The 55698-nt window shown below is 65.7% G+C and carries 58 protein-coding genes and 1 tRNA gene (2 of these 59 running past the window's edge); 34 read left to right on the top strand and 25 right to left on the bottom strand.

All coding sequences use genetic code 11. From position 1 onward, the window contains the following. The 3 genes from wrbA to PVW49_RS12765 form a co-directional block, all read left to right on the top strand. Positions 1–483 carry the 3' portion of an NAD(P)H:quinone oxidoreductase gene (gene wrbA / locus PVW49_RS12775; RefSeq protein ID WP_074838869.1) on the top strand. It extends 141 nt beyond the left edge of the window, so the window shows 483 of its 624 coding nt (coding positions 142–624); its start codon lies off the left edge, out of view; it ends in the stop codon at positions 481–483. After that, entirely contained in the window at positions 483–1121 is a 639-nt protein-coding gene (locus PVW49_RS12770; RefSeq protein ID WP_274590706.1) for a DsbA family oxidoreductase, read from the top strand. The genes wrbA and PVW49_RS12770 overlap by 1 nt, the downstream gene beginning before the upstream one ends. A 171-nt stretch (positions 1122–1292) precedes the next feature. Continuing rightward, entirely contained in the window at positions 1293–2189 is an 897-nt protein-coding gene (locus PVW49_RS12765; RefSeq protein WP_074838875.1) for an EamA family transporter, read from the top strand. 37 nt (positions 2190–2226) lie between these two features. On the opposite strand, the gene PVW49_RS12760 is transcribed toward PVW49_RS12765, so the two are convergent. Continuing rightward, positions 2227–2991, bottom strand: coding sequence for an IclR family transcriptional regulator (locus tag PVW49_RS12760; RefSeq protein WP_274590705.1), 765 nt, complete (start codon positions 2989–2991; stop codon positions 2227–2229). A gap of 217 nt (positions 2992–3208) precedes the next feature. Here PVW49_RS12760 and PVW49_RS12755 point away from each other — a divergent pair, with 217 nt between their 5' ends. The 16 genes from PVW49_RS12755 to PVW49_RS12680 all read left to right on the top strand — a co-directional run bounded on the left by PVW49_RS12755 (position 3209) and on the right by PVW49_RS12680 (position 18082). Continuing rightward, positions 3209–4045 (top strand): cyclase family protein, encoded by an 837-nt coding sequence (locus tag PVW49_RS12755; protein WP_074838878.1) that lies wholly within the window; start codon positions 3209–3211, stop codon positions 4043–4045. Positions 4046–4109: 64 nt separating this feature from the next. Further along, entirely contained in the window at positions 4110–5078 is a 969-nt protein-coding gene (locus PVW49_RS12750) for an MBL fold metallo-hydrolase (RefSeq protein ID WP_274590704.1), read from the top strand. 3 nt (positions 5079–5081) lie between these two features. After that, positions 5082–5426, top strand: a complete 345-nt coding sequence (locus PVW49_RS12745; protein ID WP_074838882.1) for a cupin domain-containing protein — start codon at positions 5082–5084, stop codon at positions 5424–5426. Position 5427: 1 nt separating this feature from the next. Next, positions 5428–6225, top strand: coding sequence for an SDR family NAD(P)-dependent oxidoreductase (locus tag PVW49_RS12740; RefSeq protein ID WP_048532574.1), 798 nt, complete (start codon positions 5428–5430; stop codon positions 6223–6225). Positions 6226–6249: 24 nt separating this feature from the next. After that, positions 6250–7155: a 3-hydroxyacyl-CoA dehydrogenase family protein gene (locus PVW49_RS12735; protein WP_274590703.1), complete on the top strand. Its 906-nt coding sequence runs from the start codon at positions 6250–6252 to the stop codon at positions 7153–7155. Between the two features lie 43 nt (positions 7156–7198). Next, positions 7199–8473: an ABC transporter substrate-binding protein gene (locus PVW49_RS12730; protein ID WP_074838890.1), complete on the top strand. Its 1275-nt coding sequence runs from the start codon at positions 7199–7201 to the stop codon at positions 8471–8473. Positions 8474–8525: 52 nt separating this feature from the next. Beyond that, positions 8526–9254, top strand: coding sequence for an ABC transporter ATP-binding protein (locus PVW49_RS12725; RefSeq protein WP_274565925.1), 729 nt, complete (start codon positions 8526–8528; stop codon positions 9252–9254). Continuing rightward, on the top strand, positions 9247–9954 hold the full coding sequence (locus tag PVW49_RS12720) for an ABC transporter ATP-binding protein (RefSeq protein WP_274590702.1): 708 nt from the start codon (positions 9247–9249) through the stop codon (positions 9952–9954). Before PVW49_RS12725 ends, PVW49_RS12720 begins: the two co-directional genes overlap by 8 nt. Position 9955: 1 nt before the next feature. Then, positions 9956–10819: a branched-chain amino acid ABC transporter permease gene (locus PVW49_RS12715; RefSeq protein WP_048532569.1), complete on the top strand. Its 864-nt coding sequence runs from the start codon at positions 9956–9958 to the stop codon at positions 10817–10819. Further along, positions 10816–11832: a branched-chain amino acid ABC transporter permease gene (locus tag PVW49_RS12710; RefSeq protein WP_048532568.1), complete on the top strand. Its 1017-nt coding sequence runs from the start codon at positions 10816–10818 to the stop codon at positions 11830–11832. The genes PVW49_RS12715 and PVW49_RS12710 overlap by 4 nt, the downstream gene beginning before the upstream one ends. A 10-nt stretch (positions 11833–11842) precedes the next feature. Then, the gene (locus PVW49_RS12705; RefSeq protein WP_274590701.1) at positions 11843–12778 is read left to right on the top strand and encodes a 3-keto-5-aminohexanoate cleavage protein; all 936 of its coding nucleotides are present in this window, start codon (positions 11843–11845) and stop codon (positions 12776–12778) included. A 12-nt stretch (positions 12779–12790) separates the two neighbouring features. Next, positions 12791–13603: a glutathione S-transferase family protein gene (locus tag PVW49_RS12700; RefSeq protein WP_274565927.1), complete on the top strand. Its 813-nt coding sequence runs from the start codon at positions 12791–12793 to the stop codon at positions 13601–13603. Between the two features lie 55 nt (positions 13604–13658). Continuing rightward, positions 13659–14675 (top strand): hypothetical protein, encoded by a 1017-nt coding sequence (locus PVW49_RS12695; RefSeq protein ID WP_074838905.1) that lies wholly within the window; start codon positions 13659–13661, stop codon positions 14673–14675. Continuing rightward, positions 14675–15193, top strand: a complete 519-nt coding sequence (locus PVW49_RS12690; protein ID WP_048532564.1) for a TRAP transporter small permease — start codon at positions 14675–14677, stop codon at positions 15191–15193. Before PVW49_RS12695 ends, PVW49_RS12690 begins: the two co-directional genes overlap by 1 nt. Beyond that, on the top strand, positions 15193–16488 hold the full coding sequence (locus PVW49_RS12685; protein ID WP_274590700.1) for a TRAP transporter large permease: 1296 nt from the start codon (positions 15193–15195) through the stop codon (positions 16486–16488). Before PVW49_RS12690 ends, PVW49_RS12685 begins: the two co-directional genes overlap by 1 nt. 4 nt (positions 16489–16492) lie before the next feature. Further along, entirely contained in the window at positions 16493–18082 is a 1590-nt protein-coding gene (locus PVW49_RS12680) for an alkaline phosphatase family protein (protein WP_274590699.1), read from the top strand. Positions 18083–18121: 39 nt separating this feature from the next. Here PVW49_RS12680 and dtd read toward each other — a convergent pair whose 3' ends face one another. From dtd to PVW49_RS12620, 12 genes are all read right to left on the bottom strand, one after another. Next, positions 18122–18565, bottom strand: coding sequence for a D-aminoacyl-tRNA deacylase (dtd, locus tag PVW49_RS12675; RefSeq protein WP_048532559.1), 444 nt, complete (start codon positions 18563–18565; stop codon positions 18122–18124). Then, complete coding sequence (locus PVW49_RS12670; RefSeq protein ID WP_074838916.1) at positions 18562–19473, bottom strand: carbohydrate kinase family protein; 912 nt, start codon at positions 19471–19473, stop codon at positions 18562–18564. Before PVW49_RS12670 ends, dtd begins: the two co-directional genes overlap by 4 nt. 285 nt (positions 19474–19758) lie before the next feature. Then, positions 19759–20877, bottom strand: a complete 1119-nt coding sequence (locus PVW49_RS12665; RefSeq protein ID WP_274590698.1) for a TFIIB-type zinc finger domain-containing protein — start codon at positions 20875–20877, stop codon at positions 19759–19761. A 79-nt stretch (positions 20878–20956) separates the two neighbouring features. Continuing rightward, complete coding sequence (locus PVW49_RS12660) at positions 20957–22564, bottom strand: hypothetical protein (RefSeq protein WP_274590697.1); 1608 nt, start codon at positions 22562–22564, stop codon at positions 20957–20959. A gap of 93 nt (positions 22565–22657) precedes the next feature. Next, the gene (locus PVW49_RS12655; RefSeq protein WP_274590696.1) at positions 22658–23047 is read right to left on the bottom strand and encodes a hypothetical protein; all 390 of its coding nucleotides are present in this window, start codon (positions 23045–23047) and stop codon (positions 22658–22660) included. 541 nt (positions 23048–23588) lie between these two features. After that, positions 23589–24707: an SPFH domain-containing protein gene (locus PVW49_RS12650; protein WP_274590695.1), complete on the bottom strand. Its 1119-nt coding sequence runs from the start codon at positions 24705–24707 to the stop codon at positions 23589–23591. Positions 24708–24750: 43 nt separating this feature from the next. Further along, positions 24751–25713: a DUF2927 domain-containing protein gene (locus PVW49_RS12645; protein WP_053083368.1), complete on the bottom strand. Its 963-nt coding sequence runs from the start codon at positions 25711–25713 to the stop codon at positions 24751–24753. A 4-nt stretch (positions 25714–25717) separates the two neighbouring features. Continuing rightward, positions 25718–26917 (bottom strand): toxic anion resistance protein, encoded by a 1200-nt coding sequence (locus PVW49_RS12640; RefSeq protein WP_274565934.1) that lies wholly within the window; start codon positions 26915–26917, stop codon positions 25718–25720. Between the two features lie 34 nt (positions 26918–26951). Continuing rightward, complete coding sequence (locus PVW49_RS12635; protein WP_048532550.1) at positions 26952–27830, bottom strand: 5-bromo-4-chloroindolyl phosphate hydrolysis family protein; 879 nt, start codon at positions 27828–27830, stop codon at positions 26952–26954. Beyond that, entirely contained in the window at positions 27830–28012 is a 183-nt protein-coding gene (locus PVW49_RS12630; protein ID WP_048532548.1) for a hypothetical protein, read from the bottom strand. Before PVW49_RS12630 ends, PVW49_RS12635 begins: the two co-directional genes overlap by 1 nt. A gap of 52 nt (positions 28013–28064) precedes the next feature. Beyond that, positions 28065–28883, bottom strand: a complete 819-nt coding sequence (locus tag PVW49_RS12625) for a TerC family protein (protein ID WP_274590694.1) — start codon at positions 28881–28883, stop codon at positions 28065–28067. Positions 28884–28979: 96 nt separating this feature from the next. Beyond that, positions 28980–29765 (bottom strand): pseudouridine synthase, encoded by a 786-nt coding sequence (locus PVW49_RS12620; protein WP_048532546.1) that lies wholly within the window; start codon positions 29763–29765, stop codon positions 28980–28982. Positions 29766–29816: 51 nt separating this feature from the next. Here PVW49_RS12620 and PVW49_RS12615 point away from each other — a divergent pair, with 51 nt between their 5' ends. Then, positions 29817–30266 carry a nucleoside deaminase gene (locus PVW49_RS12615; RefSeq protein WP_274565936.1) on the top strand — a complete coding sequence of 150 codons (450 nt, stop codon included), beginning with the start codon at positions 29817–29819 and terminating at the stop codon, positions 30264–30266. Continuing rightward, the gene (locus PVW49_RS12610) at positions 30263–30811 is read left to right on the top strand and encodes a pseudouridine synthase (protein ID WP_074838938.1); all 549 of its coding nucleotides are present in this window, start codon (positions 30263–30265) and stop codon (positions 30809–30811) included. Before PVW49_RS12615 ends, PVW49_RS12610 begins: the two co-directional genes overlap by 4 nt. Positions 30812–30963: 152 nt before the next feature. Here the strand turns inward: PVW49_RS12610 and hemF are convergent, their stop codons facing one another. The 4 genes from hemF to clpS all read right to left on the bottom strand — a co-directional run bounded on the left by hemF (position 30964) and on the right by clpS (position 34169). Beyond that, entirely contained in the window at positions 30964–31857 is an 894-nt protein-coding gene (gene hemF, locus PVW49_RS12605) for an oxygen-dependent coproporphyrinogen oxidase (RefSeq protein WP_274590693.1), read from the bottom strand. A gap of 119 nt (positions 31858–31976) precedes the next feature. Continuing rightward, positions 31977–32777, bottom strand: coding sequence for an SDR family NAD(P)-dependent oxidoreductase (locus PVW49_RS12600; RefSeq protein WP_048532540.1), 801 nt, complete (start codon positions 32775–32777; stop codon positions 31977–31979). Between the two features lie 38 nt (positions 32778–32815). After that, the gene (locus PVW49_RS12595; RefSeq protein WP_074838943.1) at positions 32816–33790 is read right to left on the bottom strand and encodes a class I SAM-dependent methyltransferase; all 975 of its coding nucleotides are present in this window, start codon (positions 33788–33790) and stop codon (positions 32816–32818) included. Positions 33791–33815: 25 nt separating this feature from the next. Beyond that, positions 33816–34169, bottom strand: coding sequence for an ATP-dependent Clp protease adapter ClpS (gene clpS / locus PVW49_RS12590; RefSeq protein ID WP_048532537.1), 354 nt, complete (start codon positions 34167–34169; stop codon positions 33816–33818). Positions 34170–34519: 350 nt separating this feature from the next. Here clpS and PVW49_RS12585 point away from each other — a divergent pair, with 350 nt between their 5' ends. Then, complete coding sequence (locus PVW49_RS12585) at positions 34520–36007, top strand: D-alanyl-D-alanine carboxypeptidase family protein (protein WP_371398793.1); 1488 nt, start codon at positions 34520–34522, stop codon at positions 36005–36007. Positions 36008–36215: 208 nt separating this feature from the next. On the opposite strand, the gene PVW49_RS12580 is transcribed toward PVW49_RS12585, so the two are convergent. Together PVW49_RS12580 and PVW49_RS12575 are read right to left on the bottom strand one after the other, a co-directional pair. Then, positions 36216–37274, bottom strand: coding sequence for a quinone-dependent dihydroorotate dehydrogenase (locus tag PVW49_RS12580; RefSeq protein WP_274590692.1), 1059 nt, complete (start codon positions 37272–37274; stop codon positions 36216–36218). Further along, positions 37271–37609 carry a DUF952 domain-containing protein gene (locus tag PVW49_RS12575; RefSeq protein ID WP_074838951.1) on the bottom strand — a complete coding sequence of 113 codons (339 nt, stop codon included), beginning with the start codon at positions 37607–37609 and terminating at the stop codon, positions 37271–37273. The genes PVW49_RS12580 and PVW49_RS12575 overlap by 4 nt, the downstream gene beginning before the upstream one ends. A gap of 186 nt (positions 37610–37795) precedes the next feature. On the opposite strand from PVW49_RS12575, the gene PVW49_RS12570 reads away from it, so the two are divergent. From PVW49_RS12570 to PVW49_RS12540, 7 genes are all read left to right on the top strand, one after another. After that, positions 37796–39355 carry a bifunctional metallophosphatase/5'-nucleotidase gene (locus tag PVW49_RS12570; protein WP_274590691.1) on the top strand — a complete coding sequence of 520 codons (1560 nt, stop codon included), beginning with the start codon at positions 37796–37798 and terminating at the stop codon, positions 39353–39355. A gap of 81 nt (positions 39356–39436) precedes the next feature. Next, the gene (locus PVW49_RS12565) at positions 39437–39742 is read left to right on the top strand and encodes a J-domain-containing protein (protein ID WP_274590690.1); all 306 of its coding nucleotides are present in this window, start codon (positions 39437–39439) and stop codon (positions 39740–39742) included. Positions 39743–39863: 121 nt separating this feature from the next. Beyond that, positions 39864–41060 (top strand): class I SAM-dependent methyltransferase, encoded by a 1197-nt coding sequence (locus PVW49_RS12560; protein ID WP_274590689.1) that lies wholly within the window; start codon positions 39864–39866, stop codon positions 41058–41060. Between the two features lie 5 nt (positions 41061–41065). Then, positions 41066–41731, top strand: a complete 666-nt coding sequence (locus PVW49_RS12555) for an SOS response-associated peptidase (protein ID WP_074838957.1) — start codon at positions 41066–41068, stop codon at positions 41729–41731. 83 nt (positions 41732–41814) lie between these two features. Continuing rightward, a tRNA-Gly gene (locus PVW49_RS12550) sits at positions 41815–41888 on the top strand. A gap of 115 nt (positions 41889–42003) precedes the next feature. Then, positions 42004–43797, top strand: a complete 1794-nt coding sequence (locus PVW49_RS12545) for an ABC transporter transmembrane domain-containing protein (protein ID WP_048532527.1) — start codon at positions 42004–42006, stop codon at positions 43795–43797. A 124-nt stretch (positions 43798–43921) separates the two neighbouring features. Further along, entirely contained in the window at positions 43922–45805 is a 1884-nt protein-coding gene (locus PVW49_RS12540) for an acyl-CoA synthetase (protein WP_274590688.1), read from the top strand. Positions 45806–46198: 393 nt separating this feature from the next. Here the strand turns inward: PVW49_RS12540 and PVW49_RS12535 are convergent, their stop codons facing one another. The 3 genes from PVW49_RS12535 to PVW49_RS12525 all read right to left on the bottom strand — a co-directional run bounded on the left by PVW49_RS12535 (position 46199) and on the right by PVW49_RS12525 (position 48042). Then, entirely contained in the window at positions 46199–46570 is a 372-nt protein-coding gene (locus PVW49_RS12535) for a DUF2237 family protein (RefSeq protein WP_048532525.1), read from the bottom strand. A gap of 18 nt (positions 46571–46588) precedes the next feature. Continuing rightward, positions 46589–47284 carry an aminoacyl-tRNA hydrolase gene (gene pth, locus PVW49_RS12530; RefSeq protein WP_074838963.1) on the bottom strand — a complete coding sequence of 232 codons (696 nt, stop codon included), beginning with the start codon at positions 47282–47284 and terminating at the stop codon, positions 46589–46591. A 113-nt stretch (positions 47285–47397) separates the two neighbouring features. Further along, positions 47398–48042, bottom strand: coding sequence for a 50S ribosomal protein L25/general stress protein Ctc (locus PVW49_RS12525; protein ID WP_274590687.1), 645 nt, complete (start codon positions 48040–48042; stop codon positions 47398–47400). Between the two features lie 163 nt (positions 48043–48205). Here PVW49_RS12525 and PVW49_RS12520 point away from each other — a divergent pair, with 163 nt between their 5' ends. Then, complete coding sequence (locus PVW49_RS12520) at positions 48206–49363, top strand: MFS transporter (RefSeq protein ID WP_274565944.1); 1158 nt, start codon at positions 48206–48208, stop codon at positions 49361–49363. Further along, positions 49353–49952: a GNAT family N-acetyltransferase gene (locus PVW49_RS12515; RefSeq protein WP_274565945.1), complete on the top strand. Its 600-nt coding sequence runs from the start codon at positions 49353–49355 to the stop codon at positions 49950–49952. The genes PVW49_RS12520 and PVW49_RS12515 overlap by 11 nt, the downstream gene beginning before the upstream one ends. 105 nt (positions 49953–50057) lie before the next feature. Here PVW49_RS12515 and PVW49_RS12510 read toward each other — a convergent pair whose 3' ends face one another. Then, positions 50058–51224 carry an alpha-hydroxy acid oxidase gene (locus tag PVW49_RS12510; RefSeq protein WP_074838972.1) on the bottom strand — a complete coding sequence of 389 codons (1167 nt, stop codon included), beginning with the start codon at positions 51222–51224 and terminating at the stop codon, positions 50058–50060. 134 nt (positions 51225–51358) lie between these two features. Between PVW49_RS12510 and PVW49_RS12505 the strand changes: the two genes are divergently transcribed. Continuing rightward, a complete protein-coding gene (locus PVW49_RS12505) occupies positions 51359–51904 on the top strand; it encodes a heme NO-binding domain-containing protein (RefSeq protein WP_074838974.1) in 546 nt (181 codons plus the stop codon). Between the two features lie 4 nt (positions 51905–51908). Further along, a complete protein-coding gene (locus tag PVW49_RS12500) occupies positions 51909–53279 on the top strand; it encodes an ATP-binding protein (RefSeq protein WP_274590686.1) in 1371 nt (456 codons plus the stop codon). A gap of 27 nt (positions 53280–53306) precedes the next feature. On the opposite strand, the gene trpA is transcribed toward PVW49_RS12500, so the two are convergent. Next, on the bottom strand, positions 53307–54098 hold the full coding sequence (gene trpA, locus PVW49_RS12495; protein ID WP_048532517.1) for a tryptophan synthase subunit alpha: 792 nt from the start codon (positions 54096–54098) through the stop codon (positions 53307–53309). A 207-nt stretch (positions 54099–54305) separates the two neighbouring features. Here trpA and ychF point away from each other — a divergent pair, with 207 nt between their 5' ends. Beyond that, complete coding sequence (ychF, locus tag PVW49_RS12490) at positions 54306–55403, top strand: redox-regulated ATPase YchF (protein ID WP_074838976.1); 1098 nt, start codon at positions 54306–54308, stop codon at positions 55401–55403. An 80-nt stretch (positions 55404–55483) separates the two neighbouring features. Here ychF and PVW49_RS12485 read toward each other — a convergent pair whose 3' ends face one another. Next, a protein-coding gene (locus PVW49_RS12485) for a FadR/GntR family transcriptional regulator (protein ID WP_048532515.1) crosses the window boundary here: on the bottom strand, positions 55484–55698 show its final stretch. 535 nt of this gene lie beyond the right edge of the window; 215 of the gene's 750 nt are visible here — the last part of the coding sequence; its start codon lies beyond the right edge, outside the window — the gene reads right to left on this strand; the stop codon is at positions 55484–55486.

The raw sequence follows: 55698 nt of genomic DNA, 5'->3' as shown, positions 1-55698 counted from the left end.
CGCCGATCCGCCGGCTTTGTCGCCGATGACACCCCGGTGGCGGCGCCGGCTGATCTCGAAGCCTATGACGCCATCATCTTCGGCACGCCGACGCTGTTCGGCATGATGGCCGGGCAGATGAAATCCTTTCTCGATCAGGCCGGCGGGCTCTGGGCGCGCAACGCGCTGGTGGGCAAGGTCGGCGCCGTCTTCGCCTCGACCGGCTCGCAGCATGGCGGGCACGAGGCGACGTTGCTCTCGACGCAGATTCCGCTTCAGCACTTCGGCATGCTGATCGCGGGCATGCCCTATACCTTTGCCGGCCAGACCTCGGCCGAGGGGATCGTCGGCGGCGCGCCTTACGGGGCCGGCACCATCGCCGGCGCGGATGGCGCCCGCACGCCCTCCGAGACCGATCTGGCCGGCGCGCGGTTCCAGGGCGCCCATGTCGCCCGGATCGCCACGCTTCTTTCCGGGGCCGCCCTCGCCGAAGAGGCCGCGTGATGGCTGCGCTGACCGTGGATTTCTTTCATGACGTCGTCTGCTGCTGGTGTTTCAACATCTCGTCGCGGATGCGCGGGCTTGCGGCGGAGTTCGACCTGGATATCCGCCACCGGACCTTTGTGTTGCAGGCGAGCCGGGCGGAAATGGCGGCGCGCTGGGGCACGCCCGAGGACGCGCGCGAAACCATCCTGGGCCATTGGGAGCTGTGCCGGCAGGCCAGCGACCGGCCCGAGCTGGTCGATATCGCGGCCATGCGGGCGGCCCGCTTCGACTATCCCCACGGGCTGATCGCCGCGCAGGGCTGCAAGGCAGCCGAACGGATCGGCGGGCAGGGCGCGCATTGGGACATGTTCGACCGCCTGCAATTCGCGCATCTGACCGAGGCCCGCAATGTCGCGGACCGCGCCACCATCTTTCAGGCCGCCCGAGATCTCGGCTCCGATGCGGCGGCTTTTGCCGGGGCGTTCGAAGACCTGGCCACCAGCCATGCGGTAGAGAAAGACCGGCAACTGGCCCGCAGGCTTCAGGTGCGCGCGGTGCCGACGCTTGTGGTCCGTGAGACCGGCGCCCGGCTGGTCAATGGCCCGGTCGAGGATCTGCGCGCCCAACTGCGCGCGGCGCTGCGGCTTGCGGCGTGAAAGGGGGGCAGATGTTTCTTTCGTTGTTCCGGCCCCGTCCGAGCCGTCGCCGCCGCGCTCCGCGTCGCGTGCCGCCCTGTCTGTTGCGCGACCTCGGCCTCTTGCCCGGGCCGGAAGGGCCGCGCTTTTCCCATCACTGGCCTTGGTAAACCTCGAACAGGAGACATCATCATGTCGCGCACGACCGATATCCTTATCACGGCACTGGCCCCTGCCGTCTGGGGCAGCACCTATCTTGTCACCACCGAGGCGCTGCCGGCCGGCTATCCGGTGACGCTGGCCGCGCTGCGCGCGCTTCCGGCCGGGCTGCTGCTTCTGGCGCTGACCCGGTGCCTGCCACCGCGCATCTGGCTTGGCCGCGTCTTCCTGCTGGGAAGCTTCAACTTCGCGCTGTTCTGGGTGCTGTTGTTCGTCGCCGCCTACCGGCTTCCCGGTGGGGTCGCCGCGACCCTGGGCGCGCTCCAGGCGATGATGGTCATCTTCATGGCCCGTGGCTGGCTTGGTACCGCGATCCGGGCCGGCGCGGTGGCCGCCGCCGCCGCCGGTGTCGCCGGGGTGGCGTTGCTGCTGATCGGCCCCGGGGCCGCGCTCGACCCCATCGGCATTGCCGCCGGCCTGGGGGGTGCCGCGTCGATGGCGGCGGGCACGGTGCTCAGCCGGAAATGGCAGCCGCCGGTTTCCGCCCTCAGCTTCACCGCCTGGCAGTTGACCGCCGGCGGTCTGATCCTTCTGCCGCTGGCGCTGATCGTCGAGCCGCCTCTGCCGGCGCTGACGGTCACCAACCTTGCCGGTCTTGCCTGGCTCGGCCTCATCGGCGCGGCGGCGACATATGCGATCTGGTTCAGGGGCGTCGCCCGGCTCGAACCCGGCGCGGTTTCCATGCTGGGGATGATGAGCCCGGTGACCGCCGTCATTCTCGGCTGGGTCTGGCTGGGGCAGTCGCTGTCCCCGGTGCAGGGCGCCGGCGCGGTCATCGTCCTTGGCTCGGTCTGGTACGGTCAGCGGGCGAACCGGGTCCGCGCTGCGCCGGGGGCGGACCGCGGGGCCGCTCGCCTGGCCCGAGCCTGACTTCGACCCGGGGGAACTATCGTCCAAGACATCGCATCTAGGGGTCGAGCGGGAATTCGCTCTGCACCCGGTCGCGGGCGTCGCGCAGCGCGGCGTCCAGCTGCGGCCTGACGGCCGCGAAGCGCAAGGTCGGAACCGGAACCGAGATCGCGTGATAATTGCCGCTGAGGTCGCGAAAGGCAAAGCCCGCCGCAGAAATGCCAGGTGTGTGCTCGTCGATGTCATAGGCCAGGCCGGTTTCGCGGATCTCGGCGAGCTTGCGCAGCATCGCCTGGCGGTCGCTGACGGACAGCGCGCGGGCGGTTTCCTGTTCGATCAGGCGCAAGGCCTCGTCATCGGTCATCAGCGCCAGGCAGGCGCGGCCGTTGGCGGTGGTCGACAGCGGAAAGACCTCGCCCACCGAGGACACCGTGCGCAGCCGGTGCAGGCCGGGCACCTGATCGAGAAAGATCATGCTGCCGTTGCGCAGCACCGCGAGATCGGTGGTTTCGCCGGTTGCCTGCGTCACCTCGTTGAGGATCGCGCGGCAACGTTCGACGATGTTGAAGTTCGCGGCTTCGGCAAAGGCGCCAAGCTCCGGCCCGAGCCGGATGCCGCCGCCTTTCGGGTCCTGGATGATGAACCGCTCTGCGGACAGGGCGCCGGTGATTCGCTGTACCGTAGAGCGGGGCAGGTCGACCCGCGTGGCGATCTGGCCCAGGCTGAGTCCGCCACGTTCCTCTTTGAGAACCCTCAGTATGGCCGCCGCGCGGGCAATGACCTGAATGCCGGAACGGTCTTTTTTGTCTTTTTCTTCAAGCATGTATCATCTGATCCCTTTGCATTCTTCCGGCGTGCGCGCCCAGTGCTGATATAAATTTATGTATCGCAATGCGGTGCACGTCAACCGCATTGTAGGTTTTTTGTTGACCGCATCGTGGTCGATACGTACCGTAATTCGGGACAGAGGGAGGAGCTCTCTGCAAAGTTTTAAGCCAACCGACACCGGCCCTCGCCGGTGAACAGAGAAGGTGAATCCGATGGTCGAGATCCGCGGAATCGAGTTTCAGGCAAATACCGACAACGACATGGGGCTGGAGTTCTACAATCTCAGCCACCGCTTCGGGTTTCAGAACCCCAACTGGCCGTATTTCCAGGATACCAAGATCGAACGTATCCACTACATGGCGAAATCCGGCGTGTTGAGCCAGCGCATCACGACCACGATGCATGCCACCACCCATATCGACGCGCCGGCCCATGTGGTGCAGGGCACGCCCTTCATCGACGAGGTGCCGCTGCCGCATTTCTTCGGCACCGGCCTGGTGGTGTCGATCCCCAAGAAGAAATGGGAGCCGATCACCGGCGAGGATCTGGAGAAAGCCTGCGGCCATGCGATCCGCAAGGGCGACGTGCTGATCATCAACACCGGCTGGCATCATGATTACGAGGACGGCGATTACTTTGCCTATTGCCCCGGTCTGGTGTCTTCGGCCGCCGAATGGATGGTGGAAAAGGGCGTCAAGGTCGTGGGCCACGACACCCAGGCCAACGACCACCCGCTGGCCACCGCGATCGGCCCGCAGCGCAACGGCCCGTTGCTGCCGCATCTGGAAGAGGAATACCGCGAGTGGTCCGGCGGCAACGACTGGAAAGACGATTTCCCCGAATGGGAGCCGGTGCACAACATCCTGTTCAAGAACGGCATCCTCGGCATCGAGAACGTCGGCGGCGACCTTGACGCGGTGACCGGCAAGCGCTGCACCTTCGCCTTCTTCCCGTGGAACTGGGATCGCGGTGACGGCTGCATCATCCGCCTGGTGGCGATGATCGACAAATCCCAGGGCTTCCGCATCGACGACGGCGCCGAATTCTGAACGCTCCCTGACTGGCCGCCGGGGAACCGGCGGCCTCTTTTCCCGAGTGCCAAGGAGGAGAGGCATGATGATGTTCAAGGCGAAGACACTTGCGGGCCTGTTGCTGGCCGGCCTGATCGGGGCCTCCGCGGCGGCAGAAGAGGCGCAGGGCGATTTCGTGGTGACCCTGCTGGGCACCGGCGTGCCCGATCCGCGGATCGACCGGTTCGGCGGCAGCACGCTGGTTCAGGCGGGTGGGCTCAACCTGGTGTTCGATGCGGGCCGCGGCGCTATGCAGCGGATCGACCAACTGAACATCGTGCCTGCCGCGATCGACCATATCTTCCTGACGCATTTCCATTCCGATCATACCATCGGCCTGCCCGATCTTTGGCTGACACCCTGGCTGCCGCCTCAGGGCCGCCGCGAGGAGCCGCGCACCATCACCGGTCCGGTCGGCACCAGGCAGCTGACTGAGGGGCTGACGCTGGCCTACGCCGAGGATCACCGCATCCGCATCGCCGATGCCGGGCTGAACCCGAAGGGCGTCGAATGGGACGTGACCGAATTCACCGAGGACGGCCCGGTGTTCGAGGAGAACGGCGTGACGGTCACCGCCTTTGCCAATTTTCACGGCGAGCATCTCGATCCGTCCTACGGCTATCGCATCGACTTTGATGGCCGCGCCGTCGTCATCAGCGGTGACACCAAGCCGAACGAGAATGTCGTCGAACACGCCACCGGCGTCGATCTGCTGGTGCATGAGGTTGCGATGGCCGATCCCAAGATCGCCGAGCGCCCGCCGATCAAGGTGATCATGGGCCACCACACCGACCCGACCGAAGCCGCCAAGATCTTCACTCGGACCCGACCGAAAATGGCCGCTTTCACCCATTTCGTCTTTCTCGGCCAGGGGCCCGGCCGCCCGGATGCCGGAGACGTCATGGCGGAAGCGAAGGCGGGCTACGACGGTCCGATGATCGACGGAGTCGACCTGATGCAATTCGTGATTGGTGACACCGTCGAAGTCATCGATCCCCGCGAAGGAAACTAAGCCATGCACATCAAACGTTTCAAGGATGCGCAGCCCTACGAGGCGCCCAATCATTTCGGCTGTCACGGGCTGCGGCTTCAGGGTTTTGAGGAGGGTGGGCCGAAGAACCAGTGGCTCGGCTACAGCCAGTTCCTGCCGGGCGGCGGCGCCGGCCCCGACAGCACCCCCTTCGAGAAGGTCTACGTGCTGCTCGAAGGCGAGATGACGGTGATCATCGACGGCAAGGAGACGGTGCTGCGCCGGATGGACAGCTGCACCATCGCGCCGGGCGAAGTCCGCAAGATCGAGAACCGCAGCAACGACACCTGCAAGATGCTGGTTGTCATTCCCTACCCCCCGGAGGTGTGAAATGAACGCGATGACGAACCCCCTTTCCATGTTCGACGTCAAGGACAAGGTGGCGCTGATCACCGGGGCCTCGGGCGCCTTCGGCATGGTCGCCGCGCGCATCCTCGCCGGGGCCGGATGCAACCTTGTCCTGGCCGCCGGCAACCAGGCGGCATTAGACGCGATCGCCGAGGAGTGCCGGGCGCTGGGGGCGGCGGTCTGCGCGGTCAATACCCGGCCCAGCGACGAGGGTGCCTGTCAGGCGCTCGTTGACGAGGCGGTGAACACCTTTGGCCAGCTCGACATCCTTGTTGTGGCCTCCGGCATGAACAAGGTCGCACCGATCAACGATATGGCGCCCGAGACCTTCGAGAGCGTGATGGACGCCAATGTCACGCAAAGCTGGCTGCTGGCCCGCGCCGCCGCCGGGCAGATGAAGGCGCAGGGGCAGGGCGGCAAGATCGTGCTGGTGTCGTCGGCGCGCGGGCTGCTGGGCCATCCGGCCGGTTACACCGCCTATTGCGCCTCGAAGGCCGCGACCGACGGCATCACCAAGGCGCTGGGCTGCGAGCTTGGGCCGACCGGCATCACCGTCAACGCCATCGCGCCCACCGTCTTCCGTTCGCCGCTTACCGCCTGGATGTTCGAGGACACCGAAAAGGCCAAGGAAGTCCGCAAGGGCTTCCTCGCCCGCGTGCCCAAGGGCCGGCTGGGTGAGCCCGAAGACCTGGCCGGGCCGCTGCTGTTCCTCGCCTCCAAGGCGTCAGATTTCTACACCGGGCATATCCTTTATGCCGACGGCGGCTATACGGCGGGCTGAGCGATGGTTCCCAAGAAGCAACAGATGGCCGTCATCGGTGCCGGGCTCATGGGCCATGGCATCGCGCTCACCCTGGCGCGCGCCGGGCAATACGTGACGCTCACCGACCCGCATGAAGAAACGCTGAAATCCGCGCCAAAGCGGATTTCGGACAGCCTCAAGTCGCTGGGCGCCGCGGAAGACGAGATCGCCCGCGCGCTGAAGATGATCGAGCTGTGTTCCTCGGTGCGGGCGGCGGTGAAAGAGGCGGATGTCGTCTTCGAGGCGGCGCCGGAGAAACTCGACCTGAAGCGCAAGATTTTCGCCGAGGTCGAGGCGCACGCCCCAAAGGAGGCGGTGCTGGCGTCGAATTCCTCGGTGATTCAGATCACCAGGATCATGGAAGGGCTGAACCTGCGCGAACGGGCGCTGGGCACCCATTGGTGGAACCCGCCGCACATGATCCCGCTGGTCGAGGTGATCAAGACCGAGTGGACCGACGCTGCCGTCGCCGACCGGATGATGGCGCTCCTGGCCAGTGCCGGCAAGACGCCGGTGATGGTGGAAAAGGACGTGCCGGGCTTTATCGGCAACCGGCTGCAACATGCGCTCTGGCGCGAGGCGGTGAGCCTGGTGGAACGCGGCATCTGCGATGCGGAAGCGGTGGATACCGTGGTGAAATCCTGCTTCGGCCGGCGGTTGGCCGTGCTCGGCCCGCTGGAGAACGCCGATCTGGTGGGCACCGACCTGACGCTCGATATTCATGAAAACGTGCTCTTCGACCTGGAGAGCCGGCAGGGGCCGTCGCCCTATCTCAGGCAACTCGTGCAGGAGGGAAAGCTCGGGATGAAAAGCGGCGAGGGGTTCCGCACATGGACCGAGGCCGAGGCCGATGCGGCGCGCGCCCGGGTGGGCCGTCACCTGACGAAACTCGACGGCATTCTCGACTAGGTCAGCAAAAAGCCGGTGGGAGACCGGCGCAAGGGAGGAACCAATGAACAAGTTCAAGACACCATCACGACGCGGCTTTCTGGCCGGGGGCACGGCGCTTCTGGCGGCCCCGGCCATCCTGCGCGGCACCCGCGCCTATGCCCAGACCCCGACGCTGAAAGTCGGCCATGTCAGCCCGCGCACCGGCCCGCTGGCGGGCTTTGCCGAGGCCGACGATTATGTCCTGGCCGCCGTGGCCGACGCCTTTGCCGGCGGCATCGAGAACAATGGCAAGACCTGGAACATCGAGATCATCTCGAAGGACAGCCAGTCCAATCCCAACCGCGCCGCCGAAGTGGCCGCCGACCTGATCCTGGGTGACGAGGTCGACATCATCGTCGCCGCCTCGACGCCCGACACGGTGAACCCGGTGTCGGATCAGGCCGAGATCAACGAGGTGCCCTGCATCACCACCGACTGCCCCTGGCAGCCCTATTTCTTTGGCCGCAACGGCGTGCCGGGGCAGGGGTTCGATTACACCTATCATTTCTTCTGGGGGCTCGAGGACGTGATCGGCGCCTTCCTCGACATGTGGGACCAGTCGGGCGTGCAGAAGGTCGTTGGCGGGCTGTTCCCGAACGATGCCGATGGCAATGCCTGGGGGCATCCCGAGCTGGGCCTGCCGACACCGCTGGCCGCCGCTGGCTACGACCTGACCGATCCCGGCCGCTACCAGCCGCTGACCGATGATTTTTCGAACTACATCAACGCTTTCAAGGAGGCGGGGGCCGAGATCGTCACCGGCAACATGATCCCGCCCGATTTCGCCACCTTCTGGGCGCAGGCGGCGCAGCAGGGCTTCAATCCCAAGGTCGTGACCATCGGCAAGGCGCTGCTCTTCCCTTCGGTCATAGAGTCGCTGGGCGATCGGGGAGACGGGCTTTCCTCCGAAGTCTGGTGGTCGCCGGATCATCCCTTCGCCTCGTCGCTGACCGGCGCGTCGGCCAAGGCGCTTGCCGAGGGATACACGGCAGCCTCGGGCCGGCCCTGGACCCAGCCGATCGGTTTCAAGCACGCGCTGTTCGAAGTGGTCGCGGATGTCGTGCGTCGCGCTGCGGATCTCGAGGATTACGAGGCCATCGCCGCCGCGATCCCCGAGACCAGGCTCGACACCATCGTCGGCCCGGTCGACTGGTCGAACGGCCCGATCAACAACGTCACCAAGACGCCGCTGGTTGCCGGCCAGTGGCAGAAGGAAGGCGAGGGCTTCGACCTCAAGATCGTCGCCAATTCCGCCGCGCCGGATATCCCGCTGACCGGCGAGCTGAAGCTGCTCTGAGTCCAAGGGGCGGCGGCATCCCGCCGCCCGACACCGCGCAGGGGAGACCCCGATGACGCAGATATTGCAACTCGACGGCGTGTCGAAAGCCTTCGGCGCCGTGACCGTCGCTGACGACCTGAGCTATGGGCTCGAAGAGGGTGAGGCGCTGGGCGTGCTGGGGCCGAACGGGGCCGGCAAGACTTCGATGTTCAATCTGATCACCGGCACTTTGAAGCCGGACGCCGGGCGCATCACCTTTGCCGGCGACGACATCACCGCGCTGGGCGCCGCCCGCCGCTCGCGCTCGGGCATTGCCCGCAGCTTTCAGGTGCCACAGCCCTTCACCCACATGACGGTGTTCGAAAATGCCATGGTGGCGGCGACGCAATCGGCCGGGCTTGCGGGGCGCGAGGCCGAGCGGCTCTGCATCGAGGTGCTCGACCAGACCGAGCTTCTGGACAAGGCCAATGACCGGGCCGGGGGGCTGACGTTGCTCAACCGCAAGCGGCTCGAACTGACCCGCGCGCTCTGCGCGAAACCACGGCTCCTGCTCCTTGACGAGATCGCCGGCGGGCTGACCGAGGCGGAATGCACCGCGTTGATCGCCACCATCAAGTCGATCCACGCCAGCGGTGTCTCGATCATCTGGATCGAACATGTGGTGCATGCACTGATGGCCGTGGTCGAACGGCTGATCGTGATCGATTTCGGCCGCAAGATCGCCGAGGGCGAGCCAAAGGCGATCATGGACAGCCCCGAGGTGCAGGAAATCTATCTGGGGATCGAAGCCGATGCCTGACCCAATTCTCAAACTGAACGGTCTCGATGCCTTCTACGGCGATTTCCAGGCGCTCTATGGCGTGGAACTAAGCGTGCATGAGGGTGAGGTTCTGGCCATCATCGGCGCAAACGGCGCGGGCAAGACAACCATGCTGCGCTCGATCTCCGGGCTGATCGCGAATGACGCGGCGCAAATCTCCTATCGCGGCCAACAGATCGGCAATGCCCGCCCCGACGTGGTGGCGCAGATGGGGCTGGCGATGGTGCCCGAGGGCCGGCAGCTTTTCCCGTCGCTCTCGGTCGAGGAAAACCTGATGATCGGCGGCCGGGTGAACCGCAAGGGGCCGTGGAATCTGCGCCGTGTCTACGACCTTTTCCCGATCCTCGAAGAGCGGCGCGCGCAGGCCTCGACCTCGCTCTCTGGCGGTCAGCAGCAGATGGTCGCCATCGGCCGCGCGCTGATGTCGAACCCGGATCTGATCATGTTCGACGAGATCAGCCTCGGCCTCGCGCCCGTCATCATCCGCGACATCTACAAGGCGCTGCCGGGGATTGTCGGCGGCGGCATGTCGGCGGTGATCGTCGAGCAGGACATCACCAAGGCGCTGGCGGTCTCGTCCCGCGTCTATTGCCTGCAAGAGGGCCGGGTGTCGCTCGAAGGCAGGTCCGACACCGTCTCGCGCGACGAGATCGCGCGCGCCTATTTCGGAGTGGAATGACATGGATTTCGTGAACGCCCTGGTTCAGGGCACGCTTCTGGGCGGGCTTTATGCCCTCTTCGCCGCCGGGCTCAGCCTGATCTTCGGGGTCATGCGGCTGGTCAATATCGCCCATGGCGACTTGATCGTGCTGGCCGCCTACCTCGGGCTGACGACGACGGTGGCGCTGGGGGTGCATCCGTTGGTGGCGCTGATCGTGGTGGTGCCGGCGATGGCAGGCATTGGCTATGTGCTGCAACGGGCGGTGCTGAACCACACGCTGGGCGACGACATCCTGCCACCCTTGCTGGTGACGTTCGGCCTGTCGGTCATCATCCAGAACGCTTTGTTGGAAGGCTACAGCGCCGACCCGCAGAAGATGGACGCAGGCGCGCTCGAGACCGCCTCGGTGGCACTTGGCCCGCTGTCGCTGGGGGTGCTGCCGCTCCTGACCTTCGCCATTGCCGTGGCGGTGATCGCGGGGCTGCAATGGTGTTTCTACCGCACGCCACTGGGCCGCGCCTTTCGCGCCACCTCGGACAATCAGGACATCGCTCAACTCATGGGGCTGAACAAACGCCATGTCTTCGGCCTTGCCATGGCGCTGGCGCTGGCGGTGACGGCGGTGGCCGGCATTCTGCTGGGCATCCGCACCAGTTTCGACCCGTCGGTCGGCGGCGGGCGCCTGATCTTCGGCTTCGAAGCGGTGATCATCGGCGGACTGGGCAACCTCTGGGGCACGCTTGTCGGCGGTGTCATCCTTGGCGTGGCCCAGACCGTGGGCGCGACGATCAACCCGGGCTGGCAGCTTCTGGCGGGCCATATCGCCTTTCTCGTCATCCTTGCCGTGCGTCCCAACGGCCTGTTCCCGAGGATCTCGGCATGAGCACTGACATTCGCATAAGCCGTACCTCCAACGCTGCGAAAGTGGCCGCCGTTCTGGGCGCGCTGATCGTGGTGATCCTGATCGCCGCACCCTATTGGGCGGGCCGGGCCGACCTGCGGCTGATGGGCGAGATCTTCCTCTACCTCGCGCTGGCCTCGCTCTGGAACCTGCTGGCGGGTTATGCCGGGCTGGTTTCGGTCGGGCAGCAGGCCTACGTGGGCTTCGGCGGCTACATGCTGTTTGCGCTGACCATCTTTGCGGGCCTGCCGCCGCTGGTGGCCATCGCCTTGGCGGGTCTGCTTGGGGCGCTGATCTCGATCCCCGTCGCGGCGTTGATCTTTCGCCTGCGCGGCGCCTATTTCGCCATCGGCACCTGGGTCATGGCCGAGGTTTTCCGGCTGGTCTTTGCCCAGGTCTCGGCGCTGGGCGGCGGATCGGGCACCTCGCTGCCCACCGATATCGTGCGTTCCATGGCTGACGGCCGTTCGGCGCGCGAGGCGCTGTCTTACTGGCTGGCTCTGGGCGCGGCGCTGATCGTCGTCACGGCGGTCTACCTGCTGCTGCGCTCGCGCAAGGGGCTGGCGCTGACCGCGATCCGCGACAATGAACTGGCCTCGGCCTCCCTCGGGATCGACATCTGGCGCACCAAGTTCTTTGTCTATGTCGTCACCTCAGGCCTGACCGCCATCGTGGGGGCGCTGATCTTCCTGCAAAAGCTGCGGATCTCGCCCGATGCCGCCTTCAGCGTCAACGACTGGACCGCCTTTGTCATCTTCATTGTCGTCATCGGCGGCATCGGCACCATCGAGGGCCCGATCATCGGCACCATCGTCTTTTTCCTGCTGCGCGAAACCCTGGCCGATCTGGGCACCATTTACCTGATGGTTCTCGGCCTTGTGGCCATCGTGGTGATGTTGAAGGCGCCGCAGGGGGTCTGGGGCTTCATCCGACACCGTTTCGATCTGCAACTCTTCCCGCTCGGCTATCGCGTCGAGCGGTCCAAAGACAGTTAAGGAGGCCGCCATGGCTCGCCAGAAGACAATCATCACCTGCGCCGTCACCGGGGCGATCCACACGCCCACCATGTCGGATGCGCTGCCTTATACCTATGACGACATCGCCACCCAGGCCGTTGAAGCGGCCGAGGCCGGCGCCTCGATCCTGCACCTGCACGCCCGCGACAACGAGACCGGCGCACCCTCGGTCGATGTGAAGGACTTCCAGCCCTTCCTGCCGCGCATCAAGCAGGCGACGGATGCGGTGGTGAACATTTCGACCGGCGGTTCGCTGTCGCTGTCGATCCAGGACCGGATCACCCCGGCCAAGACGTTTTCGCCCGAGATGTGTTCGATGAACATGGGGAGCATGAATTTCTCGTTCCATCCGCTCGCCAAACGCTATTCCGACGACGACTGGAAGTTCGACTGGGAGAAGGAGTATGTCGCGGGTTCCGACGGCAATATCTTCCGCAACACCTTCCGCGATATCAAGGAGGCCGCCGACACGCTGGCGCCGCATGACATCAAGTTCGAGCACGAGTGCTACGACGTCGGTCACCTCTACAACCTGAAATTCTGCATGGATATCGGGCTGTTCAAGGCGCCGGTTTTCATCCAGTTCATCTTTGGCATCCTCGGCGGCATCGGCCCCGAGGTCGACAACCTGGTGTTCATGAAGCGCACCGCCGACCGGCTCTTCGGCGACGATTACCGCTGGTCGGTGCTGGGCGCGGGCGGATCGCAGATGTCGCTGGCCACCACCGCCAGCCAGATGGGCGGCAACGTGCGCGTCGGGCTGGAGGACAGCCTGTTTCTGTCGCGCGGCAAGCTGGCCGAGAGCAATGCCGCGCAGGTCGCCAAGATCCGCCGCATCGTCGAGGACCTGGGCTGCGAGGTCGCCACGCCGGACGAGGCGCGCGAGATCCTCGCGCTCAAGGGCGGCGACCGGGTGAATTTCTGAGAGAGCGAACAGATGCCGCGCATAGACCCGCAAGACCCGACACTGAAAGACCTGCAAGGCCTGCACCTCTGGCACGCGCCGATGTCGAGCTGTTCGCAGCGGGTGCGGATCGTTCTGGCCGAGACCGGGCAGGCGTTTGAAAGCCACCTGATCGATCTGGAAAAGGACGAACACGCGAGCGCGGCATATCAGAAGATCCACCCCAAGGGGCTGGTGCCGGCGCTGGTGGACGATGGCGCGCTGATCATCGAGTCGATCGACATCATCCGTCACCTGGCGCGCCGGAATGACGCGCTGGCCGCCACCGCCAAGCCGGAGCTGCTGGAGATGGCGGATGCAGCGCAGCTCGATCTCAAGCTGCTGACCTTCGAGTTCCTGTTCCGTGCCGCGCCACCGCCTCCGCCAGAAGTGGCCGAGGCCTTTCAGGCACGGCACCAAAACGCCTGGCTCAAGCAGTTTCGTCGTGATTTCGCCGCCGGCTTCGACCGGGGCCGCGTCGAGGCCGCGGTGCGCCGGACCGACGCAGGCTTTGCCCAGCTCGACGCGCTCTTGGCGGACGGGCGGGATTATCTGGCGGGCGCGGATTTCTCGCTGGCCGATATTGCCTGGATGCCGAACCTGCACCGGATGGACCTGATGGGCTGGCCCTACGCCCGCAGGCCGCATCTGAAAGCCTGGTTTGACAGGGTCTCGCAGCGGCCGAGCTATCGCTCCGCGCTCGAGGCATGGGAGCATGCGCCGGCGGTCGAGGCCTTCGCGGCCTACACAGCGAAACGCCGGGAGGAGGGCACCGATATCCGCAGCTTTGGCGGATTGGAGGACTGAGGATTGAAGACGGTGTGACCACACCGCAAGCTGGTCGCAAAACGGGAGAGAGAACATGACACTGAAACTTGCACTTGTGGCCTCGGCGCTGGTTGTCGCCGGCAGCGCCGCCACCGCCAAGACCCGGCTCTTGGTCAACTGCTTCTGGCCATCGAGCCATTTCGCCTGTTCCGAGGTGCTGCCCAACTGGATCGACGAGGTCGAGCGCGTGACCGAGGGCCGCGTAACGGGCATCATCCCGCCGAAATCGGTGGCGCCGCCGCCCGAGCAGCTGGCCGCCGTGGAAAAGGGCATCGCCGACGTCTCCGTCATGTTCAACGGCTTCTTCGGGGACGGGGTGCAGGGCCCCCGGGTCGCGATGCAGCCCTTTGTCGCCATCAGGGGCGCCGAAACTATGTCCAGGGCGCTCTGGGCCACCAACCGGAAATACTTCCCCGACGAGGTGAGCACGGTGCACCTGCTGTCGCAGTTCGTGATCTCGCCGGGCGAGCTTTACAGCCAGACCGACACGCCGATCACCACGCTCGAGGATCTGGCCAACCGCAAGATGTGGGTGCTGCCCGGGCCGCTTGCCGCGATCACCAAGGAGCTGGGCACCGGCGTCGTCGCAACCCCGGCGGTGAAATCCAACGAGATCATTTCGCGCGGCGTTGTCGATGGCCATCTCGGGCTTGATCCGCAGGCGGTGGAGGCGTTCCAGCTCTTGCCCTACACCAAGTCGACGACGCGATTGTCACAGCCGATCTACGCGACCTCCTTCTCGGTTTTTGCCAACAGCGACAAATGGGCCGAGATCTCGCCCGAGGATCAACAGGCGATCATGAGCGTTTCGGGCGACGTGCTTGGCGCGGCCTTTGGCAAGCGCTGGGACGAGGCGGCGGCGCAGGGCGAGGCTGCCTATGAAGGCGCGGGCCTTCAGGTGATCATGGCCGATCCGGCTTTCGAACAGGCGCTGATGGAGGCCTCGGCCTTTGTCACCGAAGGCTGGCTCAAGGCGGCCGGCGACACCGGCATCGACGCGCAGGCGGCGCTCGATTTCTACCGCAGCCAGCTTGACGGGGCGATGAACTGATGACCCGGCCGACAGACAGACACGCGGGCGCGGGCGTTCTCGCGCAGATCGTCAGGGGGCTGGAGATCTTTTCCAGCGCCGTGCTGGCGCTCATGATGCTGCTGACCTTCGTCGATGTCGTCGGCCGCTATCTCCTCGGCGCGCCGATCTTCGGGGCGTCGGAAATGATCTCGGTGATGCTGGCGCTGGTGATCTTTGCCGGCCTCGGCATCGCCAATGCCCGCGACAAGCACATCGTGGTCGAACTCATCGACGCCCGCGTCCGCGCCGTGGCACCGCGTGTCTATGACATCGCGGTGCAGGGGCTGTCGCTCTTCGTGATGTGCCTGATCGTCTATGTGCTGTTCGAGGCCGCCCTGCATGCCGCCGAAACGAATTCGCGCACCATCGTGCTGGAATGGCCGCTGTCCTCGATTTTCGGCGTGGTCGCGGCCCTGGCGGCGCTGAGCGTGGTCTGCCAGGTGCTGGGCCTGATGACCGGGGCAGGGCGCCACGACGATCATCTGGAGGATCTGTGATGGCCACCGCATTGATCGGTTTCGCCGCCCTTCTGGGGCTCTGCTTCCTGGGCTTCCGGGTGGGCTTTGCCACGCTGGTGGTGGGCTTCGTCGGCTTCGGTTTGCAACGCGGGTTCGAGGCGTCGCTGGCGATGGTCGGCCAGCAGGTTCTGGAAGACAGCATGAACTACAATCTCAGCGTCATTCCGCTCTTTATCCTGATGGGCGTCTTCATCGTGCATGCGCGGATTTCGAAAGATCTCTACGACGCGGCTTATGCCGGTCTCGGACGTTTCCGCGGCGGGTTGGCGCTGGCCACGGTGCTGGCGGCGGGGGGCTTTTCCGCGGTCTGCGGCTCGACGTTGGCGACGGCGGCGACGATGGCCAAGGTCGCGATGCCGCCGATGAAGACCTATCGCTATTCGGACCGCCTCGCCTCGGGCACCATCGCGGCGGGCGGCACGCTGGGCATCATGATCCCGCCCTCGGTGCCCTTGGTAATCTACGGGCTGATCGCCGAGCAGGACATCGGCCTTCTGTTTATCGCCGGTATCCTTCCGGGGCTCTTGCTGGTCACGCTGTTCATGATCTGCGTCGGCATCGTGGTGCGCCGCGATCCGCTGGCCGCCCCCGAGGCGCCGCCGCTGGAACCGGCGCGCAGGACAGCGGCCATTCGCGGCACGCTGCCGGTGCTGATCCTTTTCTTCGTGGTGCTGGGCGGCATCTATACCGGTGCCTTCACTGCGACCGAGGCTTCGGGCATCGGCGCCTTCGGGGCAGCCGTGATCGCCGTTCTGCGCGGCAACCTGCGGACCTTGGGCGAATGGAAGGACTGCCTGTCCGACGCCACCGTGACCACCGCGACGATCTTTATCGTGCTGCTCGGCGCCATCGTCTTTTCGCAGTTCATCAATCTGAGCGGCATGCCCTATGATCTGCTCGACCTTGTGGACGCATGGGAGCTGTCGCCGTTCCAGCTGGTGCTGTTTGTCTGCGTGATCGCCATCCTGATGGGCATGGTGTTCGAGGCGATCGGCATCCTCGTGCTGCTGGTGCCGGTGTTCCTGCCGGCCTTGCAGATCAGCGGCATCGACATGATCTGGTTTGGCATCCTCGTGGTGCTGGTGTCCGAGATCGGGTTGATCACCCCGCCCATCGGCATGAACGTCTTTGTGGTGAAGTCGGTGCTGCCCGACGTCCGCCTCGGCGCGATCTTCCGGGGCGTGACGCCCTATATCATCGCGCTGGTCGCGGGGCTGGTTCTCGTCCTGGTGGTCCCGCCGATTGCCACATTCCTTCCCGGACTGATGAGATAAGTACATGACAAAGATCAAGAACATCCTCTTCATCATGGCCGATCAACTGCGCTGGGATTACCTGTCCTGTTACGGCCATCCGCATCTGGACACGCCCAACATCGACAAGCTGGCCAGCAAAGGCCTGCGTTTCGACCGGGCCTATGTGCAATCGCCGGTCTGCGGCCCGTCGCGCGCCTCGACCTACACCGGCCGCACGGTGTTCAGCCACGGGGCCACCTGGAACCGGGTGCCGCTGCCCCTGGGCGAGTTGACGCTGGGCGACTACCTGCGCCCGCAGGGCGTGACGACGGCGGTGGTCGGCAAGACCCATATGGTGCCCGACCGCGAAGGCATGGCGCGGCTCGGGGTGGAGGCGGGCGGTGACATCGGCATCAAGGTCAGCCAGCCGGGATTCGACGCCTACGAGCGTGACGACGGGCTGCACCCGGATGGCGTGCTGGCGGCCAAGGGGGGTAAGCTGCGCTACAACGACTGGCTGCGTGACAAGGGCTATGCGGGCGACAACCCCTGGGATCGCTGGGCCAATTCCGCCGAGGGACCGGAGGGCGAACTGCTCTCGGGCTGGCATCTGAAGAATTCGAACCTGCCGGCGCGGGTCCGGGAAGAGCATTCCGAAACCGCCTATATGACCATGCGCGCCCGGGAATTCATCGAGGAGATGGGCGATCAGCCCTGGCTCTGCCACCTCAGCTATATCAAGCCGCATTGGCCCTATATCGCCCCGGCGCCGTATCACGACATGTATGGCCCCGAGAGTTTTCTGCCGCTCCATCGCAGCGAGGAGGAGCGCGCCGATCCCAATCCGGTCTATGCGGCATTCATGGGCATGGAGGTCAGCGAGACCTTCTCGAAACAGGGCGCGCGCGAGGTTGTGCTGCCGGCCTACATGGGGCTGATCAAGCAGATCGACGACCATCTCGGGCGGCTCTTTGACTGGCTGGAAGAGACCGGGCGCGATCGCGACACGATGATCGTGCTGACCTCGGACCATGGCGATTACCTTGGCGATCACTGGATGGGCGAGAAAGAGCTGTTTCATGAGTGCTCGGTGCGGGTGCCGCTGATCATCTGCGATCCGCGCCCCGAGGCGGATGCCACGCGCGGCACCGCCTGCGATGCGCTGGTCGAGGCCATCGATCTGGTGCCCACCTTCCTCGAGGCCACCGGCGCGCCGCCGGCCGATCACCGGCTGGAGGGGCGGTCGCTGATGCCGCTCTTGCAGGGCGAGACACCCGAAGACTGGCGCGACGCGGTGCTGTCGGAAATCGACTATGCCTTCTATGCCGCGCGCGAGACGCTGGGCGTCGGCCTGTCGGAGGCCCGCGCCTACATGCTGCGCAGCGAGCGGTGGAAATTCGTATATTACCGGGGCTTTCCGCCGCAACTTTTCGATCTTGAGAATGATCCCGAGGAATTCCACGATCTGGGGCGGGATCCGGTCTATCAGGCCGAGCGGGACCGGATGCAGGCGGCGCTGCTCGACCGGCTCACGGCGCGCAAGAACCGGGTGACCATGACCGATGCCGGGGTGCGCGCGATGCGGCGCGACGAAGACGAATCCGGCATCATGATCGGCAAATGGGGGGCGTGAGCCCCGCGACGATCAGGCCCTCGGCTGGCCGCGGCGCGCTCAGGCCTCGGTGTCGAGCCAGATGGTGACCGGACCGTCGTTGACAAGGCTGACCTGCATGTCGGCGCCGAAACGTCCGGTTTCGGTGGCAATGCCCTCACCGCGCAGCGCCGCGGCGAACGCCTCGTAAAGCGCGGCGCCGGTTTCAGGCGCAGCGGCGGCGGAAAAGCCGGGGCGGTTGCCGCGGCGGGTATCCGCGGCGAGGGTGAACTGGCTGACGACAAGCGCCGTGCCGCCGATATCCGTGACCGAACGGTTCATCTTGCCGGCCGCGTCGGGAAAGATGCGCAGGCGGGCGGCTTTGGCGGCCAGCTTTCCGGCCTCGGCCTCGGTGTCGCCCTGCATGGCGCAGACCAGAATCATCAGCCCCGGGCCGCATTGGCCGAGGACGTCGCCATCGACCGTCACCTGGGCTTCGCGCACCCGTTGCAGCAGCGCCCTCACGCCAGTTCGTGCGCCCAGGGCGGATTGGCGCCGGCGCGGCTGACGGTGACCGCGGCGGCGCGCATGCCGAGCGCGATCGCCGGTTCCAGGTCGGCCAGCGTGGCCTGTTTGAAGGCCTGTTTGGTGGCAAGACCCTGCTGGTGCAGGCCGGCCAGCATGCCGGCGTTGAAGGTGTCGCCGGCGCCGACGGTATCAACCACCTCGACCTTGGTGGTGGGCAGGTCGAGGCTGCCCTCGGCGTTCTGCGCCAGCACGCCTTCGCCGCCCCGGGTCATCAGCACCAGGCCCACCCCCTTGTCGGTCAGCGCCTTCGGGTCGGTGCCGCCGGTGAGCCAGACGAGATCCTCATCCGAGACCTTGACCACATCGGCCACCGCCAGCATCCGGTCGAGCCGGGCGCGATAGCGGGCCTCGTCGCGGATGAACCCGGGGCGGATGTTGGGATCGATCATGATCAGGCGGCTGTCGGCCTCGCGGATGGCAAGCGCCGCATAGGTGTCGCCGCAGGGTTCGACCGGCAGGCTGATGCCGCCAAAGAACAGCGCCGTCACTGCCGCAGGCACCGCGGGCAGGTCAGACTGCGCGAGCATGCGGCCGGCGGTGTTTTCATCATAGAATGCATAGGTGGCATGGCCGTCCTTCAGCGTCACGAACGCCAGGGTCGTGGGCCGGTCACTGCGCGGGGCCAGCGCGGTATCCACCTTGGAGGCCACCAGATCGGCCTCGAGCAGCTGGCCGAACATGTCCGAGCTGAGCCCGCCGAAATAGCCCGCCGGAGCCTCGAGACGGCCAAGGGCGATCGCCGTGTTGTAGACCGCGCCGCCGGTATGTGGCGCGAAGGCCGGCTCATCGAGGGTCGATGTGCGCGGCAACATGTCGATCAGCGATTCTCCGCAGCAGAGGATCATGAGGCAATTCCTGTATCCGGGGGCAAATTGTTTGCGCTAACTGTGACGTATTCGGCCCCTGCGCGCAAGCGCTCTCGGGGTGTGGGACGCCATGCCGCAACCGCTGTTGCGGAAATTTCCGGCCGGATGTGGCATAGTGCAAGGCACCGGAAGGACCACGGAATGCGTGCGGTCAGGGAGTGGATCGACCCGTTACGAATTTCCGCCTGGCCAGGGGAGTTTGCGCTGGCAAGGCGGCGTCGGCCTTCCGGTACGGGCTGACGTGCCCCGGGGAGGTGCGTCAGCCTATTGTTGGGAGATTGCCCAGAGATAGCCCAGCCCTCCTGCCAGGATGAGACCGATGACGACGGCGATGGCGATCTTGATCGCCGACCAGGGGCGTTCGCCCTGCACCCGGCCGGTGCGGCCGTTGACGACGAAACGATAGGTCTGGCCGCGATATTTGTAGGCGGCCAGCCAGACCGGCAGCAGGATATGCTTGAAGGTGATGTCGTCGACCGTGGTGTCGATGTCGGTGATGCGCTGGCGGTCGCCGCCGATGTCGAATTTCACATCGCGCTGGATCATCCTGTCCATCTGCACACGCGCCTCGGCAAAGCCATCGGCCAGCTCGACCGCATAGCCCTCGGCTCGGAACCCGGCGAGGAATTCGGGACGGTAGGGTTCGAGCGCGGCCAGATCCCAGGGTTCGAGATTGTCGGTATAGCGCTTGGGCAGCGAACGCGAGGCCAGCACCAACACATCGTCGAAAAACCGCGCCACCCGGCCCGAGACCGTGCGCCAGCGCACCTTCTGCACCCGCTGGGTGACGCGCTTGCCGTTGCGGGTGACGGTGCGGCTTTCGTAATAGACCGTGCCGCGCTGGCCGCGATACGAGGACTTGGTATCGGCATCGAAAGTCCAGTAGGGGACATAGATACCATCCATCCTGCGGCCCTTGCGGGCGTATTGCTGCAAGCCGTTGGGCGCAAACCAGAGTTTGCCCAGCCAGTCGGTCATCGCCTTGTGCGCCTGGCGTTCCTCGAGCGCGAAGGGCAGCAATCCGCGCGGCTTGATGTGGCGATGGGTGCCGGTGTCGATCACCACGGGGGTGGCGCAGAATGGGCATTCCCGGGCATGGACGTCGGCATCGAATTCGACCTGGGCGCCGCAATTTGGGCATGTCGAGACGCGGGTTTCCTCGATCTCCTCCTGCGGCAGCCGTTGTGCCAGGGCCGCTTCGAAATCCAGTTCGCGCAGGGCGGCGCCGCCCCAGGGGCCGATGGCGATCTCGGCGCTGTTGCCACAATGGTCGCATGTCAGCCCGCCGGTGGCCGGATCGAACCGCATGTCGGCGCCGCATTCATCGCAGGCAAAGCGGTGTTCGGCTTCGGGGGCCGGCGGAGGAGAGAGCGTGTCGGTCATGCGGGGGCTTTCGCGAAGGATGACAGGGCGGAACCTGCCATATTTTCGACCGGGGAAGCAACGTGTTACAGCCCGCTGCTCACAGCGCCAGCTTGTAAGAGCAGCTCACCGCCAGCACCTCGATCTGGGTCTCGACAAAGGCAAACCCCAGGACATCCTCCAGCAGGGTCCGGAGCAATCCGCCTTCGGCCGTGCCGGGCTTGCCGAGATTGTCCTGCGAGACCGCCAGCGCCTCGGTGACGGGGGCCAGCAGATTGCCCAGGCCACGGGCGGATGATGCCAGGACGCATCCGGTCAGAAGACGGCAGGCGTGGTCGGAAGCCTTGCCCCCGGTGTCGGCCCGGAAGGCGCCGATGAGATCGGCCACCGCGCCGGTGATCTGTTGCAGGCCGTGGACATCGATCTGATAGTGGTCGGCGCGGATTTCCTTGACCTTGCCCTGCGCCACCTCGTCATGGGTAAAGCTGATCCGGGTATCGCTGCTTTCCATCATTTTGAGCGATTTGACCGGGGCCAGCGGTCTGTCGAGTGGCAGGCCCAGCAGACGCAACGAGGCGTCCACGTTCAGCAATTCGGCGGTCACCGGCGCGAAGACGGCGGCGGTGTCTGTACCGACGCGGCTGCACTGGCGGCCCTGGGCGGCCAGCGTGGCGGTGCTGTTGGCCAGGTTGATCCCGAGACTGAGCCGCAGCAGCGACGACAGGTGCAGCCCGTCGACGGCAATCCGGATCTGCGCGCTCTGGGCGCGGGCGTCCCGGCTTCCGGGGTGTGCCCCCAGCACGATCACGCGGGGTTCGGAAATCTGCACGCTGATCCCGGCGCCGGCAAAGGTTCCAAGCGATAGCCGCGCGTCGAGATCGACGATCCGCGCGCCAAGGACTTCCAGCGCGCCAAAGACCACATCCGAGATATGCAGCTCAAGCGGCGGAAGCAGTGTGTTGGTGACCTGCACTTCGCGCAGCCCCGGCGCGAGGTGCAGGAAGTCGCCCAGCCGCAACCGCTCCGAGGCAAAGACCGGGTCCGCCAGCTCTGCCGCCAATCCGGTCTGGCCATAAGCCGCCTCGAGAATGTCGATCAGCGGCAATTCGGCGTCGAGAACGTCGCCATAGGTGGTATCGGGTGCCAGCAGTTCGCCCCTGAGCGCCAATTGGTTCATCAGACTCACGGCGTTGATCCGAAGCCCGTGACCGGAACACAGAAGATCCATGTCGGCCCCCAGAAGCGGTTCGAGCAGACCCTTCAGGAGCCGCAGCGAGAGCAGGCAGTTTGACAGGGCAAAGCTGACCCGCGGGTCGACCACGGCCACCGCCGACCGGGTGACAAGCGGCGGCGCGTCGCGCAGGAAGAAGCGGCCGAGAACCGGGAAGCGCGCCGGCGAGGTCGCCACCACCTTGACCGCGGTGACGCCATCGAGGTGCGACTGGTCCGGGTTGGCGACGAAGTCCCCGGCCGCCAGACGCCCGAACAGGATGTGATCGGCCGCCGGCGGGCGGATGTCGTAGATCTCGGATTGCACCAGCGTCCGCGCGGCGGCGGCGCGGGTTGTCGAGGCGGTGGAGAGGTTGCGCACCCCCGACAGCGCCGCAAGGTCGGCCTGCGACTGCACCGCCTTGCGCTGCGCGTTCAGGTCGGACAGGTCGATGGCAATGCCGGCCACCATGATCATTGCCGGCAGGAGAATGGCCATCACCACGCTCAGAAAGCCATCTTGGCACCGGAAAAAGCGGGCAAGCGGGCGAGAGAGGGAAGCGTTTGCGATACGACCTTGCATGGCGACCTCTTACAGAACGATCTGCGCGGAACGTTCGATCTGTTTCAGCTCGACGCCGAAAACCTGGACCGCACGATCGAGAAAGCTGCCGTCAATCGAATAGGACAGGGTGACCCTGCCCAGGGTCCGGCCGTCATCGATCTGGCAGGTCAGCGATTGCACCTGGGCCGGGTCGATGAAGGTAAGCTGACCTGTCACTTTCTCGAGCATGTCGGCCTGGAGCCAGGCACAGACCGCCTCCGGCTCGAGTCCGAGATCGATGTATTTCAACGATTGTCGCGTCAGGTCATGAGCGGCCTGCTGGACTTCGCTTGTGGTGGCAATATGGACCGCGAGGGAAACAAACATCACGACCACCAGCATGATTGCGGTCAGAATGATCGAGAATTCGACACTCACACTTCCGCATTCATCGTTTCGAAATTTGGAAAGTCGGGTCTTGAGGGGGGGATAAGGCATTTTCTGTCCTTATGGTACAAATACTATGGAATAACTCGTCTTATGGGGGAATTTTGGACGGGGAATTGCGGCTCAAATCGGGCGAAATTGGGCACTTTTCAGGTAGGAAGATCTCGGGAATGCGACGCCTTCCTTGTGCGACCACAATTTTCATGTTTTTTAACAGTAACCTGGATGTCCTCAGGCAGGTCTGCGCGGTCTGCGGAATTATCGGAAAATGAGGTAGTTCAAAAAGGTAAACAATTTATGCAACTTTTGAGAGATAAATCTCTCTACGACTTTGGTGCTTATTAATCGATCAAAGTGAATTTCCAAAGCCCATTGGCCGCGAATGAGAATCGGCGCGTCGAATCACGGGAATGGACTGCGGGAAATAATTCCGGCGCCAACGCCGGTCGCTCCCGGGCGCGTGACGGGCGAATACGCGCCCGCAAGAGGCGCGGCCAGGCTCCGGGGCGGGCCCGGCCGCGCCGTGCAAGGATCAGTGTCCGGGTGGCGGCGGCGGCAGGATGGTAAAGAGCTGCGCCAGCTCCTGCACGTCTTCGGCGCGTTTCCAGCCGTCCTGACCGGCAGTCCAGACATAGGTCTCGCGGGTGATCTCTCCGTCCTGGGCCATGCGGCCAAGACGCGCCTTGGAGAAGGGGCCCTTGGTCTGGCCGCCCTCGGCGATGTGCCAGACGTGTTCGACCGGCGGCGGCGGGGGCGGCGCGGCGGGACTGGCGGCGGGCTGCTGGCCCCAGGGGCCTTGCGAGCCCGCCATCTGCTGCGCCATCGCCATGCCCATTCCCATGCCGAGACCGGCGCCCATGCCACCGCCGCCGCCGGGGTTGGATGCCGCCTTGGTCATCGCTTCGGCGGCGGAATACTGGGTGAACTTGCCGAGATCGCCGGCGAGACCCATCGAGGTGCGCTTGTCGAGCGCTTCCTCGACCGCCGGCGGCAGCGAGATGTTCTCGATGTAGAACTCGGGGATCTCGAGGCCGTAGCCTGCCACGATCTGGCTGATCTCGGCGGCGATCATCCGGCCGAGATCGGCGGTATTGGCTGCCATGTCGAGCACCGGTATGCCCGATCCGGCAATCACGCGGCTGAATTCCTGAACGATGATGTTGCGGATCTGATAGGAAATCTCGTCCATGGTGAATTCGCCGTCGGTGCCGACGATTTCCGTCATGAAGAGCGCCGGCTCCCTGACCCGCACCGTATAGGTGCCGAAGGCGCGGATGCGGGTGGGGCCGAACTCGGGATCGCGCAGCATGATCGAGTTCTTGGTGCCCCACTTCAGATCGGTGAAGCGGGTGGTGTTGACGTAGTAGATCTCAGATTTGAACGGGCTTCTGAAGCCGTGATCCCAGTGCTGCAAGGTCGTCATGATCGGCATGTTGTTGGTCTCGAGCATGTAGAGACCGGGGGTGAAGACATCTGCCAGTTGGCCCTCGTGCACGAACACCGCCGCCTGGCCCTCGCGTACCGTCAGCTTGGCGCCATACTTGATCTCATGGCCCTCGCGCTCGAAGCGCCAGACCATGGTGTCGCGGGTGTCGTCGGTCCAGTGGATGACGTCGATGAATTCACCGGTGAGGAAATCGAAAATGCCCATCGGGTCTCTCCCTTGGTTCAGCGAAAGTGGTCAGATCAGGTGCTTAGCTCGGTCCGCCGAGCATCTCGTCGGCGATGGTTTCGACAATCGGTTTCGCCTCGTCCCAGGACATGCCGGCGCGGAGCCGGCGGTCATAGAGCATCTTGAGCAAGAGCTCGTCATGGCTGGTCAGCAGGGCAAATTCGTCGTCGTCATTGAAGATCGACGGCCGGGCGCGCGGGCTGTCATTGGCCAGGCCCAGACCCTGCGCCAGCTCCTCGTGCACGCAGCTCTTGCGCAGGAGCGAGGGGTGTTCGGCGCGGATCAGGGCGATCGACTTGGCGTATTCGTGGCCGCCCGGCTCGGAGGAAAAGGCGATCACAAGGCAATGGATCGAGCGCGGCAGGCTGCGAAAGATGTCGAGCGCGTTCCGGTTGATGTTGGGCACGATCTCCTTGACCCGGGCGGGCAGGCGATCGCCGTCATCCTCGGACATGTAGAGCACGTAGTAATTGGGATCCCTGTCGGTCATCGTGATCGGATGGCCGGTGACGCGGGACAGCCGCGCGGCATAGCGGGCAACCTCGGCCCGGTCTATTGCCTGCTGCGCCTCCGGCACGGTGCGGCCGAACTCGACCGACATGCGGATTGGCTGGCCCCAGCGTTTGAGCCGGCTGGCACCGCCACGGCCCGAGCGCAGCCCGGCGCCGCGCACGTATTCATCGAAAAACGCGATCCGTTCGAAATTGTCGATCAGCATGCGGCGGCTGAACTCGGTGTCCGGGCCGCCGCCATCGGTGCGCAGCAGGCCCTGGGCCACCAGCTCGGTTTCGACCTGGGTATAATAGGCCGCGAGCTTTCGGCTGTCGTCCGAAGGGGTGGTCGGGCGCGCGGTCTCGGGCGGCTTGGGCGAGACAGGCGTGACGGGGCGGTCAGGCGGGACGGGCACCGGATCGACCGGGGTGGTGCAGGCCGACAGCGTCAGGGCGCCGGCAGCCACCGCACAGAGGAAAAGGCGCCCGACCATGCGCTCAGGCCGCCGGAACGGCGGTGCCGGCGGTGTCGCCCAGCCCGGTTTTTTTCGCCTTGGCCGCAGCCAGGGTGTCGCGCAGCTCTTGTTCCATGCGTTGCAGCTCCTCTTCGGCGGCGGCGCGGCGCGCCTTGCCTTCGTCGGCGATTTGCAGGCTTTCCTGGATGGTGCCGATCAGATCGGCATTGGCCTGTTTCACCGCTTCGATGTCAAACACCCCGCGCTCCATTTCCTCGCGGATCACCTTGTTCGAATCCCGCAGGTTCTTGGCGTTGGCGGTCAGCAGCTCGTTGGTCAGGTCATTGGCCTCGCGCACCGCGGCGGCGGCCTCGGCCGAGCGCTGGATCGTCACCGCCTGCGCCAGCTGGGTTTCCCAGAGCGGCACGGTGTTGACGAGGGTCGAGTTGATCTTGGTCACCAGCGACTTGTCGTTCTCCTGCACCAGCCGGATCGAGGGCAGGGATTGCATGGTCACCTGGCGGGTCAGCTTGAGGTCGTGCACCCGGCGTTCGAGATCGTCGCGCGCGGCGCGCAGGTCGCGCAGCTCCTGCGCCTGCATCACCTGGCTGTCCTCGGGTGCCGCCTTGACCTCGGCCTCCTTGGCCGGGATCACCGTGTCATCCAGCTCTTTCAGCTTTTCCTCGCCCGCGGCGATATAAAGCGCCAGCTCGTCATAGAAATTCAATGTCTTTTCATACAGCATGTCGAGAGACTTGATGTCTTTCAACAGCTTGTGTTCGTGTTCGAGCAGATTGCCGGTCACCCGGTCGATCTGGCCCTGCACCTCTTCGAAGCGGGCGGTGAATTTGGCAAAAGGCGCGGCGCGGCCGATCAGTTTTTCCCACCAGCTCCGTTCGCGGCGCACATCAAGCTCGGACACCGAAAAGCCGCGGATCGTGGTCACGATAGAGCGCAGCGAGTCGCCGGCCGGCCCCACGTCCTTGTTGCGCACGTCCTGCAACATCGCCTGAGAGATTTCCTGAAGCTCGGCCTGGGCCGCCGATCCGAACGCGACGATGGAATTGGTGTCGTCCATGTCGATCTCGTCCATGCGCTGGCGGATTTCGCTGCTCACGGTGGGATCGGCCTGCTCCAGAGACACGATTTCCTGTGCTTGTCTCGGCTCGGGCAGGACCACGGCGCTCACCTCTTCTACCAGGGCCAAATCCTGTTTGGCCTTCTCTCTCACATTGTCCGACATGGGTTTGTCCTTCCCCGGTTAAACTGTCTCGGGCTCAGTCGAGCCGCACCCCTTCGCGCTGCAAGCGGTCGCGCAGCACGTCTATTTCGATTGCCAGATCGGCGTTGCTGTCGCTCAGGAGCTTGCGTGTCTTGGCGACATAATTCTCTTCCAGATCGGTCAGCAGCATCAGGTAGTCAGATTTTGCCGCCACATCCCGGTCGCGGGCATAGATGTCGGCGAATTTGATCGTCGCGTCGCGGGCACCCATCAGGTAGACGCCGAGATAACGCCGCGCCGAGGTCAGATCGCGCGGATCCTCCTCGACCGTGCGCAGCATCTCACGCACCGATTGCTGAAACCGTTCGACCCGCGCCTCGAGCCGCGGATCCTGTGCCCGGCGGATCGCGCCCATCATCGCAGCCAGATGCGCCTCGGCCTCGTCGATGACGCGCGCCACCCGGTCCTGCTGAAATTCGTCGACGCCCTCGATCGATTTGTTTCTCAGCGGGTCAGGGCCGAAAGCGGTGATATGCAGCGCCGCCGCGATCACCCCGTAGAGCCCGCTGGCGGCAAAGCCCAGCTCATGGCTCAGCCCGGCCAGTGCGGTGCCGGCGCCGATCAGGAGCGTGCCGAGGATCTTGCGCGGCAGGGCAGGGCGGCGCGCCACCTTGCGCGCGTCATAGGCGGCCTCGGCCTTGAGCCCCTCGCGGGTGAGCCAGGCCGCCAATGTCCAGGTGCCGGCGCCGGCAAGTCCCAGCGCCAGCGCCTCGGGGCCCGTGCCGAAAGCGGTGAAGGCCAGAAGCGCGCCGGGCACGAACAGAAGGTTCGACCGGGCGCCGGTGGGGCTTACCGTCGCTTTCAGCGGCCGCAGGTCGGAGGCCGCATCTGTCTTGCCCTTGGGGCTGTAGGTTCCGCCGTATCTCTGCGCCATCACTCGGCCCCCAGCCAGCCGACGGCCACGCCGGACATCAGGAAGAAAAGGCAGGCATAGGCCACCTTCTGCACGCCGTTCAACTTGCCGCCACGATTGCCCGAGGACCAGACGGCCACCGCCACCGCGCCCACCGCAACAATCACCGCGGCCAAAATCAGCAGCGTGACAAACCGGATCATCAAAATACCCCCTCAACCTCGCTCACAAGATAGGTGATGACAGGCGCCATCGCTAGTGCCGTGCCGCGGTGCGCCGCTCGGCATTGAGCTTGCGGGTATAGCCCGATTGCAGGATTTCCACCGCGAAAAGCACCACAACCGCAAAGTAGAAGGTGGTCTTGGACATCGGGATGATCTCGTAACCAAAGACCTTGAGCGCCAGGGTGTCGTCATGCATCGCATGCGCCGCCGCCTGACCGGCTTCGCCCAGCAGGACCACGCCAACAATCAGCAGGATGAAAAGGCCCAACACTTCGTACATCCGGTTTTTCTCGAGAAACCGCGTCACCCCGTCGGCCAGCACGAGCATCGCCAGACCCGACAACAGGATCGCGGTGGCGAGGATCGGGAAGACATCGGTGATGGCGATGGCCGAGAGCACGGAATCGAAGGAGAAGATCAGGTTCATGGTCACGATCAGCCCGATCACCTGAGCCGCGGATTTGCCGGATTTGCCCTCGATATCGGTCGTCAGATGCTCGATCGACAGCATGTGGCCGATTTCCTTGACTGCGGTGTAGATGATGAACACCCCACCAAGGATAAAGACCAGCGTCGCGAAATTGACGCCGCCGGTCAGCACGCCCTCCCAGTTCAGCACGAAAAACGGCGCGCTGAGCCCGTCGATCAGCCGGATCATCACAAAGAGCAGCACCACGCGCAGAACCACCGCGATGATGATCCCCCAGAAGCGCACCGCTTTTTGCTGCGCCACCGGCGCCCGCTGGCTTTCGATGGAAATGTACAGCAGGTTGTCGAATCCGAGCACCGCCTGCAAAAAGCAGAGCATCACCAGATTGCCCAGGTTCTCGATGGTGAGAAGATCGGCCATGGTCCTGAAAACCCCTTAAAAATAACGTCGATACTGCATAACGCAGAATCTCATGAATGAACAACGACAGGCAGGGGGAAAAAGGTCCCTGCGGTCTCAGCGAATGCGCTTTCTCCGGGTGCGCTGCGGTTTCGGGCGGTCGGGTTTGGCACCGTCGAGGCCAAGCTGATCGCGCAGGATCTTGCTGCGCACCTCCTCGACCTCGCCGGGCTTGAGCTGGCCAAGCTGGAACGGGCCGTAAGACACCCGGATCAGCCGGTTCACGCTGAGGCCGATGCTTTCCATGGCGCGGCGGATCTCGCGGTTCTTGCCTTCGCGCAGCCCGACGGTCAGCCAGGCGTTTGCGCCCTGCTGGCGGTCGATCGAGACGATCATCGGCAGGTAATCGGTGCCGTCGACATGGGCGCCCTTGCGCAGCGGCTCGAGCAGCGCGTCGGTGGGCCGCCCCTTGACCCGCACCCGGTAACGCCGCAGCCAGCCGGTCGAGGGCAGCTCGAGCTTGCGCTTGATGCCGCCGTCATTGGTCAGCAGCAGCAGGCCTTCGGAATTGAGGTCGAGCCGGCCGACCGACATCACGCGCGGCAGGTCTTCCGGCAGCTCGTCAAAGATCGTCGCCCGCCCTTGGTCGTCCCTGTGCGAGGTCACCAGCCCGGCCGGCTTGTGATAGAGCCAGAGCCGCTCGGGCTCGGGCGCATCCAGCGGCTTGCCGTCGACCTCGATCTTGTCCTTGCCGGTGACGTTGAGCGCGGCCCGGGCGATGATCTCGCCGTTCACGCGCACGCGGCCGGCCTCGATCATGCGTTCCGCTTCGCGCCGCGAGGCGATGCCCGCGCGCGCAAGAACCTTGGCGATCCGGTCGCCTTCAGGGGGTTTCTGAGCCATGCCGCAGCCTTAGTCAGTTGCGCCTTTGCACGCAAGCGGGCAAGAGAGGCCATGACCTTCCGTTCCCATATGGACCTGGCCCTCGAAGAGGCGCGTGCCGCCGCCCGGCGCGGCGAGGTGCCGGTGGGCGCGGTGGTGGTGGCGCCCGACGGCACGGTGGTGGCCCGTGCCGGCAACCGCACTCGCGAGCTCTGCGATCCCACCGCCCATGCCGAGGTGCTGGCCATTCGCGCCGCCTGTGCCGCGCTGGGCTCGGAACGGCTGGTGGGCCATGCGCTTTATGTGACGCTGGAGCCCTGCGCGATCTGCGCCGGCACCATCGCCGCGGCGCGAATCGCCCGGGTCTATTACGGCGCCTCGGACCCGAAATCGGGCGGCGTGGCGCATGGCGCGCGGGTGTTCTCGCATCCCCAGGCGCATCACGCGCCCGAGGTGTATGACGGCATTGCCGCCGAGGCGGCGGAAACCCTGCTCAAATCCTTCTTTGCGGAGCGGCGATGACGCGGCTGATCCTGTTTCACAAACCTTTCGGCGTGCTGTCGCAGTTCACCGACAAGGGTACCGAAGGCACGACGCGCCCGACGCTCTCGGACTTTGTCGATGTGCCCCGGGTCTATCCCGCCGGTCGATTGGATCGCGACAGCGAAGGGCTGTTGCTGCTGACCGACGATGGCAAGCTGCAACACCGCATCGCCCATCCCAGGGCCAAGCAGCCGAAAACCTACTGGGTCCAGGTCGAAGGCCTGCCGGAGCCCGAGGCGCTCGAAGCGCTGCGCCGGGGTGTTACGCTGAAGGACGGCAAGACGCGGCCGGCCAAGGCCCGCCGGATCGAGGCGCCACAGCCACTGTTTGACCGCGACCCGCCGGTCAGGTTTCGCAAATCGGTGCCCGATTGCTGGCTCGAGCTGACCATCACCGAAGGCAAGAACCGCCAGGTGCGCCGCATGACCGCCCATGTCGGCCACCCCACGCTGCGCCTGATCCGGGCGCAGATCGGCCCCTGGCATCTGGGTGGATTGCGGCCGGGGGAATGGCGCGACGCGTGAGTGGCAGAGAGCCGCGCCCCGGCCCCCGCGCCGGGGCCTCTCGCGGCAGAGCTGACCGTGAGGTCCCGGGGCACCCCCGGGACGGGGTCACGTCGGGCCCGGCGTCACGCGCTGGTCGGCCGGGCTTCAGCCCGGCACAGCCCGAACGCCCCTCACACCCATTTCGCCAAGGGCGGCAGCGACATCAACACCGCATCGGGGTCGTGCCCGGTGGCCAGCCCGAACTTCGTGCCGCGGTCGTAGACCAGGTTGTATTCGGCATAAAGCCCGCGATGGATGAGCTGCTGCTCACGCTCCGCCGTGCCGAAGGCCATCTCGCGCCGCTTTTCGACCAGGGGCAGATAGGCCGGCAGAAACGCCCGCCCGATATCCTGCGTCAGCGCGAAATCCGCCGCCCAGTCGCCGCTGCACCGGTCATCCATGAAAATGCCGCCGACGCCCCGCGCCCGCTTGCGATGGGGAATGTAGAAATACTCGTCCGCCCATTCCTTGAGCCGCGGGTATTCGCCCTCGCCATGCGGATCGAGATGCGCCTTTTGCACGGCGTGGAAATGCGCCGTGTCCTCGACATATTCGATACAAGGATTGAGGTCGGAGCCGCCGCCGAACCACCAGGCATGCGGGGTCCAGAACATCCGCGTGTTCATATGCACTGCCGGCACATGCGGGTTGCGCATATGCGCAACCAGGCTGATCCCCGATGCCCAGAACCGCGGGTCCTCGGCCATGCCGGGCAGCCCCTTGCGCGCCGCCATCGACGCCTGCGCCGCCGCGCCAAGCTGGCCATAGACGGTTGAGACATTGACCCCGACCTTCTCGAACACCCGGCCGTCGCGCATCACGCTCATCAGCCCGCCCCCGGCATCCGAGCCATCGTCGGACGCCCGGGTGGTTTCCGTCACCTCGAACCGCCCGGCCGGCAGATCGGCAAAGGGGCCGTTCTCATGGCTTTCTTCCAGGGCCTCGAAGGCAGCCACGATCCCGTCGCGCAGATCGCGAAACCAGGCCGAGGCCTGCGCCTTTTCGGCTGCAAAGTCTTCCGTCATCGCCTCTTCCCTTCGTCCTGCCCGGGTCTCTTGTCTGGTTGTCGCAGGGCCGCAGCCGCACGGGGCCACGGAGGCAGGGCGCCCCCGTCAGCCCGATCCGCCGATCTCGTCTGTCGGGATCAATGCGCCGGCGCGGTCACCGGGTCAACCAGCGTGCGCCCGCCATCCACCGTCATGATCTGCCCGGTGACAAATCCGGCGCCCTCGGAAGCCAGGAATTGCGTCGCCTCGGCCAGTTCGCCCGGCGAGGCGATGCGGCCCAGCGGCGTGTTGTCCTCGATCTCGCTGCGGAACTCGCGGTTTTCCTTGAGCGCGCCCTTGAGGCTGGCCGACATCACGGAGCCGAAGGCCACGCCGTTGACCCGGATGCGATGCGGCGCCAGCGCCACCGCCAGCGAGCGGGTCATCTGGTCGAGCGCGGCGGTCGAGACCGAATAGGCCAGAAGCTCGGGATGCGTCCGCCGCGCCGCAATCGACGAGACATTGACGATCGAACCGAGCTGGCCCTCTTCCTGGCCTTCGCCCTGCTTGATCATCCGCCGGGCAACCAGCTGCGACAGCCGGAGCGAGGTCAAAAGGTTCTGCTGCAACAAAGTTTCGACGGTTTCGTCGTCCATGTCGAGCGGATCGGACGAGAGGATCTGCCGGCTGCCGTTGACCAGGATATCCACCCGGTCAAAGGCGTCGAGGGTGGCCGAGAGCAGATTGGCCAGCGTCAGCCTTTCGCGCAGGTCGCCGGCGAAATAGCGCGCCGGGCCGTCATCCTTGGTTTCACCCACCTCGTCGGCCAGCTTGGCTTCGTCCATGTCGGCAAAGACCACATTGGCGCCCTTGTCGATGAAATGCCGCCCGATGGCCAGCCCGATGCCATTGGCCGCCCCGGTCACGATGGCGGTCTTGCCTTCGATCGAGAAACCCATGTGTCGCTCCTGATTCCCTTGCGCCAGCCTAATCCGTCTCAGCGGTGGCCGCGAGCGGGGCGTGACGCCTGCAATATCTTGAATTTTCCATCGCCTGCCACTTCCTCGACCTTGCCGAAAGCGGCGTCAAGCGTGGCCTCGTAGGGCAGGTGGCGATTGGCCACCAGCACCAGCCGCCCGGCGGGCCGCAGGATGCGGCGCGCGGTGGCCATAAAGCTCTGGCCCAGTTCCGGCACTCCCTTGCGCCCTTGATGAAAGGGCGGATTGGTGATCACCGTGTCGAACAGCACCGGCGGCTCCCAGCGGCGCACGTCGGCCCAGTGGAACCGCGCCCGGGGATCGGTGACATTGTGGCGCGCGCAGTCCAGCGCCGCCGCGTCGCTTTCCACCAGATGCAGCTCTTCGATCGCGGGAGACTCGAGCGCCCTTGCCGCCAGAAAGCCCCAGCCGGCGCCGAGATCGGCCACGTGCCGCCCCGGCTTTGCCGGCAGATGCGCGGCCAGAAGCGCCGAGGCCGGATCGACCCCATCGGCCGAGAAGACGCCGGGCAGGGTGCGAAAGCCATCGGCTGTGCCCGGCGCGGCCTGCCAGTCGTCGAACACCGGCGCCGCCGCGAACCAGAAGGCCCGGCCATGTGCCTTGGTCATCTGCCCGGTGATCGCGACCCGGCCACGGCAGGCCTTGAACAGGCTGTCGACGCCGTCGGTCTTTTGCCCGTCAACGAGGATCGGCCCCTCGGGGCAATGGCGCACCGCCTCGGCCAGCAGCGCGCGCGCCTCGGCCTTGGCGCGCGGCACGATCACCACGGCCCCGGCGTAGGGCCCCTCGGCCCGCGTCACGCAATCGATGCCGGTCAGCGCGTCATGCACCTCGGCCGCGCGGCTGATCACCTGCATCCGGTCGCGGGGCAGGGCAGAAAGATCGGTATCCGCGGTGGGGGCAAAGACGGCGATGCGGCCGTCGGCGGGCATCGCGGCCTCGGCCAGCGCTAGGGAGAGACGGGAGGAAGCCATGTCAGCGGCGCGCAGCGGGGCGCGGCTATTCCTTTTCCATGGTGCATTGCAGCGGATGCTGGTGCCGGCGGGCAAAATCCATCACCTGGGCCACTTTGGTTTCGGCGATTTCGTGACTGAAGACACCGACCACGGCAATCCCCTTCTTGTGCACCGTCAGCATGATCTCGAAGGCCTGGGCATGGTTCAAACCGAAGAATCGCTCGAGCACATGCACGACAAACTCCATCGGAGTATAATCGTCGTTGAGCAGCAGCACCTTGTAGAGCGGCGGCCGCTTGGTCTTGGGACGCGTCTGGACCGCGATACCGGTGTCGGCATCGTCGTCCTTGTCCTGAGACACGGTGGGGCGTGCCATCAATACGGGCGATGTGATCATATCTGTCGGTCGCGTCCAGCTTGGTGCAGATCGGGTCGGTCCCTCTATATAACGCGCTGCGCGTTATAGAAAAGAGGGCGGCGGCGCTTTCCGCGATTTCGATAGCGGGCCCGCGGAGCCGCGCGCCTTGCCGGACAATGACAGGATTCGCCACATTCCCGCCACAATGGCTGGTTTAGTAACCGCATCGCAAGTACCCCCAAGATATATGAGGAAATGAAAGCGCTTTTGGTAAAATCCGTTGATAGTTAAGGGTTTAAAGAAAGAACTTCATATGATAAGCTACGGTTAATAAAAAGCTGACCAGACTGACAGAATACTGGCGGCACGAGGCAAAAGGCAGTTTTATCGTGAAGGTCCGGAACGTCGAGTCCGCCCGCCTGGGCGTCCTGTGTATTGCATTGATCTGGCTGTGCGTGGTGCTCCCGCTCAGCCTTGCGGCGGCGCCTTATGCCGCGATGGTGATGGATGCCCGGTCCGGCAAGGTCCTGCATTCCGAAAATGCCAATACCCGTCTGCATCCCGCTTCGCTGACCAAAATGATGACTCTTTATGTCACCTTCGAGGCGGTGCAAAACGGCGAAATCTCGATGGACACCGTGGTGACGATCTCGCGCAAGGCGGCGTCGGAACCGCCGTCGAAACTGGGTCTTCGGGCCGGGCAGAAGATCAAGCTGCGCTATCTGGTGCGCGCGGCGGCGGTCAAATCGGCCAATGACGCGGCCACCGCGATCGGCGAGGCGATCTCGGGCTCCGAGGCTGCTTTTGCGCTGCGGATGAACCGCACGGCGAAATCCATGGGCATGACCCGCACCACCTTCAAGAACGCCCACGGGCTGACCGAAGACGGCCACCTGAGCACCGCCCGCGACATGACCATCCTCGGGCGGCATGTGATCTATGATTTTCCCATGTATTACAACCTGTTCAGCCGCAAGACGGCGGATGCAGGCGTGCGGAACGTCAGCCACACGAACTCGCGCCTGCTGTCGGCCTACAAGGGCGCCGATGGCATCAAGACCGGCTATACTCGCGCCGCCGGGTTTAACCTTGTCGCTTCGGCCGAACGCGGCCGCGAACGGGTGATCGCCACGGTCTTTGGCGGCCGCTCGACCACGACGCGCAACGCCCGCGTTGCCGAGCTGCTGGACCTCGGGTTCAATCGCGCGCCGACCCGTGTGGCGCTGAACAAACCCAGACGGCCGCAGTATCGCGGCAATCAGGGGCTGGTCACCGGCGGCAACGATGTCGCCGTCGCCTCGCTTGGCAATGGCGCGCGGCCCGCCGCCGGCAAGACCATTGCCGTCAAGCTCGCCGTGGTGCGCAGCCTGCGGCCCCGGGCGCGGCCCGGCGCGGCGATCAAGATCCCCGAGGCGACCATCGTCGCCGCGGTCAAGGAGGGGGTGGCCGACGCGGTTGCCGAAGCCACCGCGGCCAAGGTAGCCAAGGCGTCACTGGCCGATATCGCCGAGACGCCCGCCGTGCGCCCCGAACCGCGGCCGGTTGTCCTGGCCAGCGCAGGCGCCGTCACCGCCCCGGCCCCTGATCCGGTGGTGCGCGAACAGGTGCAGGAGATCATCACCCGCGTCTCGACCTCGGGCGGCCGGCACTGGGGCATCAACATCGGCCGCTATGGCTCGAGTTTTGCGGCGGAAAAGGTTTTGCTGAAAACCGCGCTGACTGAAATGTCCACTCTGGACGGCGCGCTGCGCAAGGTGGTGCGGCGGAGCTCCGGCTTTGACGCCAACTTCATGGGGCTGTCGCGCGAAACCGCCGATCTGGCCTGCCGGCGGCTGCAAGCGCGCAATATCTCCTGCTTCATGATCGGCCCGTCCTGACGGACCATTTCCAGGACGGGATACAAGTTTGATTTCAGAGGTTTGCAAAGCCCTGTTGTGACAGGGTTTTAAGCGATTGATATCGGCGGATGTACGGCTTGCAATGCGCGAATTGTGCAGAGATATCGAACAGATACCTTCGTTTTACACACAGGTTTCACCGTACGCTTGTCTTATTCGGACATCATATGCGACTTAATCACAGAATTTACAGCCAGGTCTTGATGTCGCTGCCCACGGCCTCCGAGACGTTGCCGAAGCCGTCTTTTTCGAGCAACCGGTCCAGTCCGGTGACAATCTCCTGCACCAGCGACAGCCCGCCAAAGACCAGCGCGGTATAAAGCTGCACCGCGCTCGCGCCTGCCTTGATCTTGGCATAGGCCTGTTCGGCCGAGGCGACGCCACCGACGCCGATCAGGGGAACCGTGCCTTCCGTCAGATCGGCCAGCCGCGCCAGAACGCGGGTGGACTTGGCAAACAGCGGCGCACCGGAAAGACCGCCCTGTTCGCCGTGATGCGGCGACCGCAGCCCATCGCGATCGAGGGTGGTATTGGTGGCGATGATGCCGCTGATTCCCGAGGCGGTGGCGACGTCGGCAATCTCGGCCAGTGCCGCATCGTCGAGATCGGGGGCGATTTTCAGGAACACAGGGATCGGGCGCGCCAGCGCGGCTCGCACCTCCATCACCCCGGCTAGCAGCGCCATCAGCGCCGCGCGGCCTTGCAGATCGCGCAGCCGTTCGGTGTTGGGCGAGCTGACATTGACGGTGGCGAAATCCACATGCGGGCCGCAATGGCCCAGCACCTTGGCGAAATCGGCGGCACGGTCCTCGGAGGTCTTGTTGGCGCCGAGGTTGAGGCCGATCACCGCGCCCTGCGGCCGTTTCGCAAGCCGCGCGGCAATGGCCTCCATACCGTCATTGTTGAACCCGAAGCGGTTGATCGCCGCGCCGTCCTCGGTCAGGCGAAACAGCCGTGGCCTGGGGTTGCCGGGCTGGGGCAGGGGGGTCGCGGCGCCCACCTCGACAAAGCCGAAGCCGGCGCGGGCGAGCCCGGCCAGCGCGGTGGCGTTCTTGTCGAATCCGGCGGCGAGGCCCAGCGGGTTGGGCAGCGCCAGCCCGGCAAGCTCGGTGCGCAGGCGCGGTGTGCTCAGCGGCCCGGGGGCGGGCGTCACGCCCAGTTGCAGCGCGCGGATCGCCAGCCCGTGGGCGGTTTCCGGATCGAGCCGGTAGAGCGCCCGAAGGCCCAGCGTCTCGAGCAGGCTCACGCCAGGTCCTCCGGGAAGACATGTCCGCCGTCGCGCCAGGGCAGATCGCGGTGCCAGAGCACGTCGGATTGGCGCAACTTTCTGTAAAGATGCGGGAAAAGCGCGCCGCCGCGGGACGGCTCCCAGGTGATGTCCTTGGCCATCGCGGCGCTGTCGCAGGCCAGCAGAAGCAGGCCTTGCTCGCCCGAGAAATGCTTGGCGGCGGTTTCTTGCACCTGCTGGGCGGTCGAGAAATGCACGTAGCCGTCGGCCACATCGATGGGCGCGCCGGAGGTCTCTCCGTCGCGCACCAGAGCGGCCCATTCATCGGCCCGGAAGATTTTATAGATCAGCATGGCCGCTCATATCCCGCGCCGGGTGCGCCGGGTCAAGAGCCTCGCGCTGTCATCCGCCTGTCGCATTTCGGCGCAATGGATGCGCCATCCGGTGCTGCCGTAACCGGGTGGCCCTGCGTAGGCTTTGACAAGGCCCCGGTCCCGATGCAGCATCATCGCATAAAACCAACGGAGAGGTTCCAAGTCATGTCTGTTCGTCTTTTGACAAGCGCCGCCGCGCTTGCCCTGAGCGCAGGTGTCGCCAGCGCGGAATATGCGCTGACCATCCTGCACACCAACGATTTCCACGCCCGATTCGAGCCGATCAGCAAGTATGACAGCGGCTGTTCGGCCGAGGATGACGCCGAGGGCAAATGCTTCGGCGGTTCGGCGCGGCTGATGACCGCGATCAACGACGCCAAGGCGCGCAGCAACAACTGGGTGCTGGTGGATGGCGGCGACCAGTTCCAGGGCACGCTGTTCTATACCTATTACAAGGGCAAGCTCGCCGCCGAGATGATGAACCAGATGGGCTATACCGCGATGACCGTGGGCAACCACGAGTTCGATGACGGTCCCGAGGTGCTGCGCGGCTTCATGGACGCGATCGACTTTCCGATCCTGATGTCCAACGCCGATGTCAGCCGCGAGCCGCTGCTGGTCGATGTCTTGCAGAAATCCACGGTGATCGAGCAGGGCGGCGAGAAGATCGGCTTTATCGGCCTGACGCCGCAAGATACTCACGAACTGGCGAGCCCCGGCCCGAACATCACCTTCACCCCGCCCGCCGATGCGGTCCAGGGCGAAGTCGACAAGCTGACCGAGATGGGCGTGAACAAGATCATCGTCCTGTCGCATTCGGGCTACAAGGTCGACCAGCAGGTGGCCGAGAACACCACCGGCGTCGATGTGATCGTCGGCGGCCATTCGAACACCTATCTCGCCAATGACGACGAGAATGCCGATGGCCCGTACCCCACGGTCGTCAACGGGGTGCAGATTGTGCAGGCCTATGCCTATGGCAAATACCTGGGCGAGCTCAACGTGACCTTCGACGACGCGGGCAATGTCACCGAGGCCAGCGGCAACCCGCTGCTGATGGATGCCTCGGTCACCGCCGACGAGGCGGTGGCGGCGCGCATCGCCGAGGCCGCCCTGCCGCTGGAGGAAATCCGCAACAAGGTGGTGGCCGAGGCCGCCGAGGCCATCGAGGGCGACCGGTCGGTCTGTCGCGCGATGGAATGCCCGATGGGCAATCTGGTCGCCGATGCGATGCTGGACCGGGTGGCCGATCAGGGCATCGAGATCGCCATTGCCAACAGCGGCGGTCTGCGGGCCTCGATCGACGCCGGCGAGGTGACCATGGGCGAGGTGCTGACGGTGCTGCCGTTCCAGAACACGCTGTCGACCTTCGAGGTTACCGGCGCGACCATGGTCGAGGCGCTGGAAAACGGCGTGAGCCAGATCGAGGAAGGCGCCGGCCGCTTCCCGCAGGTTGCGGGGCTGACCTTTGCCTTCGACGCTGCCGCCCCGGCGGGCGAGCGGGTGTCCGACGTGATGGTCGGCGGTGCGCCGATCGAGTTGGACAAGACCTATGGCGTGGTGTCCAACAACTACGTGCGCAATGGCGGCGACGGCTATCGGATGTTCGTCGATGCCGAGAATGCCTATGACTATGGCCCCGACCTGGCCGACGTGACGGCGGAGTACCTGGCGGAGCAGGGCCCTTACACGCCTTATACCGACGGGCGTATCACGGCGAAATGAGCCTCGGGGTGGCGCCGTCACCGGCGCCACCCCTTGCCATGCCGTCTTGCGGGGGCCTGCCGGATAGGCGAAACTTCGGTGATGGACCATCCGCTGATCGATCTGATTTCCGCCCGCATCCGCGAGGCCGAGGCGCAGGGCGCCTTTGAAAAACTGCCGGGCGCGGGCAAGCCCCTGCCGCCCTGCGACGATCCCGAAAACGCACTGCTCAATCGATTGGTGAAGGAAAGCGGCGGCGCGCCGGAATTCGTCAACCTCTCGCGCGAGCTGTCGCGGCTGCGCGCGGAACTGCGCGACACCGGCGACCGCAGCCGGCGGCAGGACATCCTCAAGGAGATGTCGATGATGGAAGCCCGCATCGAGCTGGCCCGCAAGGCGTATCGCTAGGCGGGCGTCCCTTTCAAAGACACTGCCAACCCCGGTCGCCGGCCTGGGCGCCCGTCGAAGCGGGCTTGAGAAAATCCCTGTGGCGGGGCAAACCGGGACGTGCGGGCAAGCAGGGGCAGACATGGTCACCGTCAAAGAGCAATACGAGGCCTTTCCCTATCCCGAACGGGACCCGGCGGAAGAGCGCACAAGACTGATCACCGGATCGCCATCGCATCCGGTGGAGCTGGATCACTATGTCTTTGCCGGCAAGCGCGACTGGCGTCAGCCGCTGCGGGTGCTGGTGGCGGGCGGCGGCACCGGCGACGGGCTGATCCAGATCGGCCATTATCTGAAGCTGCTGGGGCGCCCGCATGAGATCGTCTACCTCGATCTCTCGACAGCCTCGCGCCGGGTGGCCGAGGCGCGGGCCAGGGTGCGGGGGCTGACCTCGATCACCTTTCACACCAGCAGCCTGCTCGATGCGGCAGAGTTTGGCGCCTTCGACTACATCGATTGCTGCGGGGTGTTGCACCATCTGCCCGATCCCGATGCCGGCTTTCGCGCCCTGCGCGCGGCGCTGGCACCCGGCGGCGGCATGGGCTTCATGGTCTATGCGCCTTACGGCCGAACCGGGGTGTACCCCCTGCAAGAGGCCTTTGCGGCGCTCTTTGCCGATCTGCCGCCGAGAAAGCGGCTGAAGGCGGCCCGGGCGGCCTTTGACCGGCTGCCCGAGGGCCATCCGTTCAAACGAAACCCGCATCTGGGCGATCACCGGGCGTCGGACGCCGGGTTCTACGATCTGCTGCTGCATGGGCAGGATCGGGCCTATGACGTCGCCGAACTGGTGGCGACGCTGGAGCGGACCGGCTGGGCGCTGTCGTCCTTCACGCCGCCGGCGGCCTATGATCCAGGGCGGTTCGCGCCGGTGCCCAAGGCGATGGACCCGGTGGCGCGGATGGCGCTGGCCGAGAAGCTGGCGGGCACCATGCGGGTGCATATCGCCTATGCGGTGGCCGCGGGCACGGCCGCGGGCCGGGTGGCGGACGGCCGTGACCCGGCGCTGGTGCCGCATCTGATCGGGGTGGCGCCCGGGGCCCTGGCCAAGGCGGTGGCCGCGGGGCGACCGGTGCCGGTGACGTCCGGCGGGGCGCGGACCGAGCTGAAGCTGCCGCGCGAGGCGGCGCAGCTTCTGGCGCAGATCAACGGCAAGCGGGCCCTGGGCGAGATCGCCGGCAGTGCGGGGCTGGACGACGCGCGGTTCGCGGCGCTCTGGGCGCGGGCAACCGAGGGGCTGACGCGCTGGGGCCTGCTGCTCTATTCCAATTTCCTGAGGTAGCCGCGATGTGTGGCCGTTTCGCCGTGACCCTTCCGACCGATGCCATGGCGCAGCTGTTCGATGCTCTGCCGGCGAACGACCTGCCCGAGGTGCCCGATTACAACGTCTGCCCGACGACCCGGATCGCCACGGTGCGGGCCGAAGAAGGCCAGCGGCGGCTGGCGCCGATGCGCTGGGGCTTCCTGCCGCAGTGGTACAAGAGCCCGACCGACGGCCCGCTGCTGATCAACGCCCGCGCCGAGACCATCGCCGACAAGCCGGCCTTTCGTGCCGCCTGTCGTGCGCGGCGTTGCCTGATCCCGGTCACCGGTTTCTATGAATGGACCAAGGACGGCGACGGCAACCGGCTGCCCTGGTACATCCGGCGGGCGGATGGCGACACGCTGGCCTTTGCCGGCATCTGGCAGGACTGGGCGCGCGACGGCGAGGCCTTGCGGACCTGCGCCATCGTGACAACCGCCGCCAATACCAAGATGCAGGCGATCCATCACCGGATGCCGGTGGTGCTCGAGCCGGCCGACTGGCCGCTCTGGCTGGGCGAGGCGGGCAAGGGTGCGGCGCCGCTGATGCAGCCTGCCGATGACGCGGTGCTGGAGTTCTATCGCGTTGATCCGAAGGTCAATTCCAACCGCGCCGGCGGGCCGGAGCTGATCGAGCCGTTTGACGATTGAGCGGCCCGTGGCCGGGCGCGAGATATTCTTGCCGGTTCCGGTTGACCTGTCTGCCGGGGTGATTTAATCACCACTCCTGCCGAGCGGGCGTTGTGTAATGGTAAGACCCTTGCCTTCCAAGCAAGAGATACGGGTTCGATTCCCGTCGCCCGCTCCAAAGAATTCCCGACACGCTCCGGACCCGTCCTGCCAGGCGCGACAGATCGCCCGGGCTCTCTTGCCCCTTGTCGTGCTATTCAATACACCCTTGCCGGAACAGCTAGGAGCGCCACATGCCGCGTGGATTGGGCCAGCCGCAGGAAGAGCGGGACAAGTCGAAACGCATCGGCGCATTGGGCGCGCTCTGGCCGTTTCTCAGGCCCTATCGCGGGCTCCTTCTGGCCTCGATCCTGGCGCTGGTGGCCACCGCCTGCATCTCGCTGACGCTGCCGCTCGCCGTGCGCCGGGTGGTCGACAATTTCCGCGCCGAGGATGGCGCGCTTCTCGATCTCTATTTCGGCGCGGCGCTGGGCATTGCCGCCGCGCTCGCCATCGGCACGGCGCTGCGCTATGCGCTGGTCACCCGGCTGGGCGAACAGGTGGTGACCGACATCCGCAAGGCGGTCTTTGACCGGGTGATGGGCCTGTCGCCGGCGTTCTACGAAAAGATCATGACTGGCGAGGTGGTCAGCCGGATCACGACCGATACCACGCTGATCCTGTCGGTGATCGGCTCGTCGATCTCGATCGCCCTGCGCAACGTGCTGATCTTCTTTGGCGGCATGGGGCTGATGTTGCTGACCTCACCCAAGCTGACCGGGTTGGTGCTGCTGATCGTGCCCGCCGTGGTGGTGCCGATCCTGACGCTCGGCCGCCGGTTGCGGGTGCTGAGCCGCGAAAACCAGGATTGGATCGCCGCCTCTTCGGGCAGCGCCTCCGAGAGCCTGAGCGCGGTGCAGACGGTGCAGGCCTTTACCCATGAGGTGCTGACCCGGCGGGCCTTTTCCGAGGTGACCGACAAATCGCTCGACGCGGCCAAACGCAGGATCACCACCCGGTCGCTGATGACGGCCATTGTGATCTTTCTGGTCTTTACCGGCGTGGTCGGCGTGCTCTGGATCGGCGCCCGCGACGTGCGCGCCGGCGAGATGAGCGCCGGCAGCCTGGTGCAATTCGTGATCTACGCGGTGATGGTTGCGGGATCGGTGGCGGCACTGTCGGAGATCTTCGGCGAGTTGCAACGCGCCGCCGGGGCGACCGAACGGCTTGTCGAACTGCTGCACGCCGAGGACGCGGTGAGCGATCCCGCAGACCCGCTGCCGCTGCCGGAAAAGGTCAGCGGAGCGATCTCCTTCGACGCGGTCAGCTTTACCTATCCGCAGCGCCCCGATGTCTCGGCGCTGGATCACGTCACGCTCGACATCGCACCGGGCGAGACGGTTGCGCTGGTCGGCCCTTCCGGCGCCGGCAAGACGACGATCATCCAGATGCTGCTGCGCTTCTATGATCCGGCTTCGGGACGGATCACCCTGGACGGGGTGGATATTGCGGCCATGCGCCGCGACGCCTTTCGCCGTGCCATCGCCCTGGTGCCGCAGGATCCGGTGATCTTTGCCGCCTCGGCGCGCGAGAACATCCGCTTTGGCCGCCCCGAGGCCAGCGACGCCGAGATCGAGGCCGCCGCCCGCGCCGCCGCCGCGCATGACTTCATCTCGAAACTGCCCGAGGGTTATGACAGCGGGTTGGGCGAACGTGGCGTGATGCTCTCGGGCGGGCAGAAACAACGCATCGCCATTGCCCGCGCCATCCTGCGCGACGCGCCGGTGCTGCTGCTGGACGAGGCGACCTCGGCGCTGGATGCCGAAAGCGAGCGGGCGGTGCAGCAGGCGGTCGATGCGCTCAGTCGCGACCGCACGACGCTGATCGTGGCGCACCGGCTGGCGACGGTGAAAAAGGCCGACCGGATCGTGGTGATGGACCAGGGCCGCATTGTCGCCATCGGACCACATGATCAGCTTGTGGCGCAGGACGGGTTGTATGCGCGGCTGGCGCGGATGCAGTTCACCGACGGGATCGCGGCAGAATAACACCAAAAGGACGCAGCGTTCAGCCTGATGCTACCGTGCGTCACTCTTGCGTGAACCGCGCTTCGCCCGCATCCTGTCGGCCATGTCAAAAACCCGCAGAAGACGGGTCAGGGGAGAGAGATTTATGGGATTTGCATCGGTTGCCGACCGCGACGCGATCGAAAACGAAATGCCGTGGAGCGACCGCGACGTGCCGGTCACGATCTATGGCTTGCTCGACAAGGTAAAGACACGCTTTCCGGAGCGGCCGGCCATCAGCTATCAGCTGATGTCGGGGTCCGGTGATCCGGCGCAGACGGTCTCCTGGTCCGAGCTGCACGGCAAGGTTTGCCAGGCTGCCAACCTGTTCCGCGGCCTCGGGGTGAAAGAGACCGATGTGGTGGCCTTCGTGCTGCCCAACTGCCTCGAGACCTCTTATGCGCTGTTCGGCGGCATGGTCGCCGGCATCGTCAACCCGATCAACCCGCTGCTCGAACCCGAGCAGATCGCCGCCATCCTGCGGGAGACCAAGGCCAAGGTCGTGGTCACGCTGAAAAGCTTTCCCAAGACCGAGGTGGCGCAGAAGGTGGCCGAGGCGGTGCGCCACGCGCCCGAGGTGACCGATGTGCTCGAGATCGACCTCAACGGCTATCTGACGCCGCCCAAGAGCTGGATCGTGCCGCTGGTGCGGCCGAAGAACCCGGTCCAGCACCGCGCCACGGTGCGGAACTTTGTCACCGAACTGGCACGCCACAACACGTCGCTGGATTTCGAGGACGTGCAGAAGGACCGCGTCGGCGCCTATTTCCACACCGGCGGCACCACCGGCATGCCCAAGGTGGCGCAGCACCTCTATTCCGGCATGATCTACAATGGCTGGCTGGGCGACCGGCTGCTGTTCGACGAGACCGACAGCATCATGTGCCCGCTGCCGATGTTCCATGTCTTTGCGGTGCATGTGATCCTGATGGCGGCGCTCAGTTCCGGGGCGCAGGTGGTCTTTCCGACGCCACAGGGCTATCGCGGCGAAGGGGTCTTCGACAATTTCTGGAAGCTGATCGAACGCTGGCAGATCACCTTCATCATCACCGTGCCAACCGCCGTTTCGGCGCTGATGCAACGGCCGGTGGATGCCGATATCTCTTCGGTCAAGACCGCCTTTTCCGGCTCGGCGCCGATGCCGCTGGAGCTGTTCAAGCGGTTCGAGAGCGCCTCGGACGTGCAGATCATCGAAGGCTACGGGCTGACCGAGGCAACCTGCCTGGTGTCGGTCAATCCCACCGAGGGCGAAAAGAAGGTCGGCTCGGTCGGCATCCCGCTGCCCTATTGCCACGTCAAGATCGTCAAACACGCGGGCAACGGCCCCGAGGAATGCGCGGTCGACGAGATCGGCGAGATCTGCGTCGCCAACCCCGGCGTCTATGCCGGCTCGACCTATACCGAGGAAGACAAGAACCACGAGCTGTTCCACGAGGACATCTACCTGCGCACCGGCGATCTCGGGCGGGTCGATGCGGATGGCTATCTCTGGATCACCGGCCGCGCCAAGGATCTGATCATCCGGGGCGGTCACAATATCGATCCGGCCGAGATCGAGGATGCGCTGCTGTCGCATCCGGCGGTGGCCATGGCCGGCGCCATCGGCCAACCCGACGCGCATTCCGGCGAGCTGCCCTGCGCCTTTGTCGAGCTGGTGGCGGGGGGCAATGTCACCGAGGAAGCGCTGATGGAACATTGCCGCGCCAATGTGCACGAACGCGCGGCGATCCCCAAGCATCTGACGATCCTCGACGAGTTGCCGAAGACGGCGGTGGGCAAGGTGTTCAAACCCGACCTGCGCAAGATGGCGATCACCCGGGTCTATGACGCGGCGCTGGCCGAGCGCGGGGTGGATGCCCATGTCGCCGAGGTGATCGATGACAAGAAACGCGGCCTGGTGGCGCGGATTTCCAAATCCGGCACGGCAAGGGAAGAGGACGTGAGCCATGTGCTCGGCGCCTATACCCGGCCCTGGGAATGGGCCGAGTAAGCTGCCAGGACCGGCCCGCGCCCCGGGCTTGACCCGGGGCCTCTTGGCAGGCCGGTCGCGCTGCCGTTCATTCTGGGGCGTGGTGGGCGAGCCGGGAGGTCCCGGCACGGCGGCCGGGACGGGGGTGGCTTGCGGCGTGCCTTACGCGTCCCCGCGCCCCGGGCTTGACCCGGGGCCTCTTGGTAGGCCGGTCGCGCTGCCGTTCATTCTAGGGCGTGGTGGGCGAGCCGGGAGGTCCCGGCGCGGCGGCCGGGACGGGGGTGGCTTGCGGCGTGCCTCACGCGTCCCCGCGCCCCGGGCTTGACCCGGGGCCTCTTGGCGGGCCTGTGGCGCTGCCGGAAGTTTTGGCCCGAATAGCGCCGCCCGCGCGGCCCCGGCGCGGAGGGCGGGGCGTCAGCCGAGCGCGTTCTCCCGCAGCACCTCGAGCGAGACGATCTCCAGCGCCTTGCGGTGGGTTGCCGCCAGGTTGACCTTGGGCGCGCAGCCCTCGTCATGCGCTTGAAGGAAGCGGCCGGCGCAGAGGCACCAGTGATCGCCCGGGGCCAGCCCGGCAAAGCCGAAATCCGGGCGCGGCGTCGAGAGATCGTTGCCGACGTATTTCGAAAAGGCCAGGAACTCGGCCGTCATCACCGCGCAGACCGTATGGTTGCCGCGGTCCTGGGCGCAGGTGTTGCAATGGCCATCGCGAAAATAGCCGGTGAGCGGCCGGGTGGAGCAGGGCGCAAGGGTCTCTCCCAGCACGTTGATCGCAGGGTCTTTGTCCATGATGTGTCCTTTCCCGCCTCAGCGAAACTTGTCGGCCAGCTTCTGCAACGGCGACCGGCTGTCTTCCTCCGGCGCGGCAGCCGGCCCTGCGGCCTTGGCCGGGGGGGGCGTCTTCGCCCCGGACGCGGATGAAGTGGAGCTGCGCGGCGGCGCGACCTGAAGCGCCACGGCGTTGAGAAACTTCGACCGATCGCCGCGCGCCAGATCGTCGGCGCCCTGGCTGATGCCGGTCAGCAACGGCTCGAGCCAGTCGCCATCCGCCTTGGCGAAATCGTGCAGCACATAGCCCGAGACCAGCTCCTTGCGGCCGGGATGGCCGATCCCCAGCCGCACCCGGTGATAGGCCTCGCCGATGTGGCCGTGGATCGAACGCAGCCCGTTGTGGCCGGCATGGCCGCCGCCGGTCTTGACCCGGCATTTGCCCGGCGCCAGGTCAAGCTCGTCGTGAAACACGGTGACGTCCTCCGCCGCGAGCTTGTAGAACCGCATCGCCTCGCCCACCGCCTGGCCGGAGCGGTTCATGAAGGTGTCGGGCTTGAGCAGCAGCAGCTTGTCGCCGCCCAGCCGGCCTTCGGCCACACGCCCCTGAAAGCGGGATTTCCACGGGCCGAAGCCGTGCGCCTCGGCGATCCGGTCGACCGCCATGAAGCCGATGTTGTGCCGGTTGCCCGCATACTGCCCGCCGGGATTGCCCAAACCCACGAAAATCTGCATCTGCTCCGCTCCTCTGGCTCTGTTTCCTTGTGCCCGCTTTCCGGCCCGGGCTTCAATGCAAAAAGCCCCGGACCTGCGCCCGGGGCTTTCCATCAATTCTAGGGCAGCGAAGATCAGTCTACGGTCTGCTCGGTCGCCGGAACCTCGTCGGCATCCACATCCTCTTCCTCTTCGTCGGCGGCCTTGAGGCCGGAGGGGGCAGAGATGTTGCAGATCACGAAATCCCGTTCGACGGTCGGCTTGGCGCCCTCCGGCAGGGTCACGTCAGAGATGTGCACGATGTCGCCGATTTCCATCCCGGTCAGGTCGACGGTGATGTGATCGGGGATGTCACCGGCGGTCACCACCAACTCGACCTCGGGGCGAACGACGGTCAGAACGCCGCCCTTCTTGATGCCGGGGGCCGCGTCTTCGTTCACGAAATCGACGTGGATGAAGAGGTTGATCTTGGTGGTACGGCGCAGGCGCATCAGGTCGAGGTGCGTCGGCAGGTCCTTGACCACATCGCGCTGCACGTCGCGGCAGATCACCCGAACGTCGTCATGACCGTCAACCTTGAGGTTGAACAGGGTCGACTTGAAGCGGCCTGCCTTCAGGCGCTTGAACAGCTCGTTGAACGGAACCTGAATCGGAAGCGGATCAACGTCGCCACCAAAAACGATACCCGGAACCATGCCGTCGCGGCGTGCCTGACGAGCGGCGCCCTTGCCTGTCCCCGTGCGTTCCTGGGCAATAAGATCTGGGATCTCACCAGCCATGTCATTTTCTCCTAAAACAAGGCGGGAATCCTCCAAGGCTGTATCCCCGCGTGAAGGCGCGCGTATAGACCGGATTGCGAAGTTTGGAAACCCCATTTCCGGCAGAGCCGGGCCTGCGTTTTTGCCGATTGCCAGCGCGGCCGTGTCATGGCACGGCTTGGCGATGATTTCACGTGACGATATCCGCGCCGCGCGCGCGCCCCTGGCCTGCTTTCTGACGCTGGGTCTGCTCTGGGGCGCCTTTGCCGCGCAGGTGCCCGGCATCAAGGCACGGATCGACGTCAATGACGGCGTCTTCGGCCTCTGCCTGCTGGTGGCGGCGCTGGGAACTATCGTCGCGATGTGGCTGGCGCCGCGTCTCGACGCGCGGCTGGAGCAGCGCACCCTGCCGGCGCTGGCGCTGGCGGCCGCGGTGCTGTTTCTGCTGCCGGGGCTGGCGACCGGGCCGCTGGGTTTTGCGCCGCTGCTTCTGGTCGCGGCCGGCACCACCGGCGCGCTCGACGTGGTGATGAATGCGCGGATCTCGGGGGTCGAGGCGCGGCGCGGCCGGCCGCTGATGAACTTTGCCCATGCGGTGTTTTCCATGGCCTATGCGGTCTCGGCCCTGACCGCCGGGCTGCTGCGCGAAGCCGGCTGGCCGCCGGTGGCGGTCTTTGCGCTGATCGCGCTGGCCATCCTCGCGCTGGTACGCGTGGCGCTCAGCGACCGCGCCGCGCCGCTCGACGAGGCGGCCGGCGCAGGGGCACCGGCGGCGGGCGGGCTGATCTGGCTCGGCGGACTGGTGATCCTGATCGGCTTCATGGCGGAAAACGCCACCGAAGGCTGGTCGGCCCTGCACCTCGAACGGTCTCTCGGCGGTGGCGCGGCCGAAGGCGCGATGGGCCCGGCGATCCTCGGCGGAACCATGGCGCTGGGGCGGCTGGGCGGTCAGGCGCTGGTGACCCGGTTCAGCGAGGTTACCGTTCTGGCGCTGGCCGCGGCGCTGTCGGCGACGGGTGCCTTTGCGGCCGCCTTTGCCGAGAGCCTCGCCATGGCCTATGCCGGATTTGCCGTGCTGGGGCTGGGTGTCTCGGTGGTGGCGCCGATGGCGTTTTCCTATGTCGGCCGCAATGTCGGCAACCGCGCCCGCACAGGTGTCATCGCGCAGATTTCCATGATCGGCTATACCGGATTTTTCATCGGGCCGCCGGTCATGGGCTTCGTCTCCGAGGCCATCGGCCTCGGCTGGTCCTTCGCGGCGATGGGCGCGGCGCTGCTGGTCATCACCTTCGTCCTCGCGCCGCTGCTCGCAACCCATCACAGGAGAGGCCATGCTGGCTGACGGTTCCCACGACATTCCCCCCGGCAAGGTGGTCGAGGTCACCACCTATCTGGAAATGCGCCGGCCGCCGCCCGCGCGCGGCGGTGCCATGCCCGAGGGCTGCACCATCCGCCACGTCACCGATCCCGATCCAGCCTGGTATCGCGCTCTGTTTCTGCGCGTCGGCGGCGCGGACTGGTTGTGGTTTTCGCGGCTGCGGCTGTCCGAGGCCGCGCTCGCCGCCGCGATCACCGACCCCGGTGTCGAGGTCTATGCGGTCGAATGCCAGGGCCGTGCCGAAGGCCTGCTCGAACTCGACAGCCGCGACGGGGAGAGCTGCGAACTGGCCTATTTCGGCCTCACCCCGGCGCTGATCGGCCAGGGCGTCGGCCGCGCCCTGATGAATTTCGCCATCGAGCGGGCCTTTTCCCGGCCCATCACCCGGTTCCACGTCCACACCTGCCAGCTCGACAGCCCGCAGGCGCTAGGGTTCTATCGCCGCGCGGGCTTTACTCCGGTCCGCCAGAGCGTCGAGGTCAGCGACGACCCCCGTCTCACCGGCGATCTGCCGCCCGAGGCCGGGTCGCATGTGCCGATTTTCCGCCCCTGATCCCCGGTCTTCTTCTGTTCACAAATACCCGCGGGCGAGGCGCCGCAGGCGGCGGGGGCAGCGCCCCCTTTTTCCGCTTCGGGCGGCCATCAACCCCGGTGGCGCTCAGCGCTGCCAGCGGCCGCCGAAATCCTCCGGCACCCGCAGGATATCGCGGTTCACCTGCTTGATGTCGCGTTTGCCGCAGAGCGCCATCGAGACGTCGAGCTCCTTGTGGATCACCTCCAGCGCCCGGGTCACGCCGGCCTCGCCCATGGCCCCGAGACCATAGATGAAGGCGCGGCCGATATAGGTGCCCTTGGCGCCCATGGCGACGGCCTTGAGCACGTCCTGGCCCGAGCGGATGCCGCTGTCGAGATGCACTTCGATCTCGTCGCCCACCGCATCCAGGATTTCCGGCAGCACCCGGATCGAGGACAGCGCCCCGTCGAGCTGCCGTCCGCCATGGTTCGACACCACGATGGCATCGGCGCCGACCTTGAGCGCCATCCGGGCGTCCTCGGCATCGAGAATGCCTTTCAGGATCACCTTGCCGCCCCACAGCTCCTTGAGCTTTGCGATCTTGCCCCAGTCCAGCGTGAGGTCGAAATTCTCGTTGGTCCAGGCCATGAGCGAAGCGGGGTCGGAGATGTCCTTGACATGGCCGACGATATTGCGGAACTCGCGCCGCCGGGTCTGCAACATGCCCAGCCCCCAGCGCCAGCGGGTCGCCAGATCGGCGATCACGGCCGGGGTCAACTTGGGCGGGGCCGACAGGCCGTTCTTCAGATCCTTGTGGCGCTGGCCGAGGATTTGCAGATCGAGGGTGATCACCAGCGCCGAGCACCTTGCGGCCCGGGCGCGTTCGACCAGGCGGCGCACATAATCCTCGTCCTTCATGGTGTAGAGCTGGAACCAGAAAGGCTTGCTTGTGGCCTCGGCCACATCCTCGATCGAACAGATCGACATGGTCGAGAGGGTGAAGGGCACGCCGAATTTTTCGGCGGCTTTCGCAGCCAGGATCTCGCCGTCGGCATGTTGCATGCCGGTCATGCCCACCGGCGCCAGCGCCACCGGCATCGCCACATCCTCGCCGATCATCCGGCTGGCGGTGGCGCGGTTGTCGATGCTCACCGCCACCCGCTGACGCAGGCGGATCTGGTCGAAGTCCGAGCTGTTTTCGCGAAAGGTCTGCTCGGTCCAGCTGCCGGATTCGCAGTAGTCGTAGAACATCCGCGGCGCCCGCGATTTGTAGAGTCGTTTGAGGTCGTCGATGGAGGTGATCACGGGCATGAGCGGCTCATTTGCTGGATTGGTAAATTTTCCTTACCAGTTTGCCGATTTTCTCGCAAGTGGCCTGCGACGGAGTTTAAGCGCCTTTTTACTTCTCTGGGCTAGACCGGATCCAGCAGCCAAGGAGACGGCAGATGAAAGGCATGGTTTTCACCGAATTGCTGAGCATGGCGGAGCATGCGCTCGGCGAAGCGGCGGTCGACGATATCCTCGACGGGCTGGCACTGGACAATGACGGCGCCTACAGCGCGGTGGGCAATTATTCCTGTGGCGAATTGATGCGCATTGTCGGCGCGATCAGCGACCATACGGCGATTCCGGTGCCGGAGTTGCAACGCCGCTTCGGCCAATGGGTTCATGGACGGTTCGTCGAAGGGTATCCGGCGTTTTTCGCCGACAAACCCAATGCCCTGGCCATGCTCGACGCGATCGAGAACGAGGTGCATGTCGAAGTGCGCAAGCTCTACCCCGATGCCGAGCTTCCGACGTTCGAGACCGAGTGGCACGGCATGCGCGCGCTGACCATGACCTATCGCTCGGACCGGCCGCTGGTGCCCTTCTGCCATGGCATGATCGAAGCCTGCGTAGCGCATTTCAGGCAGCCGGCCGAGATCACGGTGACCGAGATCGGCGATGATCACGCCCGCGCGGCGCGTTTTCACGTGCAACTGACCGGGTAGGCGGGTGGACGGCGATCCGCCCAGATCGGACACCGCGCCGGTCTCGCGCCGGCGCTACCTGCGCGAGCGCAGGGCCCGCGAAGAGGCGGAATCCCTGCTCGACCAGAAAAGCCGCGAACTCTTTGTCGCCAATGCGGCGCTGCGCGAGCAGGCGGCCACGCTGGAGGATCAGGTGCGCGCGCGCACCGCCGAGCTGACCCGCGCCACCGCCGCGGCCGAGCGCGCCAATGCCGCCAAGACCGCCTTTCTGGCAATGATCAGCCATGAGATCCGCACGCCGCTCAACGGTGTGCTCGGCATGGCCGAGGCGCTGAACGATACCGGGCTGGAACTGGCGCAGAAGGACATGCTCGACGTGATGACCGCCTCGGGCCAGGCACTGCTGTCGATCGTCAACGACATTCTCGACCTCACCAAGATCGAGGCCGAGCAGATGGAGATCGAGGAGATCGCCTTCAACCTGCACGAGCTGCTGGAAGGGGTCTGCCGGCTCCATGCGCTCAAGGCCGAGGAAAAGGGGCTGAGCTTCGAGCGCAGCTTCGAGTTCGGCAGCGACCGGCGGGTGGTGTCCGATCCGACGCGGATGCGGCAGGTGATCTCGAACCTGGTGTCCAATGCCGTCAAATTCACCCTGCGCGGCAGCGTGCGGCTGGAGGCACGGGTGCTGTCATCGGCGGAAGCGTGCGCGCGGCTCGAGGTGCGGGTCAGCGACACCGGTCCCGGGGTGCCGGCCGACAAGCGCGACCGGTTGTTCCAGCCGTTCTCGCAAACCGATGCCTCGATCACCCGCCGCCATGGCGGCACCGGGCTGGGCCTGTGGATCGCCCGGCGAATCTGCGCGCTGATGGCGGGCGACCTGGTGTTTGACAGCCCGCCGGACGGCGGTGCCGTCTTTGTCGCTTCGTTCCGTCTTGTCGCCGCCGATGCCCCCGAGACCACCGGCCTGCTCGGCCCGCGCGAGGCCGAGGCCGTATTGCGCGCCCGACCCTGGCGGGTTCTCGCGGCCGAGGACAACAGGACCAACCGGCTGGTGCTGCACCATCTGCTCAAGCCCTATCCGCTCGAGCTGACCATGGTCGGGAACGGCGCCGAGGCGGTTGCAGAGGGGCGGGGCGGCGGGTTCGACCTGATGCTGATGGATGTGAACATGCCGGTGATGGGCGGGCTCGAGGCGGTGGCGCTGATCCGCGCGCATGAGGCCGAAACCGGGCGTGCCCGATGCCCGGTCATCGCCCTGACCGCCAATGCCATGACTCATCAGGTCGAGGAATATCTGCGGCGCGGGATCGATGGCCATGTCGCCAAGCCGGTCAAACGCGAGGTGCTGGTGCAGCGCATGGCCGATCTGCTGCGCGCCGGGGGTGCGGCGGGGTGAGGGGCTCGCCCGGGAGCAAGGCGGCCATCAGGCCCGGTGCGCACCTGCGGCCAGGGTCGCCACATAGGCCAGCACGTCGTCGACGCTTTCGCCGTCGCCAATCCGCTTGACGATGGCCGAGCCGACGACGCAGCCATCGGCCACCGAGGCCACCGATTGCGCCTTGTCCGGCGAGTTCACGCCGAAGCCGACGATCACCGGCAGATCCGAGGCCGCCTTGATCCGCGCCACCTCGGGGCCGACATCGGCCGCCTGGGCCTCGGCCGCGCCGGTGATGCCGGTGATCGAGACGTAATAGACAAAGCCCGAGGTGTTGGTCAGCACCTTGGGCAGCCGCTTGTCATCGGTGGTCGGCGTGGCGAGGCGGATGAAGTTGAGCCCGGCGGCCTGTGCCGGCAGGCAAAGCTCCTCGTCCTCTTCGGGGGGCAGGTCGACGACGATCAGCCCGTCGATGCCGGCGGCGCGGGCCTGCTCCAGAAAGGTATCGACGCCGCGCGAATAGATCGGGTTGTAATAGCCCATCATCACGATCGGCGTCGTGTCGTCGTCTTCGCGGAAGCGGCGGGCCAGCTCGAGCGTGCGGTCGAGCGTCATGCCGCCTTCGAGCGCGCGCTGCCCCGCCAGCTGGATCGTCGGGCCGTCGGCCATCGGGTCGGTGAAGGGCAGGCCGAGCTCGATCACGTCGACGCCGGCGCCCGGCATGCCGCGCACCAGGGCCAGAGAGGTGTCGAAATCGGGATCGCCGGCCATGACATAGGCGACGAAAGCCTTGCGGTTCTGGTCTTTCAGAGCGGCGAATTTGGCGTCGATGCGGGTCATGGGGCTGTCCTTCGTTTCCGTCCTAGCCATGTGCCGAATTTACGCCGTCTTGGCAATGGGGATCGGGTCCGGCCGGGCGGTGGGTTGCAAACCCACCCTACGGGCGCGTGTAGGGTGGGTTTGCAACCCACCGGCGCCGGCCACCGCTTGCCTTTGACCCGCAGCGCCAATAGAAGCGCCCCGACATGAGACAAAGGAGCGGCTCCCATGGGCTTCAGGATGGGGATTGTCGGGCTGCCCAACGTGGGCAAATCGACGCTATTCAACGCGCTGACGCGCACCGCGGCCGCACAGGCCGCGAATTTTCCCTTCTGCACCATCGAACCCAATGTGGGGGATGTGGCGGTGCCCGACGCGCGGCTCGACACGCTGGCCGGGATCGCCCAGTCCAAGCAGATCATCCCGGCGCGGATGACCTTTGTCGATATCGCCGGCCTGGTCAAAGGCGCCTCCAAGGGCGAGGGGCTTGGCAACCAGTTCCTCGCCAACATCCGCGAGGTTGATGCCATCGCCCATGTGCTGCGCTGCTTCGAGGATGGCGACGTCACCCATGTCGAGGGCCGCGTCGATCCGGTGGCCGATGCCGAGGTGATCGAGACCGAGCTGATGCTCGCCGATCTCGAAAGCGTCGAGAAGCGCCGCGCCGGTCTGGTGCGCAAGCTCAAGGGCGGTGACAAGGAGGCCGCCCAGCAGGAGCGGCTGCTGGCCGCCGCCCAGGCGATGCTCGAGGATGGCAAGCCGGCCCGGCTGGTCGAGGTCGATGATGAAGACCGCAAGGCCTGGAAGAATCTTCAGCTTCTGACCGCCAAGAAGATCCTCTATGTCTGCAATGTCGACGAGGGCAGCGCCGCCGAAGGCAACGAACATTCCGCCAAGGTGGCCGAGATGGCCGCCGCGCAGGGCGCCGGCCATGTCATCATCTCGGCCCAGATCGAAGAGGAAATCAGCCAGCTCGACGCCGAAGAGGCCGAGATGTTCCTGGCGGAGATGGGTCTCGAAGAGGCCGGCCTCGACCGCCTGATCCGCGCCGGCTATGACCTGCTGCACCTCGAAACCTATTTCACCGTCGGTCCCAAGGAGGCCCGTGCCTGGACGATCCGCGAAGGCACCCGTGCGCCGCAGGCCGCCGGGGTCATTCACGGTGATTTCGAAAAGGGTTTCATCCGCGCCGAGACCATCGCCTATGACGATTACATCGCCGGCAATGGCGAGCAGGGGGCCAAGGAGGCGGGCAAGATGCGCGCCGAGGGCAAGACCTATGTGGTGCAGGACGGCGACGTCATGCATTTCCTGTTCAACACCTGACCCCCGTCATCTGACGGGCGAGCACGGACACCCGGTCCGCGCTGTTTCCGCCGAAAGACGGCCCGGCCGGCGCGGCGTGCTCAGGCCGGCGGGTCGAGCTTCACCACCGCCGAGAGCCGCTTTGCGGCATCGGCCAGGTGGTCCTTCATCCTGTCATACGCCGCCTCCGCATCCTGCGCCTCGATGGCTTCGGCAATGGCGCGGTGCAGCGGCACCGATTGGCGGTTCAGCCGCTCCTCGGGATTGGTCAGCCGGATCGACAGCATGAGCCCGGCAAAGATCGCGTTTTCCAGCG

Source organism: Marinovum sp. PR37 (assembly GCF_028807375.1).
Taxonomy (GTDB): domain Bacteria; phylum Pseudomonadota; class Alphaproteobacteria; order Rhodobacterales; family Rhodobacteraceae; genus Marinovum; species Marinovum algicola.
Note: the sequence above shows the minus strand (reverse complement) of the source record. Positions and strands in the feature narration are given on the sequence as shown.

Coding starts and splice junctions, on each gene's coding strand:
- PVW49_RS12705 (WP_274590701.1), top strand. CDS start 11,843: ATGGCTCGCCAGAAGACAATCATCACCTGCGCCGTCACCGGGGCGATC.
- hemF (WP_274590693.1), bottom strand. CDS start 31,857: ATGACGGAAGACTTTGCAGCCGAAAAGGCGCAGGCCTCGGCCTGGTTT.
- PVW49_RS12715 (WP_048532569.1), top strand. CDS start 9,956: ATGGATTTCGTGAACGCCCTGGTTCAGGGCACGCTTCTGGGCGGGCTT.
- PVW49_RS12630 (WP_048532548.1), bottom strand. CDS start 28,012: ATGATCCGGTTTGTCACGCTGCTGATTTTGGCCGCGGTGATTGTTGCG.
- PVW49_RS12755 (WP_074838878.1), top strand. CDS start 3,209: ATGGTCGAGATCCGCGGAATCGAGTTTCAGGCAAATACCGACAACGAC.
- PVW49_RS12735 (WP_274590703.1), top strand. CDS start 6,250: ATGGCCGTCATCGGTGCCGGGCTCATGGGCCATGGCATCGCGCTCACC.
- PVW49_RS12760 (WP_274590705.1), bottom strand. CDS start 2,991: ATGCTTGAAGAAAAAGACAAAAAAGACCGTTCCGGCATTCAGGTCATT.
- PVW49_RS12635 (WP_048532550.1), bottom strand. CDS start 27,830: ATGGCGCAGAGATACGGCGGAACCTACAGCCCCAAGGGCAAGACAGAT.
- PVW49_RS12725 (WP_274565925.1), top strand. CDS start 8,526: ATGACGCAGATATTGCAACTCGACGGCGTGTCGAAAGCCTTCGGCGCC.
- PVW49_RS12570 (WP_274590691.1), top strand. CDS start 37,796: ATGTCTGTTCGTCTTTTGACAAGCGCCGCCGCGCTTGCCCTGAGCGCA.
- PVW49_RS12680 (WP_274590699.1), top strand. CDS start 16,493: ATGACAAAGATCAAGAACATCCTCTTCATCATGGCCGATCAACTGCGC.
- PVW49_RS12595 (WP_074838943.1), bottom strand. CDS start 33,790: ATGGCTTCCTCCCGTCTCTCCCTAGCGCTGGCCGAGGCCGCGATGCCC.
- PVW49_RS12695 (WP_074838905.1), top strand. CDS start 13,659: ATGACACTGAAACTTGCACTTGTGGCCTCGGCGCTGGTTGTCGCCGGC.
- PVW49_RS12640 (WP_274565934.1), bottom strand. CDS start 26,917: ATGTCGGACAATGTGAGAGAGAAGGCCAAACAGGATTTGGCCCTGGTA.
- PVW49_RS12745 (WP_074838882.1), top strand. CDS start 5,082: ATGCACATCAAACGTTTCAAGGATGCGCAGCCCTACGAGGCGCCCAAT.
- PVW49_RS12510 (WP_074838972.1), bottom strand. CDS start 51,224: ATGCCCGTGATCACCTCCATCGACGACCTCAAACGACTCTACAAATCG.
- PVW49_RS12685 (WP_274590700.1), top strand. CDS start 15,193: ATGGCCACCGCATTGATCGGTTTCGCCGCCCTTCTGGGGCTCTGCTTC.
- trpA (WP_048532517.1), bottom strand. CDS start 54,098: ATGACCCGCATCGACGCCAAATTCGCCGCTCTGAAAGACCAGAACCGC.
- PVW49_RS12575 (WP_074838951.1), bottom strand. CDS start 37,609: ATGCTGATCTATAAAATCTTCCGGGCCGATGAATGGGCCGCTCTGGTG.
- pth (WP_074838963.1), bottom strand. CDS start 47,284: ATGCAGATTTTCGTGGGTTTGGGCAATCCCGGCGGGCAGTATGCGGGC.
- PVW49_RS12620 (WP_048532546.1), bottom strand. CDS start 29,765: ATGGCTCAGAAACCCCCTGAAGGCGACCGGATCGCCAAGGTTCTTGCG.
- PVW49_RS12600 (WP_048532540.1), bottom strand. CDS start 32,777: ATGGGTTTCTCGATCGAAGGCAAGACCGCCATCGTGACCGGGGCGGCC.
- PVW49_RS12720 (WP_274590702.1), top strand. CDS start 9,247: ATGCCTGACCCAATTCTCAAACTGAACGGTCTCGATGCCTTCTACGGC.
- PVW49_RS12555 (WP_074838957.1), top strand. CDS start 41,066: ATGTGTGGCCGTTTCGCCGTGACCCTTCCGACCGATGCCATGGCGCAG.
- PVW49_RS12505 (WP_074838974.1), top strand. CDS start 51,359: ATGAAAGGCATGGTTTTCACCGAATTGCTGAGCATGGCGGAGCATGCG.
- PVW49_RS12560 (WP_274590689.1), top strand. CDS start 39,864: ATGGTCACCGTCAAAGAGCAATACGAGGCCTTTCCCTATCCCGAACGG.
- PVW49_RS12535 (WP_048532525.1), bottom strand. CDS start 46,570: ATGGACAAAGACCCTGCGATCAACGTGCTGGGAGAGACCCTTGCGCCC.
- PVW49_RS12700 (WP_274565927.1), top strand. CDS start 12,791: ATGCCGCGCATAGACCCGCAAGACCCGACACTGAAAGACCTGCAAGGC.
- PVW49_RS12545 (WP_048532527.1), top strand. CDS start 42,004: ATGCCGCGTGGATTGGGCCAGCCGCAGGAAGAGCGGGACAAGTCGAAA.
- PVW49_RS12730 (WP_074838890.1), top strand. CDS start 7,199: ATGAACAAGTTCAAGACACCATCACGACGCGGCTTTCTGGCCGGGGGC.
- PVW49_RS12670 (WP_074838916.1), bottom strand. CDS start 19,473: ATGATCCTCTGCTGCGGAGAATCGCTGATCGACATGTTGCCGCGCACA.
- ychF (WP_074838976.1), top strand. CDS start 54,306: ATGGGCTTCAGGATGGGGATTGTCGGGCTGCCCAACGTGGGCAAATCG.
- PVW49_RS12515 (WP_274565945.1), top strand. CDS start 49,353: ATGCTGGCTGACGGTTCCCACGACATTCCCCCCGGCAAGGTGGTCGAG.
- PVW49_RS12710 (WP_048532568.1), top strand. CDS start 10,816: ATGAGCACTGACATTCGCATAAGCCGTACCTCCAACGCTGCGAAAGTG.
- PVW49_RS12540 (WP_274590688.1), top strand. CDS start 43,922: ATGGGATTTGCATCGGTTGCCGACCGCGACGCGATCGAAAACGAAATG.
- PVW49_RS12660 (WP_274590697.1), bottom strand. CDS start 22,564: ATGGCCATTCTCCTGCCGGCAATGATCATGGTGGCCGGCATTGCCATC.
- PVW49_RS12520 (WP_274565944.1), top strand. CDS start 48,206: ATGATTTCACGTGACGATATCCGCGCCGCGCGCGCGCCCCTGGCCTGC.
- PVW49_RS12565 (WP_274590690.1), top strand. CDS start 39,437: ATGGACCATCCGCTGATCGATCTGATTTCCGCCCGCATCCGCGAGGCC.
- PVW49_RS12645 (WP_053083368.1), bottom strand. CDS start 25,713: ATGGTCGGGCGCCTTTTCCTCTGTGCGGTGGCTGCCGGCGCCCTGACG.
- PVW49_RS12690 (WP_048532564.1), top strand. CDS start 14,675: ATGACCCGGCCGACAGACAGACACGCGGGCGCGGGCGTTCTCGCGCAG.
- PVW49_RS12525 (WP_274590687.1), bottom strand. CDS start 48,042: ATGGCTGGTGAGATCCCAGATCTTATTGCCCAGGAACGCACGGGGACA.
- PVW49_RS12665 (WP_274590698.1), bottom strand. CDS start 20,877: ATGACCGACACGCTCTCTCCTCCGCCGGCCCCCGAAGCCGAACACCGC.
- PVW49_RS12765 (WP_074838875.1), top strand. CDS start 1,293: ATGTCGCGCACGACCGATATCCTTATCACGGCACTGGCCCCTGCCGTC.
- PVW49_RS12770 (WP_274590706.1), top strand. CDS start 483: ATGGCTGCGCTGACCGTGGATTTCTTTCATGACGTCGTCTGCTGCTGG.
- PVW49_RS12650 (WP_274590695.1), bottom strand. CDS start 24,707: ATGGGCATTTTCGATTTCCTCACCGGTGAATTCATCGACGTCATCCAC.
- PVW49_RS12740 (WP_048532574.1), top strand. CDS start 5,428: ATGAACGCGATGACGAACCCCCTTTCCATGTTCGACGTCAAGGACAAG.
- PVW49_RS12625 (WP_274590694.1), bottom strand. CDS start 28,883: ATGGCCGATCTTCTCACCATCGAGAACCTGGGCAATCTGGTGATGCTC.
- PVW49_RS12610 (WP_074838938.1), top strand. CDS start 30,263: ATGACGCGGCTGATCCTGTTTCACAAACCTTTCGGCGTGCTGTCGCAG.
- PVW49_RS12750 (WP_274590704.1), top strand. CDS start 4,110: ATGATGATGTTCAAGGCGAAGACACTTGCGGGCCTGTTGCTGGCCGGC.
- PVW49_RS12615 (WP_274565936.1), top strand. CDS start 29,817: ATGACCTTCCGTTCCCATATGGACCTGGCCCTCGAAGAGGCGCGTGCC.
- clpS (WP_048532537.1), bottom strand. CDS start 34,169: ATGATCACATCGCCCGTATTGATGGCACGCCCCACCGTGTCTCAGGAC.